The 56,340-nt window shown below is 71.8% G+C and carries 55 protein-coding genes (1 of these 55 cut by a window edge); 31 read left to right on the plus strand and 24 right to left on the minus strand.

The genetic code is table 11. The features are described from left to right. Positions 1-111: 111 nt before the first annotated feature. Both ABZ562_RS27170 and ABZ562_RS27175 read right to left on the minus strand, forming a co-directional pair. Positions 112-1,662 (minus strand): DUF1996 domain-containing protein, encoded by a 1,551-nt coding sequence (locus ABZ562_RS27170; protein ID WP_361484480.1) that lies wholly within the window; start codon positions 1,660-1,662, stop codon positions 112-114. A 20-nt stretch (positions 1,663-1,682) separates the two neighbouring features. Further along, on the minus strand, positions 1,683-2,324 hold the full coding sequence (locus ABZ562_RS27175) for a DUF4142 domain-containing protein (RefSeq protein ID WP_361484482.1): 642 nt from the start codon (positions 2,322-2,324) through the stop codon (positions 1,683-1,685). 864 nt (positions 2,325-3,188) lie between these two features. On the opposite strand from ABZ562_RS27175, the gene ABZ562_RS27180 reads away from it, so the two are divergent. The 8 genes from ABZ562_RS27180 to ABZ562_RS27215 all read left to right on the plus strand — a co-directional run bounded on the left by ABZ562_RS27180 (position 3,189) and on the right by ABZ562_RS27215 (position 12,190). Then, the gene (locus ABZ562_RS27180; RefSeq protein WP_361484484.1) at positions 3,189-3,791 is read left to right on the plus strand and encodes a hypothetical protein; all 603 of its coding nucleotides are present in this window, start codon (positions 3,189-3,191) and stop codon (positions 3,789-3,791) included. A 121-nt stretch (positions 3,792-3,912) separates the two neighbouring features. Continuing rightward, positions 3,913-4,998 carry a substrate-binding domain-containing protein gene (locus tag ABZ562_RS27185; RefSeq protein ID WP_361484485.1) on the plus strand — a complete coding sequence of 362 codons (1,086 nt, stop codon included), beginning with the start codon at positions 3,913-3,915 and terminating at the stop codon, positions 4,996-4,998. Between the two features lie 99 nt (positions 4,999-5,097). Further along, entirely contained in the window at positions 5,098-6,447 is a 1,350-nt protein-coding gene (locus ABZ562_RS27190; protein ID WP_361484487.1) for a sugar ABC transporter substrate-binding protein, read from the plus strand. A 78-nt stretch (positions 6,448-6,525) separates the two neighbouring features. Further along, positions 6,526-7,476 carry a sugar ABC transporter permease gene (locus tag ABZ562_RS27195; protein ID WP_361484581.1) on the plus strand — a complete coding sequence of 317 codons (951 nt, stop codon included), beginning with the start codon at positions 6,526-6,528 and terminating at the stop codon, positions 7,474-7,476. Next, the gene (locus tag ABZ562_RS27200) at positions 7,473-8,360 is read left to right on the plus strand and encodes a carbohydrate ABC transporter permease (protein ID WP_361484489.1); all 888 of its coding nucleotides are present in this window, start codon (positions 7,473-7,475) and stop codon (positions 8,358-8,360) included. The genes ABZ562_RS27195 and ABZ562_RS27200 overlap by 4 nt, the downstream gene beginning before the upstream one ends. Positions 8,361-8,422: 62 nt before the next feature. Continuing rightward, positions 8,423-9,403, plus strand: a complete 981-nt coding sequence (locus tag ABZ562_RS27205; RefSeq protein WP_361484583.1) for a hydroxyacid dehydrogenase — start codon at positions 8,423-8,425, stop codon at positions 9,401-9,403. A gap of 76 nt (positions 9,404-9,479) precedes the next feature. Beyond that, positions 9,480-11,435: a DUF2264 domain-containing protein gene (locus ABZ562_RS27210; protein WP_361484491.1), complete on the plus strand. Its 1,956-nt coding sequence runs from the start codon at positions 9,480-9,482 to the stop codon at positions 11,433-11,435. Continuing rightward, positions 11,432-12,190 (plus strand): TIM barrel protein, encoded by a 759-nt coding sequence (locus tag ABZ562_RS27215; protein WP_361484493.1) that lies wholly within the window; start codon positions 11,432-11,434, stop codon positions 12,188-12,190. The genes ABZ562_RS27210 and ABZ562_RS27215 overlap by 4 nt, the downstream gene beginning before the upstream one ends. 38 nt (positions 12,191-12,228) lie before the next feature. Here ABZ562_RS27215 and ABZ562_RS27220 read toward each other — a convergent pair whose 3' ends face one another. Next, a complete protein-coding gene (locus ABZ562_RS27220; RefSeq protein WP_361484495.1) occupies positions 12,229-12,750 on the minus strand; it encodes a hypothetical protein in 522 nt (173 codons plus the stop codon). Positions 12,751-13,087: 337 nt separating this feature from the next. On the opposite strand from ABZ562_RS27220, the gene ABZ562_RS27225 reads away from it, so the two are divergent. Continuing rightward, positions 13,088-14,578 carry an NCS1 family nucleobase:cation symporter-1 gene (locus tag ABZ562_RS27225; RefSeq protein WP_361484497.1) on the plus strand — a complete coding sequence of 497 codons (1,491 nt, stop codon included), beginning with the start codon at positions 13,088-13,090 and terminating at the stop codon, positions 14,576-14,578. A gap of 93 nt (positions 14,579-14,671) precedes the next feature. Here the strand turns inward: ABZ562_RS27225 and ABZ562_RS27230 are convergent, their stop codons facing one another. The 5 genes from ABZ562_RS27230 to ABZ562_RS27250 form a co-directional block, all read right to left on the minus strand. Further along, positions 14,672-15,430 carry a lysophospholipid acyltransferase family protein gene (locus tag ABZ562_RS27230; protein ID WP_361484499.1) on the minus strand — a complete coding sequence of 253 codons (759 nt, stop codon included), beginning with the start codon at positions 15,428-15,430 and terminating at the stop codon, positions 14,672-14,674. 74 nt (positions 15,431-15,504) lie between these two features. After that, the gene (locus tag ABZ562_RS27235) at positions 15,505-16,263 is read right to left on the minus strand and encodes a GNAT family N-acyltransferase (RefSeq protein WP_361484501.1); all 759 of its coding nucleotides are present in this window, start codon (positions 16,261-16,263) and stop codon (positions 15,505-15,507) included. A 141-nt stretch (positions 16,264-16,404) separates the two neighbouring features. Beyond that, positions 16,405-17,082 (minus strand): peptide deformylase, encoded by a 678-nt coding sequence (locus ABZ562_RS27240; RefSeq protein ID WP_361484503.1) that lies wholly within the window; start codon positions 17,080-17,082, stop codon positions 16,405-16,407. Between the two features lie 330 nt (positions 17,083-17,412). After that, on the minus strand, positions 17,413-17,712 hold the full coding sequence (locus ABZ562_RS27245; protein WP_361484505.1) for a DUF2267 domain-containing protein: 300 nt from the start codon (positions 17,710-17,712) through the stop codon (positions 17,413-17,415). A 71-nt stretch (positions 17,713-17,783) separates the two neighbouring features. After that, entirely contained in the window at positions 17,784-18,290 is a 507-nt protein-coding gene (locus ABZ562_RS27250) for a helix-turn-helix domain-containing protein (RefSeq protein WP_361484507.1), read from the minus strand. A gap of 85 nt (positions 18,291-18,375) precedes the next feature. On the opposite strand from ABZ562_RS27250, the gene ABZ562_RS27255 reads away from it, so the two are divergent. Genes ABZ562_RS27255 through ABZ562_RS27265 form a run of 3 tightly spaced genes read left to right on the plus strand, consistent with a single transcriptional unit; the run spans position 18,376 to position 21,399 of the window. Continuing rightward, complete coding sequence (locus ABZ562_RS27255) at positions 18,376-19,146, plus strand: methyltransferase domain-containing protein (RefSeq protein ID WP_361484508.1); 771 nt, start codon at positions 18,376-18,378, stop codon at positions 19,144-19,146. A 37-nt stretch (positions 19,147-19,183) separates the two neighbouring features. Further along, positions 19,184-19,666: an NUDIX domain-containing protein gene (locus ABZ562_RS27260; RefSeq protein ID WP_361484510.1), complete on the plus strand. Its 483-nt coding sequence runs from the start codon at positions 19,184-19,186 to the stop codon at positions 19,664-19,666. Between the two features lie 20 nt (positions 19,667-19,686). Further along, positions 19,687-21,399, plus strand: a complete 1,713-nt coding sequence (locus ABZ562_RS27265) for a GAF domain-containing protein (RefSeq protein WP_361484512.1) — start codon at positions 19,687-19,689, stop codon at positions 21,397-21,399. On the opposite strand, the gene ABZ562_RS27270 is transcribed toward ABZ562_RS27265, so the two are convergent. Both ABZ562_RS27270 and ABZ562_RS27275 read right to left on the minus strand, forming a co-directional pair. Then, complete coding sequence (locus ABZ562_RS27270) at positions 21,338-22,189, minus strand: hypothetical protein (protein ID WP_361484513.1); 852 nt, start codon at positions 22,187-22,189, stop codon at positions 21,338-21,340. The genes ABZ562_RS27265 and ABZ562_RS27270 overlap by 62 nt on opposite strands. Positions 22,190-22,230: 41 nt before the next feature. Further along, positions 22,231-22,944 (minus strand): response regulator transcription factor, encoded by a 714-nt coding sequence (locus ABZ562_RS27275; protein WP_361484515.1) that lies wholly within the window; start codon positions 22,942-22,944, stop codon positions 22,231-22,233. 195 nt (positions 22,945-23,139) lie between these two features. Between ABZ562_RS27275 and ABZ562_RS27280 the strand changes: the two genes are divergently transcribed. Beyond that, positions 23,140-23,721: a hypothetical protein gene (locus ABZ562_RS27280; protein ID WP_361484517.1), complete on the plus strand. Its 582-nt coding sequence runs from the start codon at positions 23,140-23,142 to the stop codon at positions 23,719-23,721. 46 nt (positions 23,722-23,767) lie between these two features. Here the strand turns inward: ABZ562_RS27280 and ABZ562_RS27285 are convergent, their stop codons facing one another. From ABZ562_RS27285 to ABZ562_RS27300, 4 genes are all read right to left on the minus strand, one after another. Continuing rightward, entirely contained in the window at positions 23,768-24,433 is a 666-nt protein-coding gene (locus tag ABZ562_RS27285; protein ID WP_361484519.1) for a CBS domain-containing protein, read from the minus strand. An 81-nt stretch (positions 24,434-24,514) separates the two neighbouring features. Further along, positions 24,515-25,588, minus strand: a complete 1,074-nt coding sequence (locus tag ABZ562_RS27290) for an alcohol dehydrogenase catalytic domain-containing protein (protein ID WP_361484521.1) — start codon at positions 25,586-25,588, stop codon at positions 24,515-24,517. Positions 25,589-25,861: 273 nt separating this feature from the next. Continuing rightward, positions 25,862-26,770 carry a universal stress protein gene (locus tag ABZ562_RS27295; RefSeq protein WP_361484523.1) on the minus strand — a complete coding sequence of 303 codons (909 nt, stop codon included), beginning with the start codon at positions 26,768-26,770 and terminating at the stop codon, positions 25,862-25,864. Further along, complete coding sequence (locus ABZ562_RS27300; RefSeq protein WP_361484525.1) at positions 26,770-27,408, minus strand: CBS domain-containing protein; 639 nt, start codon at positions 27,406-27,408, stop codon at positions 26,770-26,772. The genes ABZ562_RS27295 and ABZ562_RS27300 overlap by 1 nt, the downstream gene beginning before the upstream one ends. 155 nt (positions 27,409-27,563) lie before the next feature. Between ABZ562_RS27300 and ABZ562_RS27305 the strand changes: the two genes are divergently transcribed. Then, complete coding sequence (locus tag ABZ562_RS27305) at positions 27,564-29,984, plus strand: phosphoketolase family protein (RefSeq protein WP_361484527.1); 2,421 nt, start codon at positions 27,564-27,566, stop codon at positions 29,982-29,984. Positions 29,985-29,987: 3 nt separating this feature from the next. Here ABZ562_RS27305 and ABZ562_RS27310 read toward each other — a convergent pair whose 3' ends face one another. Beyond that, positions 29,988-31,259 (minus strand): FAD-binding protein, encoded by a 1,272-nt coding sequence (locus ABZ562_RS27310; RefSeq protein ID WP_361484529.1) that lies wholly within the window; start codon positions 31,257-31,259, stop codon positions 29,988-29,990. A 222-nt stretch (positions 31,260-31,481) separates the two neighbouring features. Between ABZ562_RS27310 and ABZ562_RS27315 the strand changes: the two genes are divergently transcribed. From ABZ562_RS27315 to ABZ562_RS27375, 13 genes are all read left to right on the plus strand, one after another. Then, complete coding sequence (locus tag ABZ562_RS27315; RefSeq protein WP_361484531.1) at positions 31,482-32,339, plus strand: MIP/aquaporin family protein; 858 nt, start codon at positions 31,482-31,484, stop codon at positions 32,337-32,339. 81 nt (positions 32,340-32,420) lie between these two features. Beyond that, positions 32,421-33,938, plus strand: coding sequence for a glycerol kinase GlpK (glpK, locus tag ABZ562_RS27320; protein WP_361484533.1), 1,518 nt, complete (start codon positions 32,421-32,423; stop codon positions 33,936-33,938). Between the two features lie 113 nt (positions 33,939-34,051). Next, a complete protein-coding gene (locus tag ABZ562_RS27325) occupies positions 34,052-34,624 on the plus strand; it encodes a hypothetical protein (RefSeq protein WP_361484535.1) in 573 nt (190 codons plus the stop codon). Further along, positions 34,624-35,565, plus strand: coding sequence for an SRPBCC family protein (locus ABZ562_RS27330; RefSeq protein WP_361484537.1), 942 nt, complete (start codon positions 34,624-34,626; stop codon positions 35,563-35,565). The genes ABZ562_RS27325 and ABZ562_RS27330 overlap by 1 nt, the downstream gene beginning before the upstream one ends. A gap of 30 nt (positions 35,566-35,595) precedes the next feature. Further along, on the plus strand, positions 35,596-36,048 hold the full coding sequence (gene gvpJ / locus ABZ562_RS27335; protein WP_361484538.1) for a gas vesicle protein GvpJ: 453 nt from the start codon (positions 35,596-35,598) through the stop codon (positions 36,046-36,048). Then, positions 36,048-36,830 carry a GvpL/GvpF family gas vesicle protein gene (locus tag ABZ562_RS27340; protein ID WP_361484540.1) on the plus strand — a complete coding sequence of 261 codons (783 nt, stop codon included), beginning with the start codon at positions 36,048-36,050 and terminating at the stop codon, positions 36,828-36,830. Before gvpJ ends, ABZ562_RS27340 begins: the two co-directional genes overlap by 1 nt. A gap of 2 nt (positions 36,831-36,832) precedes the next feature. After that, positions 36,833-37,084, plus strand: a complete 252-nt coding sequence (locus tag ABZ562_RS27345; RefSeq protein WP_361484542.1) for a gas vesicle protein GvpG — start codon at positions 36,833-36,835, stop codon at positions 37,082-37,084. Positions 37,085-37,087: 3 nt separating this feature from the next. Then, positions 37,088-37,555, plus strand: coding sequence for a gas vesicle protein GvpO (gene gvpO / locus ABZ562_RS27350; protein WP_361484544.1), 468 nt, complete (start codon positions 37,088-37,090; stop codon positions 37,553-37,555). Between the two features lie 35 nt (positions 37,556-37,590). Beyond that, a complete protein-coding gene (locus tag ABZ562_RS27355; protein WP_361484585.1) occupies positions 37,591-37,923 on the plus strand; it encodes a gas vesicle protein in 333 nt (110 codons plus the stop codon). Beyond that, the gene (locus tag ABZ562_RS27360; protein ID WP_361484546.1) at positions 37,920-38,714 is read left to right on the plus strand and encodes a GvpL/GvpF family gas vesicle protein; all 795 of its coding nucleotides are present in this window, start codon (positions 37,920-37,922) and stop codon (positions 38,712-38,714) included. The genes ABZ562_RS27355 and ABZ562_RS27360 overlap by 4 nt, the downstream gene beginning before the upstream one ends. Beyond that, the gene (locus ABZ562_RS27365) at positions 38,711-38,911 is read left to right on the plus strand and encodes a gas vesicle protein (RefSeq protein WP_361484548.1); all 201 of its coding nucleotides are present in this window, start codon (positions 38,711-38,713) and stop codon (positions 38,909-38,911) included. Before ABZ562_RS27360 ends, ABZ562_RS27365 begins: the two co-directional genes overlap by 4 nt. After that, positions 38,889-39,233: a gas vesicle protein K gene (locus ABZ562_RS27370; protein WP_361484550.1), complete on the plus strand. Its 345-nt coding sequence runs from the start codon at positions 38,889-38,891 to the stop codon at positions 39,231-39,233. The genes ABZ562_RS27365 and ABZ562_RS27370 overlap by 23 nt, the downstream gene beginning before the upstream one ends. 42 nt (positions 39,234-39,275) lie before the next feature. Beyond that, the gene (locus ABZ562_RS27375; protein WP_361484552.1) at positions 39,276-40,367 is read left to right on the plus strand and encodes a helix-turn-helix domain-containing protein; all 1,092 of its coding nucleotides are present in this window, start codon (positions 39,276-39,278) and stop codon (positions 40,365-40,367) included. A gap of 6 nt (positions 40,368-40,373) precedes the next feature. Here ABZ562_RS27375 and ABZ562_RS27380 read toward each other — a convergent pair whose 3' ends face one another. The 7 genes from ABZ562_RS27380 to ABZ562_RS27410 form a co-directional block, all read right to left on the minus strand. Beyond that, positions 40,374-42,245, minus strand: coding sequence for a CocE/NonD family hydrolase (locus tag ABZ562_RS27380; RefSeq protein ID WP_361484554.1), 1,872 nt, complete (start codon positions 42,243-42,245; stop codon positions 40,374-40,376). A gap of 11 nt (positions 42,246-42,256) precedes the next feature. Next, positions 42,257-43,204, minus strand: a complete 948-nt coding sequence (locus tag ABZ562_RS27385; protein WP_361484556.1) for a transporter substrate-binding domain-containing protein — start codon at positions 43,202-43,204, stop codon at positions 42,257-42,259. Positions 43,205-43,293: 89 nt separating this feature from the next. Next, the gene (locus ABZ562_RS27390) at positions 43,294-44,547 is read right to left on the minus strand and encodes a membrane dipeptidase (RefSeq protein WP_361484558.1); all 1,254 of its coding nucleotides are present in this window, start codon (positions 44,545-44,547) and stop codon (positions 43,294-43,296) included. Continuing rightward, a complete protein-coding gene (locus ABZ562_RS27395) occupies positions 44,544-45,332 on the minus strand; it encodes an amino acid ABC transporter ATP-binding protein (RefSeq protein WP_361484560.1) in 789 nt (262 codons plus the stop codon). The genes ABZ562_RS27390 and ABZ562_RS27395 overlap by 4 nt, the downstream gene beginning before the upstream one ends. Next, positions 45,329-46,156 (minus strand): amino acid ABC transporter permease, encoded by an 828-nt coding sequence (locus tag ABZ562_RS27400; RefSeq protein WP_361484562.1) that lies wholly within the window; start codon positions 46,154-46,156, stop codon positions 45,329-45,331. Before ABZ562_RS27400 ends, ABZ562_RS27395 begins: the two co-directional genes overlap by 4 nt. Positions 46,157-46,330: 174 nt before the next feature. Beyond that, a complete protein-coding gene (locus ABZ562_RS27405) occupies positions 46,331-47,920 on the minus strand; it encodes a fatty acyl-CoA synthetase (RefSeq protein ID WP_361484563.1) in 1,590 nt (529 codons plus the stop codon). 115 nt (positions 47,921-48,035) lie between these two features. Continuing rightward, positions 48,036-50,648 (minus strand): PA14 domain-containing protein, encoded by a 2,613-nt coding sequence (locus ABZ562_RS27410; protein ID WP_361484564.1) that lies wholly within the window; start codon positions 50,646-50,648, stop codon positions 48,036-48,038. Between the two features lie 202 nt (positions 50,649-50,850). On the opposite strand from ABZ562_RS27410, the gene ABZ562_RS27415 reads away from it, so the two are divergent. Beyond that, complete coding sequence (locus ABZ562_RS27415) at positions 50,851-51,594, plus strand: SDR family oxidoreductase (protein ID WP_361484565.1); 744 nt, start codon at positions 50,851-50,853, stop codon at positions 51,592-51,594. A 251-nt stretch (positions 51,595-51,845) separates the two neighbouring features. Then, positions 51,846-52,301, plus strand: a complete 456-nt coding sequence (locus tag ABZ562_RS27420; RefSeq protein ID WP_361484566.1) for a lamin tail domain-containing protein — start codon at positions 51,846-51,848, stop codon at positions 52,299-52,301. Between the two features lie 24 nt (positions 52,302-52,325). Here ABZ562_RS27420 and ABZ562_RS27425 read toward each other — a convergent pair whose 3' ends face one another. Beyond that, positions 52,326-53,579, minus strand: a complete 1,254-nt coding sequence (locus ABZ562_RS27425; protein WP_361484567.1) for an SLC13 family permease — start codon at positions 53,577-53,579, stop codon at positions 52,326-52,328. 182 nt (positions 53,580-53,761) lie between these two features. Between ABZ562_RS27425 and ABZ562_RS27430 the strand changes: the two genes are divergently transcribed. Then, entirely contained in the window at positions 53,762-54,472 is a 711-nt protein-coding gene (locus ABZ562_RS27430) for a FadR/GntR family transcriptional regulator (RefSeq protein WP_361484569.1), read from the plus strand. Between the two features lie 17 nt (positions 54,473-54,489). Here the strand turns inward: ABZ562_RS27430 and ABZ562_RS27435 are convergent, their stop codons facing one another. Then, complete coding sequence (locus ABZ562_RS27435) at positions 54,490-55,473, minus strand: multicopper oxidase domain-containing protein (RefSeq protein WP_361484587.1); 984 nt, start codon at positions 55,471-55,473, stop codon at positions 54,490-54,492. A gap of 338 nt (positions 55,474-55,811) precedes the next feature. Here ABZ562_RS27435 and ABZ562_RS27440 point away from each other — a divergent pair, with 338 nt between their 5' ends. Next, a protein-coding gene (locus ABZ562_RS27440; RefSeq protein WP_361484589.1) for a ThuA domain-containing protein crosses the window boundary here: on the plus strand, positions 55,812-56,340 show its 5' end (the start). The gene runs 1,862 nt beyond the window's last position; only the first 529 of its 2,391 coding nucleotides appear in the window; the start codon lies at positions 55,812-55,814; the stop codon falls past the right edge of the window.

Here is a 56,340-nt window from a genome sequence, read left to right on the forward strand (position 1 = left end):
GCTGGCCGCGGCGGGGTTGGTGTGGCGGCGCGTGCCCGCGGCGGCGGGGGGGTGCCGGGCGCGGGGGGCCGCGGGGTCGCCGGCCCCCCCGCGCCTGGTGTTCGCCACCCATCAGGTGCACTGCTGGCCGCTGTTGATGCAGTCCACGGCCTTCTTCATGAGGTCATCCGGCATCACGTTGATGAAGTCGTCGTGATCGGTGATGGGCTTGTGCAACTGCTCGGGGAAGCCGTCCACGGCGAACGGGGTGTTCCCCGGGTTCTCGTAGCTGATGGTGTTCACCAGCTGCGGGATGGCCTTGAAGCCCTGGGGGCAGGAGCCGTCCGCGCCGGCGTTCTTCACGTGGTCGCGGTGGTTGGCGCTGTCGATGTTCTTGCCGTCCCAGCAACCCTGGAAGTCGAAGGTGCGCAGCAGGTCACTGCCCTGGGGGCAGATCGGGTACTTGTCCGTCAGCTGACGGTCCTCGAAGCCGCTGCAGCTCCAGGAGGCGTTGGCGTTGGCATCGCCGTTGGTGAAGGCCTTGGCGTCACCGGTGATGATCCGGAGGAACTTCGGCATGGCCTCGACCTTGCTCTGGGCGTTGCCCTTGAACTCGATCTTGGAGGCCTTGGGGGTCAGGATCGTGCCGACGTTGCCCTCCTGGCCACCGCCGAGCTGGTTGGCGTCGGCCTCGTCCTTGCCGTCCTGGAGGCGGACCACCGGCCAGTAGTAGGTCGACTTGTCGCCGTTGGAGCAGGAGGTGCCCGCCTGCTCGAAGGTCTGGTTGTTGGCGAAGGCGTCGTTGGCGTCGTTGCCCACGTAGTCGTGCATGTGGTGGGCGCCGTTGGACACACCGGGGGCGACGATGACGTTGTCGCTGTTGCGCAGGCCCGCCTCGCCGACCCCGCACTCCGAGGTGAAGGTGCCGGTCGAGCCGTTGCCACCCGCCTGCGGCGCCTTCTGGGCGTTCGGCTGCACCTTGGTGATGTCGACGAAGTCGTTCTGCGCCGGGCCGTTGCCCGCCTGGCCGCCGGCGTTGCCGGGCACGTCGTTGGCGCCCTCGCCGCCCTGCTGCTGGCCGCCCTGGTCACCGCCCTGCTGCTGGTCGCCACCTTGCTGCTGGCCACCCTGCTGGCCCTGCTGCTGACCACCCTGCTGGCCTTGCTGACCCTGCTGGCCCTGCTGCTGGCCACCTTGCTGGCCCTGCTGCTGGCCGCCCTGCTGACCGGCCTGCGCGACCTGCTGCATCTTGCATTGGCTCATGTCCTGCAGCTGGGCGTTCTGCCCGCCGCCCTGGCCCATCGCCTGGCCCATCTTGCTGAGCGTCTGCTGGCGCTGGTCGTTGAGCTTGCTCAGCACTTCGTCGCCCGAGGCCTGGCCCTTGTTCATCTGCTGGTAGGCGGTGGCCACCTGGTTGTCCAGCTCGCCGAGGCCCTTGGCGACCTGGGACTGGGAACCCTTCGGCACATCGCCGCTCAGCTTCTGGCTCACATCGGGGCAGCTGATCGTGCCACCGGCGGATTTCGCCGAAACCGCGCCACCTTGGGCGGAAGCGTCCTTGTCACCGCTTGCGGACGCGTTGGCGGTGATGATCGCGGCCCCGCCGCCGCCGAGTGCCAGTGCGGCGACGATGGCGACCGTTTTGTTCTTGAACCGCCCGCGCTTGTGGGTCTGTTGCCTCATGAGATCACTTCACTTAGTCGTTAGAGGGCGTCGTAGTCGACAAGCCCGGTGTCCTCGAGAGCCGTGATGTGGTCGAGAACGATGGTGTTGGCCCTGGTGGCCAGAGACCTGACCATGGAGTTCTTGCTCTGGGCACGTACCTGCGCCACCAGATTGAACACCTTCCCGTGTGCAGCGCGCAGGAATTGAGCGAACAAGCGCTCGAATTCCGCGCTGCTGGGTGCCTGGGTCATCTCGTTCAGCCAGCCCTGCTGCTGGTCGTTGGGCTGCGTGGGCAGGCTGACGCCCAGGGCCTGGGCGACTTCGTCCGTTCGGCGGTTGAGTTCGGTGTGGCCGTCGATGAGGTGCTGAGCCGCGCTCTTGACGGCCTCCGTGGTGCCGCGCTCCTTGCCCATGCGTCCAGAGGGGAGTTCCCAGAGCCCGGCGAGCTTGACCTTGCGTACGAAGTCCCGATCGGTCGGCGTGAGTGGTCCGTACTGGGTGCTGACCGTCCCCCCGCCGTCGTCCGAGACGCCGTTGGGAAGTACCGCGGCGCTGCTCGAACTGAACAGGCTCACGGGGATGAGGATTGCCGCGAGCGTCACGGCGAGCGCACCAATGATGAGCCCGCTGCCGATCGTACGGCTGGATGAGATGGATCTGCTCAGGATTGCTGATCGCACAGCGCCCTCCTTGCTTCGGAGTGACACCGGACGCTAGTGCCTGGTGTGGCACGGTCGTGGAGACCTCATCACTAGTGAATAAAGCCGGGACAGAGATCGCCGCTCGTTGCTATCCTTCGCGCCCGCGCGTTGGGGCCGTCAATTCGCCCTGATTCGACCAGAGTTCGCCCCGATGCCCCCACCGCTCAGAAACTTTTTTCCACGGCGTTGAGCACAGCGGCGCGGCCGTACGTACGGCAGGGAGAACCCCTCGCCATCACCACGACCGGAAGGGCCCAAGCCGTGCGAGCGACCGCGATGAACCCGACGTCGGTGACCAGTGTTTCGCGGACCGTCCCGGGAAACCGTCCCGCGCGGAGACCGTTGGTGCCGGTGGTGGCGCCGGTGCCGGTGGCGGCGCCGGTCCCGTCAGGCGCGCCGTTGCGGGCGCTGCCATCGGTCTGGGACCTGATTCCCGCTTCCCCCGGGCCCGCGCCCCACGAGCCCGCCGAGGAGGGGACGGGCGCCGCGGTGGTCCGGCTGCTCCCGGGGGGCCGGGGTCTCCCGCCGGACGGTGATGTCGCGGCGGTTCCCGCCCCGGGCCGTCCCTCCTGCTCATCTCGTGCGGCCCGCCCCTTCGTGCCTGTCCTCTATATAGGGGAGAGCCGTTATAGGGGACAGGGCCGGAGCGGGCGGCCGCCCGGCGGGCCCGAGGCCGCGTAGGTCCAGACCCCGCCGACCGGCCGTCATCGTCGGTTTCCTGACGTATGACGCTATGCCGGAGCGCGCTTTCCGATCACCTCTGACCTGCCGGTACGGCCCGTTCACGGCGCAGGTAGCGTGTGCCCGGTCAGCCGGTCGGCAGGGTGCAACAAGAGGTGGGACGTGGCCGCGGTACGAGGGACGTTGTCGAAGCGGATGGCCCAGGCGCGCCAGGAGTTGCCCGGCCACTATGCCCATCTCTTCGACGGGCGGCCCGAGGTGGACATCTGCACCACCGAACTCCGCCCCGAGCAGGCGGTCCAGCTGGCCACCGCGTACGGCTACCGCCACCTGCGCACCCGGGGCTCCACGTCGGTCCGCTACCGCGTCTTCGTACCGGACCAGGACCCCGGGGCGCGGCGGGAGGCGGTCCCGCCCGGTACGCCCTTCGAGGCGGCCGCCCGGCATCCGGCCTTCCACGGCCGCAGCGCCCGGGCCGCCCGGAACCACGCGGAGATGATCGAGCGGGAGCGCAGCCTCGTCAAGCTGGTGCCGGCCATGGTGCTGGTGCTGTTCGGCGCCATCGGGCTGGTGGTGGAGCTGATCCGGACCGGCAAGCCGGTGCTGCTGGTGCCGGTGGTCTTCTTCGTCCTCCTGGAGGCGGCGCTGATGCTGATGCTGCGCGCCGGCCGCCGCAAGCAGCGTGTGCTGGAGGTGCAGGCCGAGTGGCTGATGCGCCGCTACCCCCCTGATGGCTTCCCGGACGGCTTCCCGCCCGGTGTGTGACGACGCCCCCGCTGCCGCTGATCGAATGATCGCTACTATGGCGGTGTTCAGCGGATAACGAAAGCCGATCGCGTCGACGCACAGTCCGGCCGCGCGCGTCCGGCGAGACGGGCGGTAGGACATGCGGGAGTCGGCGCGGAAGCGGCAGGCGCGGATCGCGGGTTTGGTGGAGTCCCGGGGCCTCGCTCGGATCACCGATCTCGCCGATGAGCTGGGGGTTTCCGTCGTCACCGTACGGCGGGACGTCGAGGAGCTGGCCCGCCGCGGTGAGGTGCGCCGCGGTCATGGGGTCGCCCGTTCGCTGCAGCCGATGGCCGAGGAGTCCACCGCCACCGGCGACACCGTCGGCATGGTGATCCCCGAGCGCAACACCTATCTGACCCAGGCCGTGCAGGCGGCCCGGGAGGCCGCCGAGAAGGCGGGGCTGCGGCTCGCGCTGCACATCGCGGCCGACGAGGACGACGCCGAGCGCACCGCGGTGCGCTCGGCGCTGGAGGCCGGGGCGCGCGGGCTGCTGCTCTCGCCGCACTGGCGCACGGCCGCCGAGGCGGCGCGGGACCATTCCTGGCTGCGCGCGCTGGACGTGCCCGTGGTGCTGCTGGAGCGCCGCCCCGAGCGCGGCAGCTGCCTGTACGAGCTGGACTGTGTGCGCTCGGACCACGCGTACGGGGTGCATCTGGCGCTGGGGCATCTGATGTCCCTCGGCCATCGGCGCGTCGTGCTGGCCGCGCGCGACGACAGCCCGACCGCCAGGGTGATCCGGTCGGAGTTCGCCGAGCAGACGCGGGCCCGGGGCATCGCCGAGGGCTGTGCGGCCATCCTCAGCTCGCGCACCGCGGGCCCCGACCCGCGCGCCGCCGATCCGCGGGCGGTCGACCTGGCGGAGACGCTGCGCCGGACCCGGGCGACGGCGGCGCTGATCCACGGCGACATGGACGCGCTGGTGCTGGTCCAGCGGCTGCGGGAGGCCGGTGTCGAGGTGCCGCGGGACTGTTCGGTGGTCGCGTACAACGATGTGGTGGCCGACATGGGCCAGATCGCCCTGACGGCCGTCGCCCCGCCCAAGGCCGAGGTCGGCAGGGCCGCGCTCGGGCTGCTGCTCCGGCAGCTCGACCACGCCCGGGAGGGCCGGTGGCCGGGGGCCGCCCGTCACCTGGAGCTGTTGCCCGGTCTGGTGGTCCGGGATTCGACCGCTCCGCTCTCCTGATCGTTTGACCGCTTTGGTTTCTTCTGTTCGATCTATTGACGGTATTTCTGTCAAGCGATCAGGATTCCCCCTGACTCCACCGCGAACAGGGGAGGGTCCATGCCTGGCCACAGACGCCCAGGACGCGCGGCTACCGGACGCCGGGCGACAGCCGGAACGACGGCACTGCTCACACTGCTCGCCCTCCTGCTGACCGGCTGTTCCGGCGGCGGAGGAGCGAACACCGCGGGGGACGGCCCCGTCCACCTCACCTTCTGGTCCGCGCTGCGCGGCAGCCAGGAGGTGGTGGACGAGTTCAACCGCACCCACAGCGACATCAAGGTCGACTACGCCCAGGTCCCCTCGGGGGAACAGGGCGGCTGGGCCAAGCTCAGCAACGCCGCACGCGCGGGCAACGCCCCCGATGTGGCCACCATCGAATACCCCCAGCTGCCCGGCTTCACGATCGACGGGGTGCCCCGGGACATCAGCAAGCTGCTGCCCGACTCGGTGCGCCGCAAGATCCTGCCGCAGGCGCTGGACCTCACCACCTTCGACGGCCGCACCTACGCCGTCCCGGTGGACATCGAACCGATGGTCTTCCTGTACCGCAAGGACATCTTCACCAAGAACCACATCCCGGTCCCCAAGACCTGGGCGGAGTTCGAGAGTTCGGCCCGCAAGCTCAAGAAGGCCGAGCCCCGTTCCCGTATCGCCAGCCTCTTCACCACCGGCGGCACCCTCTACATGGCCGCGTACGCCTGGCAGGCCGGGGGTCAGTGGTACGACACCTCCGCCGACACCTGGCGCGTGTCCATGGACGACGCCCCCACCCGCAAGGTCGCCAAGTACTGGCAGGGCCTGAAGGACGACGACCTGGTGCGGGTGGAGCCCGGGTCCAGCCAGCAGTGGCGGGCCCATCTGCGCAGCGGTGAGACGGCCGGTTATCTGGCGGGCGCCTGGGCCGCGGGCTCGATGATGGCGTCCACCCCCGACGGCAAGGGAAAGTGGGCCATCGCGCCGGTGCCGCAGTGGGACGCGGCCAAGCCGAAGGTGAGCACCCAGGGCGGCTCGACCTTCATGGTCACCAAGGACAGCGACCATCCCAAGGAGGCCATGGAGTTCATCTCCTGGATGGTCACCAGCCCCGACGCCCTGCGCGCCAAGCTCTCCAGCGGTGTCAGCAGCGCCTTCCCGTCGGTGCCCGGCCTGGTCCCGGTCGCCCGCAAGGAGATGGACACCAGCTACTTCTCCGGCCAGGACATCTTCGGCCTCTTCGATCAGCAGGCCAAGCTGATCGCCCCCTCCTGGAAGTGGGGGCCGCGGATGGTGTCGACGACCACCTCCGGTGACGACGGGCTCGCCAAGGCCGGTGCCGGGAGCGGCAGCGTGCTGGAGGCCCTGCGCGACGCCCAGAGCCGGACGATGCCCGATCTGAAGAGCCTCGGCCTGTCGGTCACCACCCGCTGAACCCCGTCATCCGCGCTGTGTCTCCCTTGAGCCGGTTTCCCTCTTCACCGTGAGCCGAGGTCTCCCGTGAGTACCGTCATCTCCCAGAAACGGACGGCGTCGCCACCGGCGGCCGCCGCCGATCCGCCCTCCAGAGCCGGGCGGCGCCAGCAGCGGATCGCCGCCGCCGTGCTGCTGACGCCCTTCACGGCACTGCTCGTCGCCGTGTTCCTGGTCCCCGTCGGCTACGCCATCTACCTCAGCTTCTTCGCCGAGGACCACGAAGGGCTCGGCTTCGGTGGCGGGCGTACCGTCTTCACCGGACTGCGCAGCTATCTCGCGGTGCTCCAGGACCCGAGCTTCCTCACCGGGTTCGGCACCATCGCCCTGTACTGCGTGATCTTCGTTCCCCTGGTGGTCATCGGCGCCCTGGCGATCGCCCTGCTGCTGGACTCGGGGCTGGTCCGGCTGCGGCGGACCGCGCAGATGCTGCTGTACTTGCCGCACGCCGTCCCCGGCATCATCGCGGCCGTCATCTGGCTGTACCTCTACACCCCCGGGCTCAGCCCGATCATCAAGGTGTTCGCGCAAGGCAACATCACCATCGACTTCCTCGGTCTGCACACCGTGCTGCCATCGATCGTCAACATCGCCCTGTGGAGCGGACTCGGCTACAACATGATCATCTTCTATGCCGCGCTCCAGGCGCTGCCACGTGAGGTGATCGAGGCGGCGACCATCGACGGCGCGGGCGGCATCCGCACCGCGCTCCAGGTCAAGGTGCCCATCATCCGGGGCTCCCTGGTGATGGTGTGCATGTTCTCCCTGATCGGCGCGCTGCAGCTGTTCACCGAGCCCATGCTGATGAACCAGGCCACCCCGATGGTCAACTCCCGCTTCACCCCGAACATGTACATCTACGACGCGGCCTTCCGCCGCAACAACTACGGACTCGCCTCCGCGGCCTCGGTCATCCTCCTCGTCGTCACCTGCGCCCTGTCGTACGCCGTGACGCGCTGGTCGGGCCGCCGGGAACGGAGCGCGCGATGACCACGACCACCCCGACCAGCACCCCGCGCACCCCCGGAGCCGGCGGCCGGTCCCGGCTGACCAGCCGCGGCGTGGCCAACGCCGTCGTCCTGATCGCCGCCCTGTACACCATGCTGCCCGCCCTGTGGCTGCTGCTGGCGTCCACCAAGAACGCCGAAGCCCTCTTCGGCAGCGACATCCTCTCCTTCGGCGACTTCTCCTTCGCGAGCAACCTCTCCGACCTGTTCTCCATGGACGGCGGGCTCTACGGCGAGTGGTACGTCAACAGCCTGCTGTACGCGGTCGTCGGCGCCCTGACCGGCTCTCTGATCAGCGTCGCCGCGGGCTACGCGTTCGACAAGTACGAGTTCCGGCACAAGGAGAAGCTGTTCGCCCTCGTGCTCACGGGCGTCATGGTGCCGCCCACCGTCCTCGCCCTGCCGCTGTACCTGGTGGCTTCCGGCATCGGCATGGTGAACACCTTCTGGGCGGTCTTCATCCCCGTCCTCTTCAACCCGTTCGGCGTCTACCTCGCCCGCCTCCTCAGCAGCGGCTACGTGCCGAACGAGGTGCTGGAGGCGTCCCGGGTCGACGGCGCGGGGGAACTGCAGACCTATGTGCGGGTCAGCCTGCGCATGCTCGGCCCCGGCTTCGTGACCGTCTTCCTGTTCCAGCTCACGGCCATCTGGAACAACTTCTTCCTTCCCATGGTGATGCTGTCCGACCAGCACCTGTATCCGCTCAGCCTCGGCCTCTACACCTGGAACAGCTCAGCCACCGTCTCGCCCGAGTACTACCCGCTGGTCGTCATCGGCTCGCTGCTCGCCGTCGTACCGCTGATCGTGGCGTTCGTGATGCTGCAGCGCTACTGGAAGTCCGGACTGACCGCAGGGAGTGTCAAGTGACCGCCTCGCCGCCGCCGCAACCGCAGCCGCCGTCTCCGCCCCGCCCGCGCGCCGCCCTGGCCATGGCGGCGCGCACCGCCCGCCAGGTGCTGGGCTCCGGCGCGCTGGACCGGCTCACCGCACTCCTCGACCTCGACCCGGACCTCGTCCTCGACGACTTCTCCACCCCCGCCGCGCGCCGCGCCCTCGCCGACACCGAACTGCTGGTCACCGGCTGGGGCTGCCCGCCGCTGGACCGCCGTGCCCTGGACGCGGCGCCCCGGCTCCGCGCCGTCGTCCACACCGCCGGGACGGTACGCCACCACATCACCGACGCCTGCTGGGAGCGCGGTATCGCGGTCTCCTCGGCGGCCGCGGCCAACGCCGTGCCCGTCGCCGAGTACACCCTCGCGATGATCCTGCTCTCCAACAAGCGCGTCCTGAAGATGGCCCGCGACTACCGCGCCGAACGGCGCGCCGCCGACTGGAGCGCGCGCTACCCGGAGGCGGGCAACTACCGCCGGACGGTCGGCATCCTCAGCGCCTCGGAAATCGGCCGCCGGGTGATCGCCCTGCTGGAGCCGTACGACCTCGACGTCCAGCTGTACGACCCGTATGTGACGGCCCGGGACGCCCAGGAACTGGGCGTCAGGCAGGTGGGTCTGCGGGAGCTGTTCGCCACCAGTGACATCGTCAGCGTGCACACCCCACTGCTGCCCGCCACCCGTGGTCTGGTCGGCCGGGAGCTGCTGGCCGCCATGCCGGACGGCGCCACCCTGATCAACACCGCGCGGGGGGCGGTGCTGGACCAGGCGGCGCTGACGGACGAGGTGGTGGCCGGGCGCATCCACGCGGTCCTCGACGTCACCGTGCCGGAGGTCCTGCCGGCCGAATCGCCGCTGTACACCTGCGACAACGTACTCCTCACCCCGCACATCGCCGGGTCGAAGAGCGGTGAGCTGCGGCGCCTGGCCGACCTCGCGATCGGCGAGGTCGAGAACTATGTGGCCGGCCGGGACTTCGCGCATCCCGTACGCCACGAACGGCTGGACCGCTCCGCGTAGAACCGCCCCACAGGCACGGCCCCCGCAGGCACGGCCCCGCACCACGGCCGCGCCGGACAAGGAGACACACCCCCACATGTTCCGACTCGACCTCCCCGAAGACGACCGCTCCCTCAGCCCGCACACCGGATACACCCGCGCCCACTGGGAAGCCGCCGCCGACGGACTGCTGCGGGCCGCGCTCCGCTTCGCCACCCCCCACCACGCGCTGCTCGACCTGCCGGGGCCGCCGTCCCAGTCCGGTGTGCGCTCCGACGGGCTCGAAGGGTTCGCCCGCACCTTCCTCCTCGCCGCGCTGCGCGGCGCCGGATCCTACGGCAAGGACCCACACGGCTTCCTGGAGCGCTACACCGAGGGAATCGACCACGGCACCCGCACCCCCGGGCGGGACGACGCCGAGTCCTGGCCGCTCATCGGACACCACGGGGTGCAGGGACAGCCCATGGTGGAGTCCGCCTCCGTCGCGCTCGGGCTGCGCCTGACCGCGCCCTGGACCTGGGACGCCCTGACCCCCGGCGCCCGGGACCGCACCGAGGAGTGGCTGCGCGGCGCGCTGCGCCACCAGCCCGCCCCCAACAACTGGTATCTCTTCCAGCTCACCGTCGCCGGTTTCCTCGAATCCGTGGACCGGGGCGACGCCGAAACGGCCCGCGCCATCGACCGCGCACTCGGCCTGCTCGACGGCTGGTACCAGGGGCAGGGCTGGTACTCCGACGGCGACGGACGTGCCTTCGACCACTACAACGGCTGGGCGCTGCACATGTATCCGCTGCTCCACGCCCACCTCGCCCAGGACCGGGCCCTGCTGGACCGTCTCGGCCCCCGCCTGGAGGAGTTCCTCGACGGCTTCGCGCTGCTCTTCGACGCCAATGGCGCCCCCATCCACCACGGCCGCTCGCTCACCTACCGGTTCGCCGCCGGAGCCGCCGTGGCGCTCGGCGCCCTCACCGGCCACACCCCGCTCGCGCCCGGCGCCACCCGCCGCCTCCTCAGCGGCGCGCTCCGCCACTTCCTCGACCGCGGCGCGCTCACCGCCGACGGCATCCTCGGCCTCGGCTGGTACGGGCCGCACGCCCCGACCGTGCAGCGCTACTCCGGGCCCGCCTCGCCGTACTGGGCGTCGAAGGGCTTCCTCGGCCTGCTGCTCCCGCCCGACCACCCCGTATGGACCGCCCCCGAGGAGGCCGCCCCGGCCGAGGGGCCCGACCGGGCACTCGCGCTGCCCGCCCCCGGGCTGCTCGTCCAGACCACCGCGAGCGACGGCCTGGTGCGGCTGCACAACCACGGCAGCTGCAAGGTGCGCCCCTGGGAGGCGGAGCGGCCACCCGCCGAACCCCTCTACGGGCGGCTCGCCTACTCCACCCGCACCGGCCCCACCAGCGCCGACAACATCGCCGACAACCACCTCGCCCTCCAGGTGCGCGGGGTACGCAGCGACCGGCTGCGCATCCAGCCGCTCGCCGCGGGACCCGACTGGCTGGCCTCCTCCCACACCCCGCTCTTCCCGCCCGGCGGACCCGTCCTGCCCGCGGCGCGCCTGGACAGCCTGACCCTGGTGCGCGGCAGGCTCGAACTGCGCGTCCACCGCGCCGTGAACATCCCCGCCGGGACGGCGGTCCACCACACCGGCTGGGCCATCGCGCTGCCCCCGGGCACGGCCACCGAGACCGAGGCGACCGACGGGGCCCCCGAGGTGTCCCTCACCGGGGCGGAGGTCACCGGCCAGTTCCTCGGCCTGCACGGCTGGGACACCTCCCGTACGGTACGGGCGCCCCGGGGCACCGCGTACGGAAGCTGGGCCCTGGTGCCCGAGCTGACCGGCGCCGTCGGCGAGGACCCGGCCGGCACCCTCTTCGTGGCGCTCGCCTCGCTCACCGGTGACCCCGGGCCGGACCCGCTCACCGGACTCGCCGCCGCCGAGGCCGACGGCTGTACCGTCACCGTGCGCTGGCCGGACGGCGCCCGCACCGTCGTGGACTTCGGCGACGGGAGCGCGCACACCGTCCCCACCGTGAGGGAGGAGACCGCGTGAGCCGGCTGGGCATCTGCTCGGTCACCCTCCGCCACCTCGACCCGGCCCGGGTGATCTCCGCCGTCGTCGGCGCGGGCCTGGAGTGCGTCGAATGGGGCGGTGACGTCCATGTGCCGCCGGGCGATACGGCCGTCGCCCGGGCGGTGCGCGAGGCCACCCTGGACGCGGGGCTCGCCGTCGCCTCGTACGGCTCGTACTACCGCGCCGGGCACACCGACCCGAGGGAGTTCGACGCCGTACTGCGCTCGGCGGTGGCCCTCGGCGCGCCCCGGGTGCGGATCTGGGCGGGTGCCACGGGCACCGACGCGACGCCGCCCGAACGGCGCAGGGCGGTGGTCGAGGACACCCGGCGCGCCGCGGCGCTCGCGGCGGACGCGGGCGTGGAACTCGCCTACGAGTTCCACCGCAACACCCTCACCGACGGCGCCGCCGACACCGTCCGCCTGCTGGAGGAGGTGGACCGCGCCGAGGTGCGCACCTACTGGCAGCCGCCGGTCGACCTGCCCGACGCGGAGGCGCTGACCGGTCTGGAGACGCTGGGCGGCCGGGTGGCCGCCGTGCACGCCTTCTCCTGGTGGCCCGGTACCACCCGGCTGCCGCTGACCGCGCGCGCTCCGCTGTGGCGCCGCGCGTTCGAGCGGCTGAGCACCCAGGCGGCCGCGCCCCTGGACGTGCTGCTGGAGTTCGTCCCCGGGGACGACGAGCGGCTGCTGCCGCGGGAGGCGGCGACGCTCCGGGCGCTCGCCGCCGTCTGAGCGGTCGGTGACGACCCGTCCCGCCGGGTGCGGGCGAATCAGCCCGCGCCCGGTGAGGACGCCGCACCCGGCGAGGAGCCGAACGCGCCGCTCTCCTCGATGGTGCCGCCGAACTCGCCCCGCAGCGTCTCCATGTTCTTCTTCGGTGACGACGACATCACCCAGCGGTCGCCGACCAGATAGACCCCGCCGTACATCTGCGAGGTCTCCAGCCAGTCGCGCATGCCCTTCGTCCTGGCGAAGTCGAGGAAGAGGAACTTCCCCTTGGAGTTGTGGCAGATGGCCTGCCGGTAGTCGTCCACCTTGGTGGTGAACTCCGGTTCGCAGCCGACGGACTTCGCCAGCTGTTCCACCCGCGCGGGTTTGGCGGACGGGCTCGCGTCGCCGCCCGGCCGCGCCGTCTCACCCTTGCCGTCCGTCCTGCCGCCTGTGTCGGCGTCCGCGGAACCGCTGCCGCCGCCGCAGCCGGCGGCCAGCAGCACGCTCGCCACCGCCAGCACCGGCGCGATGCGCCGGCCGGGGCGGCGCCGCGTTCTGACCGGGTGGGGTGAAGCTTCCATCGGGCTCCCTCTCGTTCTGGTTCGGCCGGTGTGCGCACACCGGTGCGTACCTCACGCCCGGGGATACGGATGAGCGGAGCCGGTTGTTCAGCGCTGTCCCCGGCCGCCGCCCGGCCGCCTCGACCCGTGCCGAACCCATTGACACCCGGCTCCCAGCAGGTAGGTTCTGGCCATCGAAAAACAAACTCCGCAATACGGAAGATAGCTCCCGGTATCGCGTGCGCTACGCCGAGGTGATCCCCACGACTCGGACCCGCAACATCCCCGTAATCGGGTCCCTCCACCCTCGGTGAACCGCCCTACGAAGAACTCCCGCTCGTCCCCCTCGGAGCGCCCGATGACCTCACCGACGCAAGGACCCGCCCAGCCCGATCCCCGCCTCTACAACGCGGACCTCGCGCCCGCGGCGGAGCGCAAATGGGGCACGTACAGCATCTTCGCCCTGTGGATGTCCGACACCCACGCGATCAGCAACTACGCCTTCGCCGCCAGCCTCTTCGTCCTCGGCCTGCCCACCTGGCAGGTCTTCCTCTCCCTGCTGGCCGGCATCACGATCGTCCACTGGTTCATGAACCGCATGGGCCACGCGGGCCATCGCACCGGCGTCCCCTTCCCCGTGCTGGCGCGGGCGAGCTGGGGCGTGTACGGCGCCAACATCCCCGCGCTGATACGGGCGGTCATGGCCGTCGCCTGGTACGGCATCCAGACGTGGCTGGCCTCCGAGGCCGTCGTGCTGCTCGGCATCCAGGTCGCGCCCGGCCTCGCCGCGTACGACCACAATTCCGTGCTCGGCCTCTCCACCCTCGGCTGGATCGCCTTCCTCCTGATGTGGGCGCTGCAGGCGGTGCTGCTCACGCGCGGCATGGAATTCATCCGCAAGGTGCAGGACTTCGCGACCGGCCCGGTCGTCTGGCTGGTCATGCTGGTGCTCGCCCTGTGGCTGGTGGTCAAGGCGGGCGGCGACATCTCGCTCACCGCGAGCCTCACCGGCCTCAGCGGCGGCGAGCAGCTGCACCAGAGCCTGATCGCGGTCAGTCTGACCGTGGCCACCTTCCTCACCCTGGTGCTGAACTACGCCGACTTCGCCCGCTTCACCCCGGACCACCGCTCCTACCGGCGTGGCAACCTGCTGGGGCTGCCGGTGAACTTCACCGCCTTCGCCGTCGTCTCGGTGCTCATGACGGCGGGCACCATCTCCGTGTTCGGGGAGGCGATCTCCGACCCGGTCCATGTCATCGCGAAGATCGACAACCCGGTGGTCACGATCGTCGGCGCGATCTCCTTCGTGATCGCCACCGTGGGCATCAACGTCGTCGCCAACTTCGTGTCCCCCGCGTACGACTTCGCCAATCTCGCCCCCAAGCACCTGAACTTCAAGCGCGGCGGCATGCTCACGGCGGTCCTCGCGATCGTCGTCATGCCGTGGAAGCTCTACTCCAACCCCGTCGTCATCCAGTACTTCCTGGGCGCCCTCGGTGCCTTCCTCGGCCCGCTGGTCGCGATCCTGCTCGTCGACTACTACTTCGTGCGGCGCGGACACATCGACATCGACGCGCTCTTCTCCGCCGAGGCATCGGGGGAGTACCACTACCGCAAGGGCTTCAACCCGGAGGCGATCATCGCCTTCGTGCCCGCGGCGGCCATCGCCGCGGTCCTCGCCCTGATGAAGGGGTTCGCGGACGTCGCCCCCTTCTCCTGGGTCTTCGGCCTGGCGGTGGCCGGGGCGATCTACTACGTGCGCACCGCGAAGGCCCGCAAGGGCGGTGGCGAGCCGATGGAGGACGGGCCCATCCTGTCCCAGCGAGTCGGACGTACGGTGTCCGGGTAACGCCGGACACCGAACGTCATCTGTCATCCGTCATCTGTCAGCTGTTATCCGCTATCCGCCAGGCGTTACGTGCCGCCTGCCGGCCGTCATCCGTCAGTCGTGAACCGACAGCCGCGCACCGCACACGGTCGCCTGTGCGCGGGCGGCCAGGGTGCGGCGGTCGTCGGTCCCGCGCGCGGACAGCAGCGGCCGGTGCGTACGCACCCGCACCGTCAGCCCGGTGGCGCTGGCCACCCGGCGCAGCGAGGTGCCGAAGTCGTCCTCGCCGACGAAGGCGGCCACCGTGGTCGGTGCGCCGTGCTGCACGTAGTCCAGCGACACCGGCCGCACCGGGGTGCCCGCGTCGAGTGCCGCCTGGAAGGTGGCCCGCCGGAAGCTGCCACCCGTCCCGGCGCACCAGGTGACGCCCTGCGGGAAGACCATCACCGACTGGCCGGAACGCAGCCGATTCGCCATCTCCCGCACGCTGCCGGGCAGTTGGCGCAGCGAGCCGCGGTCGATGAACATGGTGCCCGCCCGCTTCGCCAGCGGACCGACCACCGGCCAGGCGCCCACCTCCCGCTTGGCCAGCATGACCACCGGCTCGACGGCGAGCAGCGCGATGATGTCGAGCCAGGAGATGTGGTTCGCCACCACCAGGGTGCCGGTGCCGCCCGGTGCGCTGAGCGTGCGGTCGCCCGCCACCTCCAGCCGGATGTCCAGCGCGTCCAGCATCGCCGCTGCGTGCGAGCGCAGCGTCCGCGGGTCGGCGATGCGCTCGCCCCGCATCAGCGCGCTCATGATCACCCGGCTGAACGCCGCGTACCGGCGGGCGATCCGGGTGGCGGGCAGCCGGGCCGCGGCGTGCGACACACAGCTGGGGGAGCAGGGTGACCAGGCCGCCCACGCGTGCGCCGGAAGGTTCGCGCTGACGCTCACCGGCACGGTCACCGGGACTCGCCGAGGAAGTAGCGGCGGTAGCGGTCGTTCATCCGCTCCGTGTCCAGCAGGACGAAGAAGTCGGCGTCGTCGAAGCTCCGGTCGTGCTGCGGGGAGCCGCACATCCAGGCGCCGACCCGCAGATAGCCGCGGAGCAGCGGCGGCAGTTCGGCGTAGCTGGGCCGGGCGTCCAGCGTCCGCGTCGGAACCCACGGGTCGAGCGGGTGGACCCGCAGCTCGGGCGGGGCCGCGTGCTTGGTGGTGCCCAGCAGCCAGGCGTTCGACGCGGCCTGCTCGCCGTCGCCGAGCGGGACCGAGGCGCAGCCCGCGAGGTAGCGGTGGCCGGACAGCAGGACATAGCGGGCGAGACCGGCCCACATCAGGTTGATCACGGCGCCGGAGCGGTGGTCGGGGTGCACACAGGCCCGGCCCGCCTCGACCATCGAGGAGCGCACGTCCTCGGGGAGCCCCCGCAGATCGAACTCGGTGTCCGAATACAGTCGCTCGCTGCGGCCCGGGGGCAGCAGCCGGTAGGTGCCGACCACGGTGTCCGTCGCGGTGTCCGTGACGATCAGGTGGTCCATGACCTCGTCGAACTCGTCCACGTCACGGCCTGGGAAGGGCGAGTTCAGCACCCCTCCGCGTTCTTCGCCGAACACCTGGTGGCGCAGTCGCTGCGCGGCGTGGATCTGCTCCTCGGTATGGGCGATGGAGGTGACGTACGAGCTCGTGGAGGCCGCAGCCGGGGACGTCGTGAGCACGGACATTCCTGTTCTCCGTTCAGGGGGACCGTCAGGAGCGGTGAGGACACCACTGTTGCTCCGGCTCCGAACGGCACAGTGTCCGCGTGGTGATTCGACGACTGCCAGCCGATGACGAAAACATGCCACAGGCCGGACGGTGAGGTGTTATGGGGCGTCGCGGCGGCTCTGGCCGCCCTGAGGTCCGTATTCTCCCGGGAGCGGGAAGCCGAGCGCCCGCGCCGCGGCGGCCGGGGTGGGCTGTGACCAGTGGTCGGCGACGGCCTGAGCGGACGAGAGGGATCGGGTTTCGGCCAGATCCAGATAGAGCACACCGTCCAGATGGTCCGTCTCATGCTGGACGATGCGGGCGGGCCAGCCCGTGAACTCCTCGTCCAGCTCGCGCCCCGTCTCGTCCTGCCCGCGCAGCCGGATCCGCTCGGGCCGGTTGACCACGGCCTGCCAGCCGGGGACGCTCAGGCACCCCTCGAAGAACGCCGCCCGGGCGTCGCCGAGCGGTTCGTACGACGGATTCACCAGCACCCGGTACGGCTGCGGCACCCGGCCGCGCGCCTCGCGCACCTCGGCCGCCACCTCGGCCGGGTCCTCGATCACCGCGAGCCGCAGCGGCACGCCGATCTGCGGGGCGGCCAGCCCTACCCCGGGCGCGTTGTGCATCGTCTCGCGCATCGCCCGCAGCAGCCGTTCCAGCCGGCCGCCGGACAGCTGGCCTTCGTAGGGGAGGGCCGGTTGCCGCAGCACGGCGGCCCCGGCGGCGACGATGGGGAGCGGACGGCAGCCGTCGAGCAGTTCTTCGACCAGCTCGGGCAGGGGCGTGGTGGGCATGGGGACAGCCTGGCAAGGAGGCCGGGCGGGGGCAATCCGTCGGCGGGCGGCGGTCCGGGGAATGGTGCGCCTCGGCCCGATGCTCACGATCGGACAAACGGTGAACCCGGTACGGACGCCCTCCGTACCCGTCCATGAGCCGCAGGGGAATCCCACGCCTCCGCGGCTCATCCGGGTCCTCCCGAGACTCGGTTGGCCGCCGCTCCGCAGTGTCTGTCCCCGTTTGTGCACGGCGGAGCGGCGGCCCCGGCCGGCTCCCGGCCGGAGGCGGGCCACCGGCGGCCGCGGAGGGCCTGACGCCCCGCGGCCGCCGGTGCGCCGCCCCCGCGCTCAGCCGCCCGCGCCGCCGGCGCGCCAGGCGATCCGGTCCACGAAGCCGGTGAGGCCGAACCGCTCGCCGTGGTCACGGTGGTGCGCCCGCTGCTCCGGCGAGCCCGCGTGGGACGCGGTGAGCCGGCGTATCGGCTCCGCGGCCTCCACGGGCAGCTGCGCCGCCAGAAGGTCGGCCAGCCCGCCCGGGATCCGCTCGGCGAGCGTTTCGAGCGTCGCGCGCACGGTCCGCTCGGTGGTCTGCCGGTCCGGACGCCGCGCCCGGCCCTGGACCTGGCCGGTCAGTTCGTCGTAGCGCATGATCAAGCGCTCCTCGGGGATCGGGTGCCCGCCGTCCCCCGCCGGGTGCCCAGGGCCGCCCCGGCGAATCGTCACTCCGGTGCGCGGGAGGCGAGCAGCGGGCCCAGGACCCGGGTGCCGGGGCCGGTGTGCCCGCCGGGCCCCGGGAGTTGGGTGGTGTTGTCCACGGTCAGCGGATCGCCGCAGTGCGCGCACACGGTGACGGGGGTGGTGTCCCGGCCGCAGGTGAGATGGCGGATGCGGGCCGGTACCCCGTCCGTACCGGCACACCAGCGGTCGCCCCAGCGCATCAGCGCCAGCAGCACCGGGTACAGCTCCTCGCCCTTCTCGGTCGCGCGGTAGTGCTCACGCGGCGGCCGCTCCTGGTAGCGCTCCTTGCGCAGGACGCCCTCCTCGACCAGCCGGGCCAGCCGGGCCGCCAGCACCTTGCGCGAGATGCCGAGGTCATGGGCGAGGTCGTCGAAGCGGCTGACCCCGGTCAGCACGTCCCGCATGATCAGCGCGGTCCACGCGTCGCCGAACAGATCGGTGGCGCGGGCGATCGAGCAGGCCACGTCCGCGAGCGGAGTACGGGTCATGCCCCGACCCTACCGGAGTTCCCTCGGGGAACCCGAGATGTTAAGTTCCTCCAGGGAACTCACCGCGCCTCCGAGGGAGAAGACGATGGCCGCCGCTGTGCGCATCGAGCTGGACGTGGACTCGCCCGACGCGGTCGACGGCCGCCAGATCAGGGCCGTCGCCTTCCAGGACTGCCGGCTGGCGTACCTCCGCGACACCCTCGCGGCCGTCGGCCACACCCCCTCCGGCCGCCGGGCCCTGGTCGTGGGCAGCGGCCGCGGGGTGCTGGCGCGCGGCCTGGCCCGGCTCGGCTACGACGTCACCGCCCTCGACCCGTCGGCCGCCGCCACTCGCATCGCCCACGCGACGCACCCGCACGACCATCCCGCCGTCGCCTACCGGACCGCGCCCGCCGAGGAACTTGGCCTCGCGGACGCAGCGTTCGACCTCGCCTACTACGCGGACACCTTCGAGATCACCCCCGACCTGGACCGGGTGTTGGCCGAGGCCGCAAGGGTGCTGCGCCCCGGTGGCGTCCTCGTCTACGACACCGTCAACCGCACCCCGCTGTCCCGGCTCGTCTACCTCGGCGCCTTCCAGCGCCTCGGGCTCACCCGGATCATGCCCGCCGGCCGCTACACGGCGGCCCGGCTGCGCACCCCCGCCGAACTGACCGCCGCCCTCGACCGGCACGGCCTGCGCAACGAGGACATCCGCGACTTCCGGCCCCGGGACCCGCGCGGACTCCTCAAGGCCACCGTCGCCCGCCGCCGCGGCCGGATCACCGACGAGCAGATCCCGGCCATGGCCGGTTTCGTACTGGCCCCCGGCGCCCGGCCGCGGGTCACCTACCTCGGATACGCGCTCAAGGGCTGAACGCGGCAGCCCGCGCGTTCCGGAGCACACTGGCACTGTGACGGGAAAGCGCAGCGCCGGGATCCTGCTCCACCGGGGGACGGGCCCGGCCACCGAGGTTCTGCTGGGCCACATGGGCGGGCCGTTCTGGGCCGCCAAGGACGAGCGCGCGTGGTCCGTGCCCAAGGGCGAGTACGCGGAGGACGAGCTTCCCGAGGCCGCCGCGCGGCGCGAGTTCCAGGAGGAGCTGGGGCTGCCGCCGCCCGCGGGCGACCTCCGTCCCCTGGGCACCGTACGGCAGACCGGCGGCAAGCTGGTCACGGTCTGGGCCCTGGCGGGCGACCTCGACCCGGAGCGGATCACGCCCGGCACGTTCGCCATGGAATGGCCGCGCGGGTCGGGCCGCACGCGGGAGTTCCCCGAGATCGACCGGGTCGCCTGGCTGGACCTCGACCGGGCCCGCACGAAGATCGTCGCCAAGCAGCAGATCTTCCTCGACCGGCTCGGCGAACTGCTGGACGGGGCGGCCGGGACGGCCTGAGGGGAAACACGGTGGTGGGCATGGAGAACGCGAGGAGTTCCGAGTACCTGCCCCGGCTGCGCCTGGACGAGCTGCTGGAGGAGCTGCAGCTGCGCATCGACGCGGTGCGCGGCACCCAGGACCGGCTGCACAACCTGCTGGAAGCGGTCCTCTCGGTCGGCCGCGAGCTGGATCTGCGCCAGGTGCTGCGGCGGATCGTCGAGGCCGCGGTGGTGCTGGTGGACGCCGAGTACGGGGCCCTGGGCGTGATCGGCGACGGGCAGCGGCTGGCAGAGTTCCTGCCGGTGGGCGTCAGCCAGGAGCAGAGCGAGGTGATCGGTTCGCTGCCGGCCGGGCACGGCATCCTCGGCGAGCTGATCCGCCACCCCGAGCCGCTGCGGCTGGCCGACCTGTCCGAGCACCCCGCCTCGTACGGCTTCCCGCCCGGCCATCCGCCGATGCACTCCTTCCTGGGCGTGCCCATCCGGGTGCGGGACGAGGTGTTCGGGAACCTCTACCTCACCCAGAAGCGCGGCGGGAAGGAGTTCGACGGCGAGGACGAGACGGTGCTGTCCACCCTCGCCGTGGCCGCCGGGGTCGCCATCGAGAACGCCCGGCTGTACGAGGAGGCCCGGCACCGACAGCACTGGCTGGAGGCGAACGCCGAGGTCACCAACCACCTGCTGTCCGGCGTGGACGAGACCGGAGTGCTGGAGCTGATCGTCGACCACGCCCGCCGGATCCTCTCCGCCGACCTGGGCGTGCTGATGCTGCCCGTCCCCGGCTCCGACTCCCTCCAGGTCGCGCTGGCGTCGGGCACCGACGCCGAGGCGCACCGGGGTCTCGTGCTGTCCCGCGAGGGCACCTTCGCGGGCGCCGCGTTCACCGCGTCCGAGCCGGTCACCAGCACCGATGTCGCGCACGACCCCCGGATCACGGTCGGCCCGCAGCGCTGGGACGGCCTCGGACCGGCCGTCGCGGTCCCGATGCGCACCAGCGACGGGGTCGGCGGCGTCCTCTCCCTCGCCCGTACGGAACGCAGTCCGGCCTTCACCCAGATCGAGACGGACACCCTGCTCGGCTTCGCGGGCCAGGCCGCCATCGCCATGAAGCTGGCGGAGCGGCGGCGCGACGCCGAACAGCTCGCCCTGCTGGAGGACCGCGACCGGATCGCCCGCGACCTGCACGACCTGGCGATCCAGCGGCTGTTCGCGGCCGGGATGACGCTCCAGAGCACTCTGCGCTTCGTCCAGCACCCGGAGGGCTCCGAACGGCTGCTGCGGGTGGTGGACGACCTCGACGACACCATCAAGATCATCCGTTCCACGATCTTCGGGCTGCGCTCCCACGAGTCGGGCCCCGCGGTGCAGGGGCTGCGGGTCCGTACCGCCAAGACCATCGAGGAGGCCGTGCCCGCGCTCGGCTTCACCCCCGCGCTGCGCACCGAGGGGCTGGTCGACACCGATGTGCCGCGGCCGGTCGCGGACGACATGGTCGCGGTGCTCGCCGAGGCGCTGTCCAACGTGGCCCGGCACGCCCGGGCGCACGCCGCCGAGGTCTCGCTGATCGTGCGCGGCGGACGGCTGACGCTGACCGTCACGGACGACGGCATCGGCCTGCCGGACGGCGGCCGCCGCAGCGGGCTGCGCAACCTCGCGGAGCGCGCCGGGAAACTGGGCGGCACGCTGGACCTCACCACACCGCCGGACGGCGGCACCCGGCTGGTGTGGGCCGTTCCCCTTCCGGATCGCTGACGCCCGGACCCAGCCGGATCAGCATCTGGACATGGCCCGGCGCGCGCCGCCCGTCGCTCAGCGCCCAGCGCAGATCGGGCCACTCCAGCGCCTGGTGCAGCAGTGTCGCCCGGACGCCGTGCGCCGTCGCCAGCAGCAGGACGTGTTCCAGCGCCTGACCGGCCCGCAGCCAGTCGGCGCGCCGGTCGTGGATGGTGGTGAGCACGGCGATCGTCGACCGGCTCTCCAGGACCGCGGTCGGCGGGCGGCCGTCCACCGGGGCGTCGCGGCGCTCGGCCTCCGCGGTCAGCCGCAGCAGCCGCGCGGTCTCCTCCGGGCCCGCCGGATACAGCGCCGCCCCCTCCCCGCGTGCCGCCTCGGCGAACACGCCCAGCTCCCGGGGCGGCAGCCGGTGCCCCGGGAACGGGTACCGGCTGCCGGGCCGCCGCCAGATCATGTCGTACAGACCGTCGGGGCGCGCGCCGGCGCCGCGCGGTGACACGGTCAGCCGTACGGTGGCCAGCAGGTCCGGCTGGGAGCGGTGCGGCAGCAGCCGCACCACCGGCACCCAGCCGAAGTGGGCCACGGCCACGCGCAGATTGCACACCGCGGCCCCGGCGGAGACGTACAGCGCCCGGCCCGTGGGGTCGGCCTGCCGCGGCCCGCGCTCCGGGGCGGCCCGGACCTCCAGGGTGACGGTGTCCGGGTTCAGCCGGTACCGCCACGGCTGGGTGTGGAGCATCGACGGAGCGGCGACGGCCGCGGAGATCAGTTTCTCCAGCGTCGCCGCGTCCAGTGCTGCGGGCTCCATGGTCTTCTCCTCGCCGGGCAATACCGGTCACGGGGGCTGGGTCAGCGGGGCGGGGCAGGACGGGCGTCGGGGGCCCGCTCCGGGGACGGGTGGCTGGCCAGGACGGCGGCCTGGATGCGGCGCTCGACGCCCAGCTTGGCCAGCAGCCGTGAGATGTGGTTCTTGACCGTCTTCTCGGACAGGAAGAGCCGCTTGCCGATCTGCCGGTTGGTCAGCCCCTCGCCGATCAGCGCCAGGATCTCCCGCTCCCGCGGCGACAGCCCGGCCAGCGCCTCGTCCTGGGGCTCCTGCGGGGCGGCGTCGCCGCGCAGGGTGCTCATCAGCCGGGCGGTGGTGGCCGGGTCCAGCATCGACTGCCCGGACGCGACGGTCCGTACGGCGGACACCAGGTCGGACCCTTTGATCTGCTTGAGTACATAGCCCGCGGCCCCGGCCATGATCGCGTCCAGCAGCGCGTCGTCGTCGTCGAACGAGGTGAGCATCAGACAGGCCAGCCCGGGCATGCGGGAGCGCAGTTCACGGCAGACCGTGATGCCGTCCCCGTCCGGCAGCCGGACGTCCAGGATCGCCACGTCGGGCCGCAGCGCCGGGCCCCGGGCCAGCGCGTGGTCCACCGTTCCCGCGTCGCCGACCACCTCGATGTCCGGTTCGGCGTCCAGCAGATCGTGCAGCCCACGCCGTACCACCTCGTGGTCGTCGAGCAGGAACACCCTGATGGGCGCCGGTGGTGTCACCCCGGCCCAGGTCTCGGTCATGGCGCCCTCGCACCGCTCGTCCGCTCGTCCGCTGGTCCGTCCCCCGGCCTCCGATAGACGAGCGTGGCGCATCCGCCCGGCGCCGCACCAGGGCCGAACGGGCCCCCGCGCCGCCGCGACGGGACCGAAAGACCCCCGGCGGAGAGGGCTGCACGGCCCTCGTATCCCCTCCGCGCGCGTGCGACGGTCTGAATCATGGGCACGAACGTGCGGGGGCGGCGGTTGTGGCGATGGCGGCGCAATCCCCTCAAACGCCGCTCGGACGTGGTGGAGGCCTGGGTGGTCCTGGTGACCGGCCTGGTGATGGTGGTCGGCGGCCCGGTGGCGGGCGTCGCGACCGGCGACGCGGTGGCGGCCGGTCTGCGGCAGGAGCGCGCGGAGCGGCACCGGGTGCCCGCGCGGCTGGTCGAGAACGCGCCCGCCGCGCTGCCTGCCGCCGACGGTACGGACACCGCGCGGGTGCGTGCCCTGGTGCGGTGGACGGCGTCCGACGGCACCGTGCACACCGGCACGGCGCGGGTCGACGAGGGCAGGCGCGCCGGTACGGCCACCACCGTCTGGACCGACGACCGCGGCCGCCTCGTCCCCGATCCGCCCTCCGAGCGGCAGGCGGCGACCCGGGCCACGCTGGCCGGCGCGTCGGCGTCGGCGGGGGTGTGCCTGGTGTCGCTGGCGGGCCGCGGGGTGGTGCGGTGGCGGCTGGACCGCGGCCGGGAGCGTGAGTGGGAGCGGGCCTGGGCCGAGGTCGGCCCCCGCTGGACACGCCGCCACACATAACGCCGCCACCCCCGTGGGGCCGCCCGGCGCTCGGGCCGGGCGCAGGTCAGGCCGGTGGCCCCGTCAGATGCGCGGTGGTCAGCTGGTTGTCGAAGTCCACGACACCCTCGACCGCCCGGATCAGCCGGGCCGCGGCCGGGATCAGCACGGCGTCCCGGACATGTCCGGCGAGGGTGACCACGCCCTCGCTCACCCGCACCTCGACCGCCTGCCCGGGCGCCGGGAAGAGGTGGGCCACCACCTCGCGGCGCACCTCCTCCGCGATCTCCTCGTCCGGCCGCAGGAACACCTTCAGCAGGTCGGCGCGGCTGACGATGCCCTCCAGGCGGCCCTCGTCGTCGACCACCGGAAGCCGCTTGACCCGCTTGTGGGTCATGATCCGGGCCGCCTCGGCGAGCGTGGCGTTCGCGTGCACCGTGATGGCCGGGGTCGTCATCAGCTCATCGGCGCTCACCGCCCCCGCCTTGGCGATGCCGGGCAGATCGCGCAGCTGGGCCAGCCGCGCCGGATCGCTGTCCCGGAACTCCTCCTTGGGCAGCAGATCCGCCTCGGACACCACCCCGATCACCCGGCCCTCACCCGCCAGCACCGGCAGGGCGCTCACCCTCCACTGCTCCAGCGTCCTGACGATCTCCTTGAACGGCGCCTCGAGGCCGACGGCGACGACGGTATGGGTCATCACATCGCTCACGATGCGCGCGGTCCGGGACACGGGATCCTCCTGTCAGCTCGTCAGCTCGTCAGCTCGTCAGCTCGTCAGCTCGTCGGCGCGCGGCACCCCGCACCCGTCCGTTCACATGCCCCGGCCCCGGGTGACCAGCGGCGGATGGTGCCCGCCGATCGCGACCTTGAGCGCGCCGGTGTCGGTGGACCGGGCGAACACGTCGTACGCCTCCTCCATCTGGTCGAGTTCGAACAGATGGGTGATGAGCGAGGACGTGGGGAGCCTGCCCGCGCCCAGCATGGACAGCAGTGTGGGCGTGGAGTACGTGTCGACCAGCCCGGTGGTGATCGTGATGTTCTTCTTCCACAGCTCCTCCAGGTGCAGCGTCGCGGGCCGGGCGTGCACGCCGACGTTGGCGATCCGTCCGCCCGGGCGCACCATGCGGGTGCAGATCTCGAAGCTCCGCGGCGTCCCCACGGCCTCGATCACCACATCGGCGCCCAGCCCCTCGGTGAGGTCGCCGATCAGCCGCTCGGGCTCCTCGGTGGCGTCGGCCACCGCGTCGGCGCCGACCTGCTTGGCCGCGTCGAGCCGGGAGGTGGCGAGGTCGACGGCGATGATCCGGCCGGGGGAGAAGAACTCGGCGGTCGCGATCGCGGCGAGCCCGATCGGGCCCGCGCCGACCACCGCCACCGTGTCGCCCGGCGCGACCCGCCCGTTGAGCACCCCCACCTCGTAGGCGGTGGGGAAGACGTCCGCCAGCAGCACCGCGTACTGCGCCTCGGCCGCGGCGGGCAGCGGATGCGTGGACAGATCGGCGAACGGCACCCGGACGTACTCGGCCTGGGTGCCGTGGATCGAACGCCCCAGGATCCAGCCCCCGCCGCCACGGCACTGCCCGTACGCCCGCTCCCGGCAGAACCGGCAGTGGCCGCAGGCGGAGATGCACGACACCAGCACCCGGTCCCCGGGGCGTACGCCGCGCACCTCGTCGCCGGTCTCGACCACCTCGCCGACGGCCTCGTGGCCGAGAACCGTACCGGGCCGCACATCGGGCACCTCGCCCTTGATGATGTGCAGATCGGTGCCGCAGATGGTGACCGTGTCGACGCGGACGATGGCGTCGGTGGCGTCCTCGATGCCGGGGTCGGGCACGTCCCGCCAGGAGAACAGCCCGGGCCCCTGGAAGACGAGTGCTTTCATGACCGCTTCCTCTCGTGCGGGGCATGGCGCGTTGTGCGATGCGTACGGTGCGCGCGCCGCGTCACGGGGCACGCGGCGCCGGGGGCCGCCCGCTTCTCGTGGGCCCGGATTGCGCGGTGCGCGGTACCCGGCACGTGGCGCTTGACCGGTCCGCTTCTCCGCGTCGCATCGAATGCCCCCGGTGCCGCTTCCAGGCGACCACGCCGGGGGTACCCGCCGCCTAGGGCCGACCGGCCCCGGCCCAGGTCATCCGGCCCAACCCGCCGACACCCCCTAGCCCACCGGCACCAGCACCACCGGGCAGTGCGCGTGGTGCAGCACCGCGTGGGTGACCGGGCCCAGCTGCATGCCCAGCCGCGCGGTGCGCCGCTGCACCGCCAGCACCAGGACGTCCGCCGCCCGCGACGCCTCCACCAGCGCCTGGGCCGGTGCGCTGTGCGCCGTGTGTTCCTGCACCCGCACCTGCCCGAACTCCTCGCGCAGCGTGGCCACCACGCGGTACGTCACCTCCTGCTCCCGCTCCGCCCGCAGGGCCACCGCCTCCCGCGAGGGCAGCGTGTGGTCGCCCGCGAAGAGGCGGGGGCGGGCCCAGGCGTACAGCACGCGCAGCCGCGCACCGCGCCGTATCGCGTCCTCGAACCCGTACCGGGCCGCCGCCTCGTCCGCGCCGCTCTCCACCCCGACCAGCACCTTGCCGTGGCCCTCGGGCCCGTACGCGGGCGCCGGCGCGTCCCCGCGCACCACCAGCAGCGGACGGTGGGTGTGGGCGGCCAGCCGCAGCCCGACCGAACCCAGCAGCAGCCCGGTGAAGCCGCCGAGCCCGCGGGTGCCGATGACGATGAGCGCGGCGCGCTCGCCGATCCGCAGCAGTTCGGGCACCGCGTCCTGCGGGGTGAGGGTGGGGACCACCCGCAGCTGCGGGTCCTGCTCGGCGACCCGTGCCATGGCCAGCCGCAGCACGGTCCGGGCGACCTCGACCGGGGGCGGCCGCGGTTCGGCGTCCGCGTCGAAGGCGAGCGGATCGGTGCGCGCCCAGGGCCAGGCGTGCACGATCTCCAGCGTGGCGCCGCGCCGCGCCGCCTCGCCGACCGCCCGGTCCAGGGCCTGCCAGGCGCTGTCGGAACCGTCCAGACCGACCACGACCCGGCCGCCGTCGCGCCTCGGCCGTACGGGTCCGGCCATCACGCCCCACCTCCGGGCGCACCGCCCGAGGGGGTCGCCGGGCGGAAGTCGTCGACGCGGTAGGTGAGCCGGTCCACGACCGCCACCACCCCGTCCACCTGCCCGGCCATCCGCACCGCGATCGGGATCTCGCTGTGCCGGTCCAGCTCGCCCTCCAGCCGTACGACGCCGTCGGTGACGGTCACCGCGACGGTCTGCGGCCGGAGCCACAGCGACCGCACCAGCACCTCGTCGATGACCTCCGCGCGGATCTCGTGGTCGGGGCGGAGGAAGACGCGGAGCAGATCGCGGCGGGTGACGATGCCGATCAGCCGGTCCTCCTCGTCGACGACGGGCAGCCGCTCCACGCGGTGGCGCGCCATGGAGCGCGCGGCGTCGACGACGGTGTCCTGCGGGCGCACGGTGACGGCGGGCCGCGACATCAGCTGCCCGGCCGCCACGGCACCGTCCGCCTCATCGGCCCGCCCGGCCAGATCGGTTCCGGTGATCACGCCGATGACCTTGTCGTCCTCGTCCACCACGGGCAGCCCGCCGATCCGGTGCCGCTTCAGCAGTACACCGACCTCGTCGGACGAGGCCGCGTGGCCGACCCGCACGACGTCGTCGCTCATCACATTGCCGATCTTGCGATGCTTCATCCCCGCCTCCTCGCGGACCAGCCTCCACCGGCCGTCCGCGCACCCACGTGGGCTGCCCGGGGTCGAGTCCGGGTCGAACGGCCCGGGTCCGGCGGTGACCCGACCGGCAAAACGGGTACGCATCGCCCATACAGGACGAGCGGAGAGAGAGGCCCATGCCCGACGCAGCGAGGACGGCGCCGAACGGCCCCACCGCCCCCACCGATCACACCGACCCGGCCGAGCACGAACTGCACGCCCTGGACGCCCACTGGCGCGCCGCGAACTACCTGGCGGCCGGCCAGATCTATCTGCTGGCCAACCCCCTGCTGACCGAACCGCTGCGCCCCGAGCACATCAAGCCGCGGCTGCTCGGCCACTGGGGCACCTCACCCGGCCTGAACCTCGTCCACACCCACCTCGGCCGGGTCGTCAAGGCCCGCGACCTGGACGCGATCTGCGTCTGGGGCCCCGGTCACGGCGGGCCCGCGGTGCTCGCCGGGTCCTGGCTGGACGGCAGTTACAGCGACGTCTACCCGGATGTGAGCCGGGACGCGGAGGGCATGGCCCGGCTCTTCCGCCAGTTCTCCTTCCCCGGCGGGGTGCCCAGCCATGTCGCCCCGGAGACCCCCGGCTCCATCCACGAGGGCGGTGAGCTGGGCTATTCCCTGGCGCACGCCTACGGCGCCGCGCTCGACAACCCCGATCTGCTGGCCGTCTGCGTCATCGGCGACGGGGAGGCGGAGACCGGGCCGCTGGCCGGCTCCTGGCACGCCAACAAGTTCCTCGACCCGGTGCACGACGGCGCCGTGCTGCCGATCCTCCACCTCAACGGCTACAAGATCGCCAACCCGACGGTGCTCGCCCGGCTCCCCGAAACGGAGCTGGACGATCTGCTCCGCGGCTACGGCCATGAGCCGATCCATGTCGCGGCGCGGCCCGGGGACGATCCGCTGCGGACGCACCGGGCGCTGGCCCGGGCCATGGACCAGGCCGTCGACCGGATCGCGCTCCTCCAGCGCACCGCCCGCGAGGAGGACGCCGTCGAGCGTCCGCGCTGGCCGGTGATTGTGCTCCGTACGCCCAAGGGCTGGACCGGCCCGGCCGAGGTCGACGGCCTGCCCGTGGAGGACACCTGGCGCGCCCACCAGGTGCCACTGCCGGGCGTCCGGGAGAATCCGGAGCATCTGCGGCTGCTGGAGCGGTGGCTGCGGTCGTACCGCCCCGAGGAGCTGTTCGACGACCGGGGGCGCCCGCGCCCGCAGGTCCTCGCCTGCGTGCCCGAGGGCGACCGGCGGCTCGGCGCCAATCCGCACGCCAACGGCGGGCTGCTGCTGCGCGATCTGCCCGTGCCCGACCTGGCGCGGTACGCGGTGCATGTCGACAAGCCCGGCGTCACCCTCCACGAGCCGACCCGGGTCCTCGGCGGGCTGCTGGAGCAGATCATGGAGGACACCGCCGACCGCCGTAACTTCCGCCTCGTCGGCCCCGACGAGACCTCCTCCAACCGGCTCGACGCCGTCTACCGGGCCACCGGCAAGACGTGGCAGGAGGACATCCTCGTCACCGACGAGCACCTGAACCGGCACGGCCGGGTCATGGAGGTCCTCTCCGAACACCTCTGCCAGGGGTGGCTGGAGGGCTATCTGCTCACCGGACGCCACGGCCTGTTCTCCTGCTACGAGGCGTTCGTGCACATCGTCGACTCCATGGTCAACCAGCACATCAAGTGGCTGAAGGTGGCCCGCGACCTGCCGTGGCGGCGGCCCATCGCCTCCCTCAACTACCTGCTGACCTCCCATGTGTGGCGGCAGGACCACAACGGTTTCTCGCACCAGGACCCCGGCTTCGTCGACCATGTGCTCAACAAGAGTCCCCAGGTCGTACGGGTGTATCTGCCGCCGGACGCCAACACCCTGCTGTGCGTGGCCGACCACGTGCTGCGCAGCCGCGACTACGTCAACGTCGTCGTGGCGGGCAAACAGCCCTGCTTCGACTGGCTCGACCTCGACCAGGCCCGCGTCCACTGCGCCCGCGGTGCCGGAAGCTGGGACTGGGCGGGTACGGAGACCGGCGCGGGCGAGCCCGATGTGGTGCTGGCCGCCGCGGGCGACGTGCCCACCCAGGAGGTGCTGGCGGCCGCCGGGCTCGTCCGCCGCCATCTGCCGGACGTGGCCGTGCGCGTGGTCAACGTCGTCGACATGACCCGGCTGCTGCCCAAGGAGGAGCATCCGCACGGGATGCCGGATCCTGAGTTCGACGCCCTGTTCACCCGCGACCGGCCGGTCATCTTCGCCTACCACGGCTATCCGTGGCTGGTGCACCGGCTGGCCTACCGGCGGGCCGTCCACCCGCATCTGCACGTGCGCGGTTACAAGGAGTCGGGGACCACCACCACGCCGTTCGACATGGTGGTCCGCAACGACCTGGACCGCTACCGCCTGGTCATGGACGTCATCGACCGCACCCCGGGGCTCGCGGCGCGCGCCGTGTCCGTACGGCAGCGGATGCAGGACGCCCGCACCCGCCACCACCAGTGGATCCGCGACCACGGCACCGACATGCCCGAGGTCGCCGAGTGGTCCTGGACGGGGTAGGCGTCAGCCCGCCGGGAAGTAGCCGTCCAGGAAGGCGTTGCGGAACTTCCCGGCGGGGTCGTGGTCGGCCAGCAGCCGCCCGAAGTCGGCGGCCCGCTCGTAGGAGGCGACGATCCGCTCGGGAGCCGCCGCGGTGAGCTTGCCCCAGTGCGGCCGCGCCCCCAGCGGCAGCAGCAGTTCCTCCATCGCGGCCACCACCTCGATGACCGCGGCGTGGTCCGGCACCCAGGTGAAGTGCAGGGCCACGCAGTCCCTGCCGTACGCGGGGCTCAGCCACAGGTCGTCCGCCGCGACCGTGCGGACCTCGGAGACCTGGACCACGGGCGCGATCCGGTCGCCGAGGCCGCGCAGCGCCGCGAAGGCCTCGGGGGCCGCGGCGCGCGGCAGGATCAGCTCCGACTGCAGCTCGTCGCCGTTGCTGGGCGTGAAGTCCGGCCGGAAGTGCGGCAGCCGCTCGTGCCACGGCCCGGGCGAGCCCAGCTGCTCGGTGCAGTGCAGCGGCGGCATCGAGGGCACCGGATGGTGGTGGCGGTCGGCCGGACGGGCCCCCAGCCACGGCTGGCCCGGCTCCGGCGGGCCCGGCAGGTCCGTGCGGCACTTCAGCCACACCACGCCCTCGTCCGCGTGCCAGTCGGTGAAGACGCTGACGCTGTACGCGGCGGCGAAGATCTCGTCGAAGCTGTCGGCCAGCCGGTCCAGCGGCAGCCCGGTCCACACCCACTGCGCCACCTCGTACGCCGGCTCGATGTCCAGGGTCATCGCGGTGACGACGCCCAGCCCGCCGAGCCCGACCACCGCACCGGACAGCCGGTCGGCCTCGCGGTCCCGGCGCAGCCGCGTCACATCGCCCTCCGGGCCCACGATCTCCAGACCCGCCACCGACGCGGCCAGACAGCGCTGCACATTGCCGGAGCCGTGGGTGGCGGTGGCGCAGGCCCCGGCGACCGTGATGTGCGGCAGGGAGGCGAGGTTGGCCAGGGCGTAGCCCGCCGCGTGCAGTTCCTCGGCCACCTGGGCGTAGCGCATGCCCGCGGCGATGGTGGCCGTCGTGCCGTCGGGGGCGATGTCGATCCGGTGCGGCAGCCGCTCCAGGGACACCAGATCGCCGTCGGTGTCGGCGATGCGGTTGAAGGAGTGACCGGTGCCCAGCACCCGGACCCGGTCGGCGGAGCCGACGACGCGCCGCAGTTCGCCGGGCGAGGCCGGTCGGTGCAGCCGGGCCGCGCCGAAGGTGATGTTCCCTGCCCAGTTGGTGGTGACTCCGCTGGTCAGCATCCACGCTCCTGTTTCGTGCCGGGGGCTGGGCCCGCTCCGGGCCTGTGGTGATGTGGCAAGGACCTTGGTACAGGCCCGCCCCCTGATCCGTACAGACCGCCGTGCCGCCACCCGGTGTGACCCGGACGGAGCAGCAGGACGGGCCACCGGGCCGGGGCCGCGCGCACGATGGTGCGAACGCGATCGGTACCGCCGCTCGCGCACCGCTGGAGAGGGGCGGCCATGGCGGAGGAGAAGGACACCGGCACCCGGGGTGGCGTCTTCGGCGAACTGTGCGCCGAGTTCGCCGGAACCATGATCCTCATTCTCTTCGGCTGCGGTGTGGTGGCCCAGGTGGTGGCGGCCGGGGCGCTCACCAAGCCACCGGGCGCGCTCGGCGACCACGACTCCATCGCCTGGGGCTGGGGGCTCGGCGTGACCCTCGGCGTGTACGTGGCGGCGCGGCTCAGCGGCGCGCACATCAACCCGGCGGTCACCCTCTCGCTGGCGGTCTTCAAGGGCTTCCCCTGGCGCAAGGTGCTGCCGTACACCGTGGCCCAGACGCTCGGCGCGTTCGTCGCGGCCCTGCTGGTGCGCTGGAACTACACCGAGGTGCTGGCGGCGGCCGACCCCAGGCACACCTTCAAGACCCAGTTCGTGTTCTCCACCCTTCCCGGCAACGGGGTGCTGCCGGTCAGCGAGTGGGGCGCGCTGCGCGACCAGATCATCGGCACCGCGATCCTGGTCCTGCTGATCTTCGCCCTCACCGACCTCCTGAACGACCCGCCGAAGGCCAACATGGCGCCGTTCATCATCGGCCTGGTCGTGGTGGCGATCGGCATGGCGTGGGGCGCCGACGCCGGATACGCCATCAACCCGGCCCGTGACTTCGGGCCCCGGCTCGCCAGCTTCATCACCGGCTATCACACCGCCTGGCGGGACCAGTACGGAAACTTCTACTTCTGGGTGCCGATCGTCGGCCCGCTGGTCGGCGGACTCGTCGGCGCCGCCCTCTACAAGGTCCTGGTCAGCCGGTTCCTCCCACTGGCCGGACCGCAGGAGGTGGGACGCATCCCGGCCCCCGAGGGCCCCGAGAGCTGAGCCGGGCGGCACGCGGTCGGAGAAAAGAGGCGGCCACCAGCGGCCTACCAGCCGCCACCAGCGGCCACCAGAGGAGGCAGGATGCCGGACTTCGTCGGTGCCGTGGACCAGGGGACCACCAGCACCCGCTTCATGATCTTCGACCACGACGGCGGCGAGGTGGCGCGGTACCAGCTCGAACACCACCAGCTGCTGCCCCGCGCGGGCTGGGTCGAGCACGATCCGGTGGAGATCTGGGAGCGCACCAACTCGGTCATGCAGAACGCCCTGCGCAGCGGTGGGCTCTCGCCCACCGACCTGGCCGCGATCGGCATCACCAACCAGCGCGAGACCACCGTCGTCTGGGACCCGCGCGACGGGCGGCCGTACTACAACGCCATCGTGTGGCAGGACACCCGCACCGACACCATCGCCTCCGCGCTCGAACGCGACGGCCACGGCGAGACCATCCGCCGCAAGGCCGGGCTGCCGCCCGCCACCTACTTCTCCGGCGGCAAGATCAAGTGGATTCTGGAGAACGTCGACGGGGTGCGCGAGGCCGCCGAGGCGGGCCACGCCCTCTTCGGGAACACCGACGCCTGGGTGCTGTGGAACCTCACCGGCGGGCCCTCCGGCGGCATCCACGCCACCGACGTCACCAACGCCAGCCGCACCATGCTGATGAACCTGGAGACCCTCGACTGGGACGACGAACTCCTCGGCATCTTCGGCATCCCGCGCGCCATGCTCCCCGTCATCAACCCCTCCTCCCACCCCGAGGCGTTCGGGCAGGCCCGTACCTCCCGCCCGCTGCGCACCGCTACCCCCATCACCGGTGTCCTCGGCGACCAGCAGGCGGCCACCGTCGGACAGGTGTGCTTCGCGCCCGGCGAGGCCAAGAACACCTACGGCACCGGCAACTTCCTGGTGCTGAACACCGGCTCGGAGCTGGTCCGCTCGAGCAGCGGGCTGCTCACCACCGTGGCGTACCAGTTCGGCGACGAACCCGTCGTCTACGCCCTGGAGGGCTCCATGGCCGTCACCGGCTCGGCCGTCCAGTGGCTGCGGGACCAGATGAAGATCATCGACGACGCCGCGGGCAGCGAACGGCTCGCCCGCACCGTCGAGGACAACGGCGGGGTGTACTTCGTCCCCGCCTTCTCCGGCCTCTTCGCCCCGTACTGGCGCTCCGACGCCCGGGGCGCCATCGTCGGCCTCACCCGCTACAACACGGGCGGCCATCTGGCCCGGGCCACCCTGGAGGCCATCTGCTACCAGAGCCGGGACGTGGTGGAGGCGATGGAACGCGACGCCGGTATCCACCTCGACGTCCTCCGCGTGGACGGCGGTGTCACCGACAACGAGCTGTGCATGCAGATCCAGGCCGATGTCCTGGGCGTCCCGGTCAGCCGCCCGGTCATCGCCGAGACCACCGCCCTGGGCGCCGCCTACGCCGCGGGCTTGGCCACCGGCTTCTGGCGGGACACCGATGAGCTGCGCTCGCACTGGAGCGAATCCCGGCGCTGGGAGCCCCGGTGGAGCGAGGAGCGGCGCGCGGAGGGCTACGCGGGCTGGAAGAAGGCCGTGGAGCGCACGCTGAACTGGGTCCCGGTGGACTGATCCCGCCCCGCCTCGAGATCGCTGCCCCTGATGGCCGAATGGGCGAAATGCACCATACTTGGTAAATGAGGCCATATGGGTGTCTCGTCTCGATGGCGGGAGGAGGAGGGATCATGAAGAACGGCCAGGTGGCACTGGCGTTCACCAGCGGCTATCTCTTCGGGCGTGGCCACAAGGTGGGCTGGGCCCTCACCCTCGCCGGGATGGCGGCCGGCCGGCGCCTCGCCTCCGGACACGTCCCGGACGCGGTGCAGGGGCTGGCGTCCTCCGAAATCGGGCGGCTGCGCGGTCAGCTGGTGTCCGCGGGACGGTCGGCGGCGCTGTCGGCGGCCAGTCACCGCATGGACGCGCTGAGCGACCGGCTGGAGCAGCGCGCTTCGTCGCTGCGCCCGAACGGCCACGGCCCGGACGGGCAGGCGGCCGACGACGAGGAGCACGAGCGGCGCGGGGGCGGGGGCGGACGGTCGCGCGGGGAGGCGTCCCGCGGGGAGGCGTCCCGTGACGAGTCGTCGCGTGGCGGATCGCGCGGTGCGTCCCGTGGCGAGGAGTCGCGTTCGTCGCGCGGCGCGCGTTCCCCGGACGACCGGACGGATCGCCCCCGGAAGCGCCCCGCGTCCCAGGGCGGCCGCGGCGGCGAGGCCAGGAGCAGCAGCAGGGACGACAAGGGCGACAAGGGTGATCGGTGATGGCGGAGGGATCGAACGAGCGGACGGGCGCCCTCGGCACGCTCGCCAAGGAGCTGCCCACCGAGCGGCTGATGAAGGAAGCGCAGAACCTGCTCACCGCACTCGGTGAGAAGGCACTGACCTCGGTGACCCACCTCGGCGACGGCGGCGGTCCCGGGCTCGACATCCCGGTGAAGCCGCTGGTCAAGGCCGGACTGCACCAGGTCAAGGAGCAGACCGTCGACAAGGCCAAGGACATCATCCCGGGGCTCGGCGGCGGCCAGGACGGCGGCAAGGACGGAGACCGGGACAAGAAGCTCAAGGTCACCAACATCGTCGAGCAGATCGACATCGGCGCCCCGATCGATCTCACCTACGACCTGTGGACCCAGTTCGAGGACTTCCCCTCCTTCATGAAGAAGGTGGAGGACGTCCAGCAGGAGTCCGAAACCGAGATGGAGTGGAAGGCCCAGGTCTTCTGGTCGCACCGCAAGTGGCGCGCCGAGATCGTCGAGCAGGTGCCCGAGAAGCGGATCATCTGGAAGTCGCGCGCCGAGAAGGGCCATGTCAACGGCGCGGTCACCTTCCATGAGCTGGGCCCCGAACTGACCCGCGTCCTGGTCGTCCTCCAGTACTACCCCCAGGGCTTCTTCGAGCGCACCGGAAACCTCTGGCGCGCCCAGGGCCGCCGGGTCCGCCTGGAGCTGAAGCACTTCCGGCGCCACGCGATGGCCGAGGTGCTGCTGCACCCCGACGAGATCGAGGGCTGGCGCGGGGAGATACGCGACGGTGAGGTCGTGGAGGGGGAAGAGGAGCCGGAGCGCGGCGCCGAGTCCGAACACGACGAGGAAGAACCCGAAGAGGAAGAGCGCGGGGAGCCGGAGGACGAGTACGGCGACGAGGACGCCTACGAGGAGGAGTACGAGGAGGACGAGGAGCCGGCGCGGCCTTCACGGCGCTGACGGATCCCGCCCCCGGAACAGGTGAGCGTGGTGACCGTAGCAAGCCAGCAGAGTCAGTATCTGGACCGGGCCAGTTCGAGTGCCCTGGTCGACGTGGTCGACCTGATCCTGGACAAGGGACTGGTCATCGACGTGTACGTCAGGGTCTCCCTGGTGGGGATCGAGATCCTGACGATCGACGCCCGCATCGTCGTCGCCAGCGTCGACACGTATCTACGGTTCGCCGAGGCGACGAACCGCCTCGACCTCGCCCGCAGCGGCACCGAGACCAAGGGGCTGCCCGGCCTGATGGACGAGATGCAGGAGAGCGGCGGCCGCAAGAAGACCAAGGGCGCTCTGGAAGGCGTCAAGGACACCGTCTCCGACCTGCTCCAGGGCGACGAGGAGAGCGACGAGCGCGAGGAGGCCGAGGCGGGGGAGAGGGCGGAATCCGGTGACCGGCCCCGGCGCCGGCGGAGTTCGAGCAGGGAGCGCGAGCGGTGATGGCCGAGGACGGACGTGCCTGCTACGTATACGGGGTCGTTCCGGAGGACCGGAACGACGACGCGGTGAGGGATCTGGGCGCCGTCGGCGACCCGGAGGCGACGGTGAGCCTGGTGCGCCACGGCGGGCAGGCGGCCGTGGTCAGCGAGGTGTCCCTGGACAAGCCGCTGGGCACCCCCGAGGATCTGCGCGCCCACGCCCGGGTGCTGGACACCCTGGCGGCCAGGTCCTCCCCGGTGCTGCCGTTCCGGTTCGGCACGGTGGTGCGCGACACCACCGCGGTGACCGACGAACTGCTGGAGGAGGGGCACGACGACTTCGCGCTCGCCCTCGACCGGCTGCGCGGCCGCTCCCAGTTCACCCTGCGCGCCCGCTATGTGCAGGACGCGGTGCTGCGCGAGGTGCTGACCGAGCAGCCCGAGGCCGTACGGCTCCGCGAGGAGCTCCGGGGGCTGCCGGAGGAGGCCGGATACGACCAGCGCATCCAGCTGGGACAGCTGGTCATGGACGCCATCGCCGCCAAGCGGGCCGTGGACGCGCTGGAAGTGGACCGCAGGCTGAGCCCGTGTGCGCTCGCCTCGGTGAGTACCGAACCGTCCTCCGCCGAGGGGCTGGTGAACGCCTCCTTCCTGGTCGAGGACGACCGGCGGGCGGCCTTCGAGCAGGCCGCCGAGGAGCTGGCCAAGCACTGGAGCGGCCGGGTCCGGATCCGCCTGCTCGGGCCCCTGGCCCCCTATGACTTCGTGGCCGACGCGATGAGCCCGGCCAAGGAGGGCGAATAGCCATGGGACTGTTCTCCGGACTGGTCACCTGGCCGCTGGCCCCGGTGCGCGGCCTCGGCTGGATCGCCGAGCAGTTGCACGACGAGGCCCACCGGCAGCTGTACGACCCCGGGGTGATCCAGCAGCGCCTGGAAGAGGTCGCGGAGCAGCGGGAATCCGGAGAGCTGACCGAGGAGGACGCGGCCCGGCAGGAGGACGAACTGGTCCGCCGGCTGATGGCCGGGGGGCCGCCCGGCGGAGGCCTGGAGGTGTGAGCCGTGGTCCGCGAGGATCGGGACGGACGCGACCACGGCGAGGAGCGGGAGCGGCCCCGGCGCGCCCGGCGCCCCGAGGCCGACGACCGGCGCCGCTCCACCGGCGACCGCCACCCCACCGGCGACCGCCACCCCACCGGCGACCGCCACCCCACCGGTGACCGCCGCTCCGCCGGCGACCGGCGTCCCACGGCCGACGCCCGGCGTCCCGCGACCACCGCCCGGTCCGCGGCCAGGGGCGCCGCCCGCCAGCTGCGGGAGCTGACCGGGCACGACCCGGAGAGCGTCACCTCGGTCGAACGCCACGAGGACGGCTGGCTCGTCGGCGTCGAAGTGCTGGAGACCCACCGGATCCCCGACTCCACCGACATCCTCGCCGAGTACCGGGTCGAGGTCGACGACGAGGGCGAACTCGTCTCCTACCGCCGCGCCCGGCGCTACTACCGCGGCAGGTCGGAGGACCGGACATGAGCCAGGGCGCCGAGTGGAACGTGCCGAGCAGGCGCATGGGCGGCCCGCCCGAACCGGCCCGCCGCGAATCGGCGAGCCTGGCCGACATCCTGGAGCGGGTGCTCGACAAGGGCATCGTCATCGCCGGGGACATCCAGATCAACCTGCTGGACATCGAGCTGCTGACCATCAAGATCCGGCTGCTGATCGCCTCCGTGGACCGGGCCAAGGAGATGGGCATCGACTGGTGGGAGCACGACCCCACGCTCTCCTCCGGCGCCCGCGACGTCCTGGACGAGAACGAGCGGCTGCGGCGGCGCGTCGGCGAGCTGGAGTCCGGCCGTGATCAGGAGCGGGAAGAGGACCGGGGACGGGAGGACGGACCGTGACCGAGGAGGCCCTCGCCACCTGGCTGTACGCGGTGACCGCGGCCCGCGACGAGAGCGCCGCCCCGCCCGGGCTCACCGGCGTGGCGGACGAGCCGGTGCGCCTGGTGACAGGCGCCGGGCTGGCCGCCGTGGTGGGCTCCGTACCGCTGGCCGACTTCGGCGAGGAGCAACTGCGCGCCCACCTGGAGGACCTGCCCTGGCTGGAGCGGGCGGCCAGGGCCCACCACCGGGTCATCGGCCGGGCGGCCGGATACGGCCAGGTCATCCCGCTGCGCTTCGCCACGATCTACCACGACGACGGCCGCGTCCGCACGATGCTCCAGGAGCGGCGGGACGACTTCACGGCCACACTGGCACGGGTGGCCGGGCGGACCGAGTGGGGCGTCAAGGCGTACGTCGATCCGCGCGCCTTCCTGCCCGACCCGGACGACGAGGGGCCGTCCGGCGGCGACAGCCCCGGCACCGCCTATCTGCTGCGCCGCCGCGCCCAGCGGGACGACAAGGAGACCGCCCATCTGCGGGCCACCGAGCGGGCGGAGGAGATCCACACCGCGCTCGCCGCGCTGGCCACCGAGACCGCGGCCCATCCGCCGCAGGACGCCCGGCTGGCCGCGTACGAGGGCTGGATGGTGCTCAACAACTCCTATCTGGTGCCGGACGACCGCACGGAGGAGTTCACCGCCGCCGTGACCGGGCTGGGAGAGCGGTACCCGGGCGTCGACCTGGAGCTGAGCGGGCCGTGGCCGCCGTACTCGTTCACCGCGCCGCCCGAGCGCGAAGAGGCGTCGTGACCCACGCGATCGAGCGGCGCGAGGTGGCCCTGGTCGATCTGCTCGACCGGGTGCTGGCCGGGGGCGTCGTGATCGCCGGGGAGATCACCCTGAGCATCGCCGACATCGATCTGGTGCGCATTTCCCTTCGCGCGCTGATCGCTTCCGTACGGATAGAAGACATGGAAGACGCAGATGAGCATCGAGCGCCGCCCTGACGACCGCTCCCCTGCCGGCCGTTCCCCCGAGCAACGGCGCCCCGGCCACCCCCGACGGCTGGAGGTGGACGAGGAGTCGGTGCGCAAGAGCCTGGCCGGTCTGGTGCTGACCATCGTGGAGCTGCTGCGCCAGCTGATGGAACGGCAGGCGCTGCGCCGCGTCGACCAGGGAGGCGTCAGCGACGAGCAGATCGAGAAGCTCGGGCTCACCCTGATGGCGCTGGAGAAGAACATGGAGGAGCTGCGGGAACACTTCGGGCTCACCGAGGACGACCTGAACCTGGACCTCGGCCCGCTGGGCCCCCTCCTGCCCCGCGACTGATCGCCGCCCCTGGCCGGGGCCGGCCGGCTGTACGCTGCGCGGGTGGGGATCACGCTCAACCTCCGGTCAGCGCGAGCGGCCGACGTCCACGTCGGGCGCTCGCCGCTCGCGGAGCTCATGTCGGTGCTGCACATCTTGGCCGAGCCGGACCACCACCCCGAGGCACAGCGCTGGACGCGCCGCCTCGGCACGACCTTCGACGCGTCGCTCACCCAGGAGATGAGCGCCCTGTCGCCGCTGTGGGCGCGGCTGCGCTGCCGCCTGCTGTTCCCGCTGACGCTGCCGCTGGACCAGTCCTTCGAGGACGAGCTGCGGCTGCTGGAGAAGCTGCCGCTGGAGGAGTTCACGGAGCTGTGCGCACAGGGGGTGCTGGGTTTCCGGGAGCGGGTGCCCGACGCGCACAGCCTGCGACACGACCCGGGCGCCGCCTGCCGCTTCATCACCCAGTGCGAGCGGCGTTCGTTCCGGCGCGGCGAGCTGGCGCATGAGCTGATGGCCTCCCCCGAGGGCATGCGCACCCGGCTGGTCGACTTCCTGGAGCGCTGCGGCACCGCGTTCTTCGCCGCCGAATGGCGCGCGGTGTACGACCGGCTGGAGGCGGCCGTGGTGCGGCTGCGCACCGATGTCCGCAGACGCGGCCTGGCCGAGGTGCTGGCCGGGCTCAGCCCCACCGCGGTCGTCCCCCAGGGCGGTACGCGGGTGCGCTACGACAAGCTGGCCGTCGCCGAGATCGATATCGGGCCGCGCCCGCTCTTCCTGGTCCCCTCCGTCCATGTCTGGCCGCATCTGACCGTCAAGGACGAGGAGTCCCACCCCGTCGTGCTGCAGTTCGCCGCGCTGGAGGGGCAGGCAGACGGGCAGCTCACACAAGCGGAGCTGCGGGCCCGGATGTCGGCGCTGGCCTCGCTCGGCCGGATGGAGCTGTGCCGCCATCTGCTGGGCGAGCCGATCACCACCTCCGAACTGGCCCAGCGGCTCGGCCTGGACGACACCCAGGTCTCGCGCACCCTGCGGCAGCTGCGGGACGCGGGGCTGGTCGAGTCCGAGCGCGAGGGCAAGTACGTGTACCACCGGCTGGCCACCGGCACCCTGCTCCGGCTGGGGCAGGACCTGCTGGCCACCATCATGCGCTGACGGCGGTCACGCGTCGTCGGGCCGCGTCCACAGCAGCACCGCCGAGGGGCGCGCCGCGTCCATGTACACCCGGTTGGTGGCGACCGCCTTGCGCCGGGTGACGGCCTCGGGCTCACCGGTGTTGGAGTTCACGTCGAAGCGCGGGAAGTCGCTCGAGGAGATGTCCACCCGCAGCCGGTGCCCGGCCCCGAAGCGGTTGGCGGTGTCCGGCGCCGTCATCTCGATCTCGTACACCTCGCCCGCCACCAGGGGTTCGGGCCGCTCGAACGAGGCGTGGAAGCGGCACCGGAAGATGCCCTCGGTGAGGTTCATGGCGAACCCGTGCGGATAGTCCTCGTTCGGCGGGTGCACATCGACCAGCTTCACCGTGAAGTCGGTGTCCGGCGCGGTCGAGGAGATGAACAGCCGGGCGGTGACGGGGCCCGCCACCACCAGCGGCTCCTCCAGGGGAGGGGTGACCAGCGAGATCACATCGGGCCGTGAGTTCAGCGGCAGATACGGCGCGCGCGCCCCGTAGAAGCGCTCGTCCGGCACCTGGTCGAAGGCGCCCCCGACCATCACCGGCTCGCCCGAGGTCACCTGCCCGCCCAGGGTCGGCACCGGGTCGCCCGGATCGAAGTCGTACTCGACCCACGCGTCCTCGGCCGCCGGTCTCTCCCGTCTCAGCTCACCCGAGGTGTGGCAGTGGAACGCGGTCTCCCGGGTCCCGGTCGGCGGCCACCGGGTGTCGGTGTGCCACCGGCCGCCGTGCCGCATCCGCCCGGCCGCGTCGCGGCGGCCGTCGCCCCCGCCCATCAGGAAGTACCGCACCCGCGGGATCGCCTCGGGGTCGCCGCCGCGCAGCACCACGTCGAACCAGCGCCGCCGGAAGGCCAGATACGAGGTGTCCACGTTGTCGCTGAACGTGGCGGCGGGCCCGAAGTCCACGTCACCGGCGAAGGTGACACAGCGCGCGCCGTGCGTCCACGGCCCCATCACCAGATACGCCGGGGACGTCTTGAGCCGCCCCATGGCGGTGAAGTTCTCGATGGTGGAGCGCACATACGGGTCGTACCAGCTCGCCATGTGCAGCGTCGGCACGTCCGGGAAGCGGTCGTAGTGTCCCCGCCCGTAGAGCGCGGGCTGGCGCCAGTACGCGCCGAACGCGTCGTGCCGCCACTGCTCCAGCAGATACCGCTCGTAACCGCCGACCCGCGCCAGCGGGGAGAGGCCGGCGCGCCACGGCAGCACGGTGAACCAGTCCCGCAGATCGGTCCCGGCGAACGCCTTGCGCACCAGCGGGTCCCGCTCCGCCTCCGGGCTCTCCTCGCCGTGCCGGAACGCCCAGGTGACCTGCTTGAGTTCGAAGGCGCCGCCCATCCGCATGCCCGCCTCGTACGCGCTGGCGAAGCCGCCGGAGTCCATGAACATCGCGGCCAGCGGGGCGGGGGACTCGGCGGCGGCCGCCGTCTGGGCGTGTGCCGAATAGGACACGCCCATCATCGCGACCCGCCCGTCGCACCAGGGCTGCGCGGCGATCCACTCGAGGGTGTCCGCGCCGTCCGGCCCTTCGCCCAGGTACTTCACGAAGGTGCCCCCGGAGTCGCCCCGGCCCCGGCAGTCCTGCCGCACCACGTGGTATCCGGCCCGGACGAAGAGGGCGGAGGTCTCCTCGGGGTCCGGCACCGGCTCGTCATGGCGGCAGCGGTCCGACTCGCGGGCGGCGCGGCGGCCGTACGGGGTGCGCTCCAGGATCACCGGCCGCGGACCGGGCCGCTCCTCGGGCGCGTACAGGTCGGCGGCGAGGACCACCCCGTCCCGTAGGGGCACGCGCAGCAGGTGTCGCCACAGTCCTTCGCCGAGGTGTTCCGTGGCCTCGGTCCGCCCGGTCGGTGCCATGGGGGAGACGCTCACTTGGTCTGGGACTGCTTCGAGCCGTTGAGGAGCATCTGCGACCGGGTGATGGTGGACAGCGGCATCTGCCAGCCGCCGAACAGCTTCGCGTAGGTGCCCGACTCCTGCATCTCCCGCAGCCCCTTGACGATCACGGGGGCGAGTCCGGTGCCCTTCTTGGCCTGGATGCCGTAGATCGCCGTCGCCGCGGGAAGGGTGAGCATGTCGTCCAGCTCCAGCGTCTCGAACGTGCCGTCCGAGCTCTCGCTGACGGATGTGTTGGAGGCGCTGGGCGCGACCACCGCGTCGATCCGCTTGCTCCGCAGGGCCAGGCTCGCGGCCGCCAGATCCGCGTACGCCTGCGGGTTCACGGCCTTCTTGCCCTTCGCGGCACACCGCTTGCTGAGTCCTTCGAGGACGTTCTCGGTGCCCGCGCCCTTCTCGACGCCGACCTTGTGGCCGCAGATACCGATGCCGGACTCCGGGCGGAACCCGCTCTCCTTGTTCACCATCACGGTCACCTGGCTCTGGGCGAAGTCGGCGAAGTCGACCTCCTTCTGGCGCTCGATGAAGTCACCGGAGGGCGCGCTCAAGTCGATCCGGCCGGACTTCAGCCCCGGGATCACCGCGTCGAACGGGGTCCGCACCACCTTGATCTTGATGTCGAGCTGGGAGGCGAGCTGCCTGGCCAGATCCGGGACCAGGCCGGTGATCTTCCCGTCGGAGCCGATGGTCACATACGGGGCGTACTCGCTGACGCCCATGACCAGGGTCTTCTTCGTGAACTCCGCGGGCACCTGAGCCGCCAGCGCATCGTCCTTCGGCTCCAGCGCGAGGGTCGGTGTGGGCATGGAGTCCTTGGACTTGCCCTTGTCGTTCGGGGTGTCGTCGACCGAACAGGCGGTGAGGGTGAGCGCGAGGGAGGCGAACAGGGCGCACGCGGCGGCGCTGGATCGGTGGCGCATGGCTGTGCTCCGTTTCAGGAGATCCGGGCGGTCCCGGTGTTCCGGGTGTGGGGGAGAGGGAAGCGCGAAGGGTGCAGGATCCGGGGCGGTCAGCGGCCCCAGACGGTCTCGGCGACGCGCCGCACATTGCCCCCGGCGAGCTTCGCCACGTCCTCCTCGGAGTAGCCGTGGTCGAACAGCCAGCGGATCATGTTGCCGACGGCCTCCCCGGGGTTCTCACAGCCGTGGACGAAAGGGACCGGCTCGTGCGGCGGCGGCTGCGAAGTCTGGCCGTCGACCGCGTCGTCCTTGCCGAACAGCGGGGCGAAGGTGCGGTGCCAGGCGGTGTGATCGCCGAAGTTGGTGTCGGGGCCGAAGGCCACATGGTCGATGCCGACCAGGTCCAGACAGCGCTCGAGGTGTTCCATCACCGACTCCAGGCTGTGCCGGGGGTGCCGGGCGGTGATGGTGGTGTGCGGCGCCGCCTCGACGCCGATGAATCCGCCGGAGCCGGCGCACGCCCGGATCACATCGTCGGGCTTCATCCGCGGGGTCGGCCACAGCGCCCGCGATCCGGCGTGGGTGATCACCACGGGATCGGTGGAGCGGCGCACCGCGTCCAGCGCCGTCGCGTCCCCGGTGTGCGAGACGTCGACGATGATGCCGAGGTCGTTCATCCGCCGCAGGGCGCGGCGGCCGAGCACCGTCAGACCGGTGTCGCCGGTGTCGGCCAGCCCCGAGCCGAGCTGGTTGCTCTCGCTGTACACCAGCCCGAGCAGCCGCACTCCCAGCCCGTAGAGCAGATCGAGCCGGTCGACGTCGTTGCCGATGGGGGACGCGGACTCCAGGGTCAGCACGACGCCCACCTGGTTCCCCGCCCGGGCCCGCTCCGCGTCCTCCAGGGTGCGCACCGGGGCCACCAGGCGCTGATGGGCGAAGTCGGCCTGACGCATGGCCAGATCGCTCACCGCGTCGTCCCAGTCCCAGGGGGTGTGCGAGCGGATCATGCTGACGGCGGCCGGGCCGCCGTCGAAGAACAGGTCCACGCCCGAGTGGGCGATGCCCTCGTACGGGATCGCCTCGCGGCCCTGGCGGCGGAACGCGGCGAAGTCCCCCGGATCCGCGGGCCGCAGCGACAGATGGTCGTGCGCGGAGATCACCAGATGGCGTTCCTCGAAGTCCCGCGCCCGGGCCTCGACGTCCTCGCTCCACACCGGCGCCGAGCCGGGCACCCGGCCCACCGCCGGCACCAGCTCGAAGGCCCGGAAGTCCGCGCCGGGCTCCAGGTAGTGGTACGAGCGGTAGCCGTCCCACAGGTCCAGCCGGGCGCGGGTCTTGGCGGGCAGTGGACGTTCGGTGCTCATGCGCTGACCTTCGACAGGAACGTGCGGGTGCGGTCGTGGGAGGGGGCGTCGAACAGCCGCTCCGGCGGGCCCTCCTCGACGATCCGGCCCTCGTCCATGAACACCACCCGGTCGGCGACCTCGGCGGCGAAGCGCATCTCATGGGTGACGACCACCATCGTCATGCCCTCTTCGGCCAGGTCCCGGATGACGCTCAGCACCTCCTGCACCATCTCGGGGTCCAGGGCGGAGGTCGGCTCGTCGAACAGCATCACCTTCGGCCGCATCGCCAGCGCGCGGGCGATGGCCACGCGCTGCTGCTGGCCGCCGGACAGCTGCTCGGGGTAGCTGTCCAGCTTGTGGGCGAGTCCGACCCGGCGCATCAGCTCCTCGGCCCGGGCGTCGGCCTTCGCCTTCGACAGCCCCAGGACCCGGCGCGGCGCCTCCACGATGTTCTCGCGGGCGGTCAGGTGCGGGAAGAGGTTGAAGCTCTGGAAGACCATGCCCATGACCGAGCGCTGCGCGGCCAGCTCGCGGGGGCCCAGCTCGTGCAGGGAGGTGCCGCGCAGCCGGTAGCCGATGACGCTGCCGTCGACCACGACCAGGCCGTGGTCCGGGATCTCCAGGTGGTTGACGCAGCGCAGCAGCGTGCTCTTGCCCGATCCGGACGGGCCGATGACGCAGACCGTCTCACCCCGGTGGATGTCCAGGGAAATGCCGTGCAAGACCTGCGTGGAGCGGAACGACTTGACGATCCCGCGCAGGGAGACAATGGGCTGCGCTCCCCTTTCCGATGCCACGGTCATACCGAGTGCTCGATCCTCTTCACTTTGGTGACCTTTTCGGCCGGTATCAGCGTGTGTCGCCCCAGGCGTCGCTCCAGGCGCTGCTGCACGAGGGTGATGACGCCGGTGATGATCATGTACCAGATCGCGGCCACGATCAATAGGGGAACGGTCTGGAAGTTCTTCGAGTAAATGAGCTGCACCGAGTAGAGCAGATCGGCCAGGGAGATCACGCTGACCAGGGATGTGGCCTTGAGGAGAGATATCAGCTCATTTCCCATCGGCGGCACGATCACGCGCAGCGCCTGGGGGAGGGTGACGCGGAAGAAGATCTGAGCCGGCGTCAAACCGAGCGCGGCCGCCGCCTGGCGCTGCCCCTCCGGTACGGACAGCAGACCGGAACGGATCAACTCCGCCACATACGCCGTTTCATGCAAGGTCAGACCGATGACCGCGGCGGTAAGCGGACCCAGCAGGGAATTCGCGTCGAAGGTGATGAACTGGGGGCCCCAGGGAATTCCGAGGGACAGGGTGGGAAACAGTGCCGCCAGGTTGTACCAGAAAAGCAGCTGCACCAGCATGGGAATCGAGCGGAACACCCAGATGAACGCGCCCGCGGCGGCCGACATCAGCCGTGAGGAACCCATTCGCATGAGCGCCACCCCGGTGCCCAGCACGAGGGCGAAGGCCATGGTCGCGGCGGTCATCCCGAGACTGACGCCGATCCCCTTGAGGATGCGGATCTCGAAGAAGTATTTCCCGACGGTGCCCCACTCGAAGCGCGGATTGGTGAAGAGCGTGGTCACCGCCATCGCGGCGAACAGCAGCACCACGGCATTGGCCACGAGCAGTCCTGGACGCCGTCGCTTCACGCGTGTGAGCCGGGATGGCTCGGGTAGGGCGTCAAGATTCGGGACGTTGCTCATGGAGGGCCCTCGGGCGGTTCGTCGTCACGTCAGGGGAATACCGCATCCTAAAACCGCGCTCCGGGGCCGCCTCGAACAGTTGACACAGAATCGTCAACCGTCGGCGCCGAGGTGTCCGTAGGTGTCGCGCAGTTCCCGTTTGAGGATCTTGCCGCTGGGGTTCTTCGGCAGGGACGCGGCCACCACCACGTACTTGGGCACCTTGTACCCGGCCAGCCGCTCCCCGCAGTGCGCCACGATCTCCTCGGCCGACACCCGCTCTCCCGCCCTGGCCACCACGACTGCCGTCACGGCCTCGATCCAGTACGGATGCGGCACCCCGAACACCGCGGCCTCCGCCACCGCGGGGTGGGCGTGCAGGGCCTCCTCCACCTCGCGCCCGGACACGTTCTCGCCGCCGCTGTTCACCATGTCCTTCTTGCGGTCGACGACCGTCAGATAGCCCTCCTCGTCCATGACGCCGAGATCGCCGCTGTGGAACCAGCCGCCGCGGAACGCCTCCGCGGTGCGCTCGGGGTCCCGCCAGTAGCCGAGCATGGTGTGCGGTCCGCGGTGCACGATCTCCCCGACGGTGCCCGGCGGTACGGGACGGTCGTCCTCGTCCACCACCAGCGTCTCGACGTTGAGCGCGGCCCGCCCCGCCGACCCGGCCTTGCGCTCCTGGTCGGCCGGGCCGAGGACGGTCGCGATCGGCGACATCTCGGTCTGCCCGTAGAGGTTGTACAGCGCGAGCCCCGGCAGCCGCCGGCGCAGCTCGGCCAGCACGGCGACCGGCATGGCCGCGGCGCCGTAATACCCCTTCCGCAGCGATGACAGATCGCGGCTGTCGAAATCCGGATGCCGCAGCAGCGAGATCCACACGGTGGGCGGCGCGAACAGCTTGGTCACCCGCTCCGCCTCGACCGTCGCCAGCAGCGCCGCCGGATCCGGGCCTGGCAGGATGATCGAGGTGGCCCCCAGATACACGTCCGGGGTGAGGAAGACGTGCAACTGGCCGCAGTGGTACAGCGGCAGCGCGTGGACCTCGACATCGTCGGCCGCCATCCCGCCGTCCACGATCGTCGTCAGATACTGCGAGATCAGACAGCGGCTCGTCATGATCGCGCCCTTGGGGCGCGACTCCGTCCCCGAGGTGTACATGAGCTGGACCGGATCGTCGTCGTCCAGCGCGGGGTCGGGCACGGGATGGCCGTACTCCTCGCCCAGCGCGGCGAAGTCCTCCCAGCCCTCCCGCCCCTCCCCGCCGATGGCCGCGCGCAGGACGAGGCGGGCGGGTGCGGCCTCGGCCAGTGCCTCGTCGGCCGCCTCCAGCAGCCCCTCGCCCGCGATGACCCCGACCGCGCCCGAGTGGGCGAGCAGGTACGCGACCTCCCAGGGCCTCAAGCCGAAGTTGACCGGCACCGACACCGCGCCCAGCCGGGCCAGCGCGAAGTACGCCACCACATAGCCGTGCGAGTTGCGCGCGTACAGCACCACCCGGTCGCCCCGGGTGACACCGCGCGCCGCAAGCGCGCCCGCCGTGCGGCTCACCAGCGCGTCCAGCTCCGCGTACGTCTGGCGCAGCGCGCCGTACACCACGGCCGTCTTGCCGGGCAGCCGGGCGGCGCTGCGCGCCAGCAGATCGGCGATGCCGTGGCGCCGGGCGCGCACGATGTCCACGGGCAGCGAGGAGGATGCGGTCACCAGGAGTCTCCCGAGGCGCTCGGAGGGACAGGACGCGTCGTCACGCTGACACGGCGTGAGGCGGCGATCAAGACCGGCGGCGCCGAGTGGCGCCGCCGGCCGTGACGCGTACGGGCTAGCCGGCGCACTCCATCGACGCCGGGTCCTGCGCCGCGCGGATCAGGGACCGGTGCGCCTCGCGCAGCCGCTCCACATCGGGCTTGACCTTCCTGCGGTCATAGGTGATCAGGCCGTTCAGCTCGCCCTCCACATCCGTGATCTGGGTGTAGACCGCGCCGCTGTTCCCATGGCAGGCCACCTGCTGCCGCACCTTGTCCAGCAGCTTCAGGTATTCGGCCGTGTACTGCTCCTGGTCCACGCCCACATAGGTGTGCTGCACGGGCCAGGCGTGCCCCGGTACGGCCAGCCCGAGACCGCCGTACTCGCCGATGACGCCCGCCCGCCGGGCGTCGGGGCGGGGTTCGCCGGGGCCGGGGTAGGCGTGGATGTCGGCGAGGTCGCCGTTGCCGGTGTCGTTCCAGCCGCTGGCGCCGTCGATGAGCCGGGACGGGTCCCAGCCCTTGGCGAGCGCGGGCACCTTCGGGCCGCCGTACTGGCCCCACCCCTCGTTGAAGGTGACCCAGACGCCGATCGACGGGCTGCTGATGTGCTGGTCGATCATGGCCTTCATCTCGCGCTCGTACTGGGCCTGCGCCTGCTCCGAAGGCGCGATCGTGTTCATGGCGGGCATGTCCTGCCACACCATCAGCCCGAGCCGGTCGGCCCAGTAGTACCAGCGGTCGGGTTCGACCTTGATGTGCTTGCGCACGGAGTTGAACCCCATCCGCTTGTGCATCCTCAGGTCGTACGCCAGGGCCTGGTCCGTCGGCGCGGTGTGCAGGCCGTCCGGCCAGAAGCCCTGGTCGAGGGTGGCCATGGAGAAGAACGGTTTCCCGTTGAGCACGATGCGCTTCTTGCCGTCGACCTCCTTCACCGCGATGCCGCGCATGCCGAAGTAGCTCGTCACCCGGTCGGCCTTCGCGCCCCGCCCGACGGTCACCTCCAGCCGGTACAGATACGGATCGTCCGGCGACCACAGCCGGGGCGAGGGCACCGGCACGGTCAGGGCCGAGCCGGTGCGCCCGGTCGCCCGGCCGACCGCGCGCTTCCCCTCGTACGCGGTCGCGGTGACCGGCACGCCGTCCCGCACCCCGCGGACCTCCGCGGTGAGCGCCTCGCCCGGCACGTCCGGGGTCAGCTTGAGGCTGTCGGCGTGGTCGGCGGCCACCGGCTCCATCCACACGGTCTGCCAGATACCGGAGGAGGGGGTGTAGAAGATGCCGCTGGGGTCCAGCCGCTGCTTGCCCATCGGCGGGTTCTCGCCGTCCTTGGCGTCCGTCGGGTCGTACACGCCGACCAGCAGCTCCTGGGTGCGCCCCGGGCGCAGGGCGTCGGTGACGTCGGCGCTGAACCGGTCGTAGCCGCCGCGGTGCTCGGCGACGCGGGTGCCGTTGACGTAGACCCGCGCCTGCCAGTCCACGGCGTCGAAGTTCAGCTTCAGCCGCTGCCCGTCGCCGACGTTCCAGCCCGCGGGGACGGTGAAGGTGCGCCGGTACCACATGCGGTCCTCGTGGCGCTCCAGGCCGGACAGCTTGGACTCCACCGGATACGGCACCAGGACGCGTTCGCGCAGCCGCTGCCCGAACGGGGGCGCCTGGCCCTCCTCGGCGGCGGCGAACTGCCAGCTGCCGTTGAGGTTCTTCCACCGGTCGCGGGTCAGCTGCGGGCGCGGGTATTCGGGGTGGGCGTTGTCCGGGCCCACGTCCTCGGCCCACGGGGTGCTCAGCTGGTATGTCGAACTGTTGCCGCCGAAGGCGAGGAACTGGCCGATGGCGCCCTCGTCGTTCGCCAGGCCGCCCTCGCCGTCGTAGCGCACGATGGCCTCGCCGCCGCGGCCCACCACCGGCTCCTTCAGCGCGAGCAGCAGCCGCGAGGGGTCGGCCGGATCCAGCCGGGCCCGGCCCAGCGGCCAGGCCGCGCCGCCGATGACGGCGGTGAGGTGGCCGGTCAGCCCGGCCGGGGGAGCGGCGAGGGGGCGGGCGAAGTCCATCAGCAGCGTCCGGCCGTCCCGCTGGACGGCGCTGCTCACCGGGCCCTCGTAGCCGAAGTCCGGGGGCAGCCGGAACGCCGACGCCGGCACCGGCTCCTTGGCCCGGCCGGGCGGGGTCCAGGCGAGGTGGAGGTTGGAGCCGCCGTAGTGCTCGAAGTATTCGACCTTGATGTCGTAGGCGCGGCCCGCGGTCAGCTCGACCGGCTCGGAGGTCTGCTCCTTGTCCCAGTCGTCGACCCAGTGGTCGATGACGGGCCGGCCGTCGATCCACAGCCGGAAGCCGTTGTCGCCGGTGATCGAGAAGGTGTGCGCCCCGGAGCGCCCGGGGACGAGGCGGCCGGTCCACCGGACGCTGACGTCGTCGGACCGCCCGGTGGCGGTCTGCAGCCGCGGCTCCAGGTTGTCGAAGTCGAGGGACGAATCGAGGGTGGTCGCCTTCAGCTCGTGGAAGTCGAAGGCTCCCGGGGCGGACTGGAGGTAGTAGTCGCCGCGCAGGCCGTTGACGACGGGGTCGGGGTCGTCGGACCCGGCGGCCGCGGCGGGGCCGGGGGCGGTCAGCAGACCGCATACGCCGAGCGCCAGGACGAGCACGGCGATGACAGGTCTGACGGGGCTGGCGAGGGCCGAACGTAAACGCACATGTCCTCCTTGCCGGAACAGCTGCCGGAACACATGCCGGAGCAGCTGTGGGAACACGGTGGGGCGCCGATCATTCGGCCAGTGGCGACAGAACCTGTCAATAGTGAACGCAAGCCAACACCCTTGACGGGAAAGCGCTTTCTGCCTAGCGTCGATTCACGCTTGTGATCAAGATTCAACGATTTGCACGATGGAGGCCGTAATGGGGCGACGGATCGTGGTGTCGGGCGGCGGTACGGGCATCGGACTGGCGACCGCGGAGTCCTTCGCCGCGGACGGCGATCGCGTCGTCATCGTCGGCCGCCGCACCGAAGTGCTGCGCGCGGCGGTCGGCAAGCTGAACGCCGCCCACGGGGACGGCCTGGTCACCTGGACCGGCGCCGACCTCAGTGACCCCGCGCAGGTCCGCCGCGCCGCCGGGGAGATCGCCGCCGACGGCCCCGTCGACGTGATCGTCACCAACGCGGGCGGCAATGTCGCCCCCGGCAACGACGGCACCCTGGAAGGCATCGCCGACCAGTACCAGCGCAACTTCGCGGCCAATGTGCTCACCGCCGTCCTGTTGACCGAAGCCCTCATTCCGCATATCGCCCGCCCCGGTGGCCGGATCGTGCACCTTTCCTCGGTGGCGGCGCTGCGCGGCCCCGGTTCGTACGGCGGCACCAAGGCCGCCCTGCACACCTACACCTTCGAACTGGCCAAGCGGCTGGGCGCGGAGGGCGTCACCGCCAACGCGGTGGCCCCCGGCTATGTCGAGGACACCGAGTTCTTCGGCGAGCGCGGCACTCCGGAGTTCATCGCGCAGCAGATCGGGCAGACGCTCACCGGGCAGCCGGGCGTGCCCGCCGAGATAGCCGCCGCCATCCGCTATCTGGCCTCCCCGGAGGCCGCGTATGTCACCGGGCAGGTCCTGCACATCAACGGCGGGGCGCAGTACGGCCGCTGACGCGACCGGCGCCCCAACTCCCCGTTTGCCGCAGGGGCGTGCCGCAAGGGCCGGACGGCCCCTGATCAGGGGCCGCGCAGCCCTGCCGCGATCGATCTCCGCGGTCCACTCTGGTTGCCCACACAGGTGGGGGAAGACGGACGGACGGCCGCACCGAGGGAGTCACCTCGTGACTCCCAAACCATCTCGGGCGCGGCCGTCCGTCCGTCTGTGTGCGCACCACCGCGACACGACGCAAGGGGAGAGACGTCATGTTCCGTCACACCGCCAGGGCCGGCGCGGCCATCGCCGCGGGCTGTGCCATCGCGCTGCTGTATCCCGCGGCGCCCGCCGGGGCCGCGGGCTCCGTGCACCTTCACAAGATCTATTACGACTCTCCCGGTACGGACAACCGGAGCAACTCCAGCCTCAACGCCGAGTATGTGCAGATCAAGAACTCCACCTCGCGCGGGGTGAGCCTCAAGGGCTGGGTGGTCGTCGACGCGAGCCGCCACGCGTACACCTTCCCCTCGTACACCCTCGGCGCGGGCAAGACGGTGACCGTGCGGACCGGCGTCGGCTCGGACACCTCCGCCACCAAGTACCAGGACCGCCGCGCCTACGTCTGGAACAACACCAGCGACAAGGCCACGCTCCGCAGGAGCGGCGGCACCACGGTCGACACCTGCTCGTACAACAGCAGCCGGGCCGACTACACGATGTGCTGACCCTTCGGTCCCGGGCCGGGCCGTTCAGCCCAGGCCCGGGACCACCATCGTCAGCCAGACGGCGGCGGGGACGACGACCACCATGATGCCGCCGTAGATCATCAGCTGGCGGAAGAACCGGTCCCGGTCGACATCGGGCGCGGCCGCCAGCACCAGTGCCCCGTTCGTCGAGAAGGGGCTGACGTCGACGACCGTGGCCGAGACCGAGAGCGCCGCGATCATGCCCACCGCGCCGATGTGCCCCTGGGAGAGAAAGGGGACGGCGAGCGGGATGAGCGCGCCCATGATGCCCACGGACGAGGCGAAGGCCGAGATGATCGCCCCGATGTAGCACAGCAGCAGCGCCGCGAGCAGCGGAATGCCGATGTCGGTGACGGCGTTGCCCGCGTAAGTGATGGTGCCCATCTCGTCCAGCACCCCGACATAGGTGAGCACACCGCAGATCAGCAGCACGGTGGGCCAGGTGATCTCGTTGACGGCCCGCTTGCCGTGGTCCGGCCAGAAGACGCTGAGCGCGACCGCGAGGGTGATCGCGGTGAGTCCGGCGTCCAGGTCGAAGGCGAGCACCGCGACCACCAGCGCCACCAGCGCCACCAGGGTCGCGATCCGGGCCGGGGTGAGCCGGGCGTCCGCGTCCGGCGCCGCTTCCTCGGAGACGTCCGCGGTGTCGGTGCGGGGCAGCTTCAGCCCGCCGCACACGACGAACACGATGGCCGCGATGAGCAGATTGACGACGAGGCTGGCCAGGAACAGGGCGACCTCGTTGCCCGGCAGCTTCTCCCGCTCCACGATGCCGTTGACGATCGAGCCGTAGATGCTGATGGGGGAGAAGCCGCCGCCCTGGGCGCCGTGCACCACCATGGCCCCCATCAGCAGCGGGCTGATCCGGTAGCGCGCCGCGAAGCTCAGCGCGAGGGGCGCCACGATCGCGACCGCCGCCGGGCTCACCGCGCCGATCGCGGTCAGCGCGCCGCTGATCGCGAACATCACCCACGGGATCAGCGCCACCCGCCCGCGCACCATCCGGATCGCGGCGTGCACCAGCCAGTCGGTGGTCCCGTTGGCCCGGGCCAGCGCGAACAGATACGTCACGCCCACCAGCACCACGAACAGATCGCCCGGGAACCCGGCGAAGATGTGGTCCGCGTCGAAGCCGGCGACCAGCTCCCCCACGCCGAAGGCGGCGGCGAAGGAGAGCGCGCCCATGTTGATCGATCTGGTGGTGGCGATCACGAAGACCACCACCAGCACGAGTATCGAGATCAGTTCGTCGGACATCGAGCGCGCTCCCGTCACAAGTGGCCCAGCCGCGAGACACGTTGCGGGCGGGGAGGCGCAACAGTCAATACATGTGTGGCACATTGGCTGAGCCAATCGGCCATTGGTGCTCGCCGGGTGCTACGCTGCGGATCGGAGCCGTCACCAACCGCAGCAGCCAGCCGCAGCAGGGGGAAGCTCGTATGGCCGACGACGCACTGCGCCCGATGAACCGTCAGCGCCTGTACGAGCAGGTGCTGGAGCGGCTGCGCGCCTACGTCGAGGAGGGCGGGCTGCGCGCGGGCGACCGGCTGCCCACCGAACGGGAACTCGCCGAGCGGCTCGGCATCAGCCGCGCCTCCGTCAAGCAGGCCATCGTCGTGCTGGAGGTGCAGGGCCTGGTCGAGGTGCGGCAGGGCGGCGGTATGCGGCTGCTCCGCGACAGCCTCGACACCGAGCCCGTGGAGCGCCTGATGGAGCGCAGGCTGCGGCTGCCCGATGTGCTCGATGCCCGCGAGGCGCTGGAGACCAAGCTCGCCGAACTCGCCGCCGAGCGCCGCACCGAAGACGACCTCGCCGCCCTGGAGCAGGCGCTCCACTGGATGGAGGACGAGATCGCGACGGGCCGCCACGGCGTCGAGGGTGACCGCCGCTTCCACGCCGCCGTCACCGCGGCCGCCCACAGCCCGCTGCTGGCGGAGTTCATGCGCTCCATCGCCGAGCAGATCGGCGAGAGCCGGGAGGAGTCGCTGCGTCAGCCGGGCCGACCCAAGCGGTCGTTCGCCCAGCATCGTAAGATCCTGGACGCCATCGCCGAGGGCCGCTCCAAGGCCGCGGCCGCGGCCATGCGCCGCCACGTCCGCACCGTCGCCCAGGTGCGCCTGCTCCACTGGGACCCCGACGGCTCCTCCTGAGCGGACCGCCCTCGGGGCTACGTCCGGTCGGCCGTCAGGTGGTGCGGGTCGTAGCCCGGGATCGTGCCGTCGGGCTTGGCGACCAGGAAGAGCCCCGCCATTCCCATGTCGGAATGGCTCTGGACATGGCAGTGGTACATCCACGCGCCCGCGCCGGTGTTCTCCCCGGCGATGACCTGGAAGCCGAACGAGTCGGCCGGGCCGGTGATCTTGTTGTCGATGACCCGGCTCGGGTCGTCCGGCCCCTCCAGGATGCCCGTGCGGTTGTCCGCCCAGCGATGACCGTGCATATGGAAGGTGTGATAGTACTCGCCGTGGGTGATCATGATGATCTCGACGCGTTCGCCCACCGTCGCCCTGAACTCGGGCGCGTCATGGCCGGACTTGTTGTTGATCGTCATGTCGTTGAAGACGATGGTGAACTGCTTCTGCGGCAGGATGTCGCCCGCCCGGCGCACCACCACCGGACCGTAGAGCCCCTTGCGGATGCCCCCGGTGCCGTGCGGGGTGCCGACCGCGTGGTCGTGGTAGTGCCAGTAGCCCGCGCTGCCCGGCCGCCAGGTGCCGTCCGCGCGGGTGCCCGGGGCGTGGGTGCGCCAGGTGTACGTACGTGTCCCACCCGGTTCCACGGCGCTCCGGTTGAGCTGGGTGCCGTCGCTGGCGGTGTCGTAGTCCAGGCCGTGCACATGGAGGCTGGCGGTGACGTCCATGGTGTTCTCGAACTCGATGTGCAGGGTGTCGCCCTCGGTCAGCTCGATGAGCGGGCCGGGGATGGACGCCTTGCCCTTCTCCAGGCCGTAGCCCATCTGCCCGTCGGGCAGCTTCTCCGCGTACAGCTTCATGCGGCGCACCACGCCACCGGCCGCCGCCGTGGCCACGCGCCGCTTCGGGCCTTCCGCGGACGTGGCGGAGGCCGGGGAGGCGAGGGGCAGCGGGCCGCCGATCGCCGCGGCGGCCGCGCCGCCGGCGAGCAGGCGGCGGCTGAAGCCGCGTCTGGGCATGGTGCCGGGTGCGTCGCTCATCGCTCTCCCAACTCGGTGCCGCTGTTGCTGCGTTGCCGATGCGCACGTGCCCCGGGGATGGCATCACGGTAGCGGCGGGACGCCCGTTCATCCACACTCAGGACAAAGTTCGTCGAGTTGCGGTCATAGCTATTGGCGGACCGCGAAAAGGCGTCTAGCTTCCTTCAACGGTGTATCCGGTACCGGAGAGGGATGGGTTACTCATGCGGGATGAACCGTACCAAAAGCCCTCGGAAAGGCGTCGGCTGACGAAGCGTCGGCCGCGGAGGAGACGCGCGGCGTTGGCGGCACTGCTGTTCGGGGCCGTCACCGCGACCATGCTCGGCGGCACTCCCGCCGCCGCCCGCCCCGAGGAGCGGCCGCGGCCGGCGCTGCCGTCCCCGCCGGGCGGTGACGACGTCAAGGTGCTGGTGTTCCACGGCTCGGCCGGGGACGAGGCGCCGACCGTGGACGCCGGTATCGAGGCCATCGAGCGCATCGGCAACCAGGGTCCGGCGGCCACCCGCTTCACGGTCGACGCCACCGCCGACGCCTCCGTCTTCACGACGCCGAAGCTCGGCACGTACAACGCGGTCGTCTTCCTGACCGGCGCGGGCGATGTGCTCGACCCGGAGCAGGAAGCCGGACTCGAAACGTACATGGAGGCGGGCGGCGGCTTCCTCGGCATCCACGACGCGGCCCGCAACGAGCCGTACTCGGACTGGTTCACCGGTCTGATCGGCGCCCGCCCCGCCGCCACCAGCCCCGCCACCGTCCAGCGGGCCGTCGTCGAGGTCGGCGACCGGACCCATCCGGCCACCAAGGACCTGCCGCTGGAGTGGAAGCGCCCCGACATCTGGCTCAACT

Origin of the sequence: Streptomyces sp. NPDC019937, from assembly GCF_040631655.1 — a bacterium.
Classification (GTDB): domain Bacteria; phylum Actinomycetota; class Actinomycetes; order Streptomycetales; family Streptomycetaceae; genus Streptomyces.

Coding starts and splice junctions, on each gene's coding strand:
- ABZ562_RS27190 (WP_361484487.1), top strand. CDS start 5,098: ATGCCTGGCCACAGACGCCCAGGACGCGCGGCTACCGGACGCCGGGCG.
- ABZ562_RS27415 (WP_361484565.1), top strand. CDS start 50,851: ATGGGGCGACGGATCGTGGTGTCGGGCGGCGGTACGGGCATCGGACTG.
- ABZ562_RS27210 (WP_361484491.1), top strand. CDS start 9,480: ATGTTCCGACTCGACCTCCCCGAAGACGACCGCTCCCTCAGCCCGCAC.
- ABZ562_RS27235 (WP_361484501.1), bottom strand. CDS start 16,263: ATGTCCGTGCTCACGACGTCCCCGGCTGCGGCCTCCACGAGCTCGTAC.
- ABZ562_RS27290 (WP_361484521.1), bottom strand. CDS start 25,588: ATGAAAGCACTCGTCTTCCAGGGGCCCGGGCTGTTCTCCTGGCGGGAC.
- ABZ562_RS27370 (WP_361484550.1), top strand. CDS start 38,889: ATGAGCATCGAGCGCCGCCCTGACGACCGCTCCCCTGCCGGCCGTTCC.
- ABZ562_RS27170 (WP_361484480.1), bottom strand. CDS start 1,662: ATGAGGCAACAGACCCACAAGCGCGGGCGGTTCAAGAACAAAACGGTC.
- ABZ562_RS27380 (WP_361484554.1), bottom strand. CDS start 42,245: ATGGCACCGACCGGGCGGACCGAGGCCACGGAACACCTCGGCGAAGGA.
- ABZ562_RS27275 (WP_361484515.1), bottom strand. CDS start 22,944: ATGACCGAGACCTGGGCCGGGGTGACACCACCGGCGCCCATCAGGGTG.
- ABZ562_RS27330 (WP_361484537.1), top strand. CDS start 34,624: ATGGCGGAGGGATCGAACGAGCGGACGGGCGCCCTCGGCACGCTCGCC.
- ABZ562_RS27205 (WP_361484583.1), top strand. CDS start 8,423: ATGGCGGCGCGCACCGCCCGCCAGGTGCTGGGCTCCGGCGCGCTGGAC.
- ABZ562_RS27385 (WP_361484556.1), bottom strand. CDS start 43,204: ATGCGCCACCGATCCAGCGCCGCCGCGTGCGCCCTGTTCGCCTCCCTC.
- ABZ562_RS27255 (WP_361484508.1), top strand. CDS start 18,376: ATGGCCGCCGCTGTGCGCATCGAGCTGGACGTGGACTCGCCCGACGCG.
- ABZ562_RS27325 (WP_361484535.1), top strand. CDS start 34,052: ATGAAGAACGGCCAGGTGGCACTGGCGTTCACCAGCGGCTATCTCTTC.
- ABZ562_RS27390 (WP_361484558.1), bottom strand. CDS start 44,547: ATGAGCACCGAACGTCCACTGCCCGCCAAGACCCGCGCCCGGCTGGAC.
- ABZ562_RS27420 (WP_361484566.1), top strand. CDS start 51,846: ATGTTCCGTCACACCGCCAGGGCCGGCGCGGCCATCGCCGCGGGCTGT.
- ABZ562_RS27305 (WP_361484527.1), top strand. CDS start 27,564: ATGCCCGACGCAGCGAGGACGGCGCCGAACGGCCCCACCGCCCCCACC.
- ABZ562_RS27300 (WP_361484525.1), bottom strand. CDS start 27,408: ATGAAGCATCGCAAGATCGGCAATGTGATGAGCGACGACGTCGTGCGG.
- ABZ562_RS27265 (WP_361484512.1), top strand. CDS start 19,687: ATGGAGAACGCGAGGAGTTCCGAGTACCTGCCCCGGCTGCGCCTGGAC.
- ABZ562_RS27280 (WP_361484517.1), top strand. CDS start 23,140: ATGGGCACGAACGTGCGGGGGCGGCGGTTGTGGCGATGGCGGCGCAAT.
- ABZ562_RS27220 (WP_361484495.1), bottom strand. CDS start 12,750: ATGGAAGCTTCACCCCACCCGGTCAGAACGCGGCGCCGCCCCGGCCGG.
- ABZ562_RS27245 (WP_361484505.1), bottom strand. CDS start 17,712: ATGCGCTACGACGAACTGACCGGCCAGGTCCAGGGCCGGGCGCGGCGT.
- ABZ562_RS27240 (WP_361484503.1), bottom strand. CDS start 17,082: ATGCCCACCACGCCCCTGCCCGAGCTGGTCGAAGAACTGCTCGACGGC.
- ABZ562_RS27315 (WP_361484531.1), top strand. CDS start 31,482: ATGGCGGAGGAGAAGGACACCGGCACCCGGGGTGGCGTCTTCGGCGAA.
- ABZ562_RS27270 (WP_361484513.1), bottom strand. CDS start 22,189: ATGGAGCCCGCAGCACTGGACGCGGCGACGCTGGAGAAACTGATCTCC.
- ABZ562_RS27225 (WP_361484497.1), top strand. CDS start 13,088: ATGACCTCACCGACGCAAGGACCCGCCCAGCCCGATCCCCGCCTCTAC.
- ABZ562_RS27250 (WP_361484507.1), bottom strand. CDS start 18,290: ATGACCCGTACTCCGCTCGCGGACGTGGCCTGCTCGATCGCCCGCGCC.
- glpK (WP_361484533.1), top strand. CDS start 32,421: ATGCCGGACTTCGTCGGTGCCGTGGACCAGGGGACCACCAGCACCCGC.
- ABZ562_RS27295 (WP_361484523.1), bottom strand. CDS start 26,770: ATGGCCGGACCCGTACGGCCGAGGCGCGACGGCGGCCGGGTCGTGGTC.
- ABZ562_RS27355 (WP_361484585.1), top strand. CDS start 37,591: ATGGGCGGCCCGCCCGAACCGGCCCGCCGCGAATCGGCGAGCCTGGCC.
- ABZ562_RS27435 (WP_361484587.1), bottom strand. CDS start 55,473: ATGCCCAGACGCGGCTTCAGCCGCCGCCTGCTCGCCGGCGGCGCGGCC.
- ABZ562_RS27185 (WP_361484485.1), top strand. CDS start 3,913: ATGCGGGAGTCGGCGCGGAAGCGGCAGGCGCGGATCGCGGGTTTGGTG.
- ABZ562_RS27425 (WP_361484567.1), bottom strand. CDS start 53,579: ATGTCCGACGAACTGATCTCGATACTCGTGCTGGTGGTGGTCTTCGTG.
- ABZ562_RS27345 (WP_361484542.1), top strand. CDS start 36,833: ATGGGACTGTTCTCCGGACTGGTCACCTGGCCGCTGGCCCCGGTGCGC.
- ABZ562_RS27395 (WP_361484560.1), bottom strand. CDS start 45,332: ATGACCGTGGCATCGGAAAGGGGAGCGCAGCCCATTGTCTCCCTGCGC.
- ABZ562_RS27310 (WP_361484529.1), bottom strand. CDS start 31,259: ATGCTGACCAGCGGAGTCACCACCAACTGGGCAGGGAACATCACCTTC.
- ABZ562_RS27430 (WP_361484569.1), top strand. CDS start 53,762: ATGGCCGACGACGCACTGCGCCCGATGAACCGTCAGCGCCTGTACGAG.
- ABZ562_RS27200 (WP_361484489.1), top strand. CDS start 7,473: ATGACCACGACCACCCCGACCAGCACCCCGCGCACCCCCGGAGCCGGC.
- ABZ562_RS27340 (WP_361484540.1), top strand. CDS start 36,048: ATGGCCGAGGACGGACGTGCCTGCTACGTATACGGGGTCGTTCCGGAG.